Source organism: Nocardia sp. NPDC057663 (genome assembly GCF_042799895.1).
Lineage (GTDB): Bacteria > Actinomycetota > Actinomycetes > Mycobacteriales > Mycobacteriaceae > Nocardia.
The window spans coordinates 71611-114581 of record NZ_JBHVHX010000021.1; the positions used below are offsets into that span (position 1 = coordinate 71611).

The 42971-nt window shown below is 68.4% G+C and carries 42 protein-coding genes (1 of these 42 running past the window's edge); 20 read left to right on the forward strand and 22 right to left on the reverse strand.

The window, feature by feature from the left end; translation table 11 throughout:
• From ACFVAV_RS29985 to ACFVAV_RS29995, 3 genes are all read left to right on the forward strand, one after another.
• Nucleotides 1–889 carry the 3' portion of an alpha/beta hydrolase gene (locus tag ACFVAV_RS29985; RefSeq protein ID WP_379038934.1) on the forward strand. It extends 644 nt beyond the left edge of the window, so the window shows 889 of its 1533 coding nt (coding positions 645–1533); its start codon lies beyond the left edge, outside the window; its stop codon occupies nt 887–889.
• A gap of 122 nt (nt 890–1011) precedes the next feature.
• Nucleotides 1012–2349 carry a type I glutamate--ammonia ligase gene (gene glnA, locus ACFVAV_RS29990; protein WP_379038935.1) on the forward strand — a complete coding sequence of 446 codons (1338 nt, stop codon included), beginning with the start codon at nt 1012–1014 and terminating at the stop codon, nt 2347–2349.
• Between the two features lie 59 nt (nt 2350–2408).
• Nucleotides 2409–5420: a bifunctional [glutamine synthetase] adenylyltransferase/[glutamine synthetase]-adenylyl-L-tyrosine phosphorylase gene (locus ACFVAV_RS29995; RefSeq protein WP_379038936.1), complete on the forward strand. Its 3012-nt coding sequence runs from the start codon at nt 2409–2411 to the stop codon at nt 5418–5420.
• Nucleotides 5421–5493: 73 nt separating this feature from the next.
• Here ACFVAV_RS29995 and ACFVAV_RS30000 read toward each other — a convergent pair whose 3' ends face one another.
• A complete protein-coding gene (locus ACFVAV_RS30000) occupies nt 5494–5697 on the reverse strand; it encodes a cold-shock protein (protein ID WP_056821080.1) in 204 nt (67 codons plus the stop codon).
• 222 nt (nt 5698–5919) lie between these two features.
• Here ACFVAV_RS30000 and ACFVAV_RS30005 point away from each other — a divergent pair, with 222 nt between their 5' ends.
• From ACFVAV_RS30005 to ACFVAV_RS30020, 4 genes are all read left to right on the forward strand, one after another.
• Complete coding sequence (locus ACFVAV_RS30005; RefSeq protein ID WP_379038937.1) at nt 5920–6942, forward strand: hypothetical protein; 1023 nt, start codon at nt 5920–5922, stop codon at nt 6940–6942.
• A 113-nt stretch (nt 6943–7055) separates the two neighbouring features.
• Nucleotides 7056–9569, forward strand: a complete 2514-nt coding sequence (locus ACFVAV_RS30010) for a DUF262 domain-containing protein (protein ID WP_379038938.1) — start codon at nt 7056–7058, stop codon at nt 9567–9569.
• A 486-nt stretch (nt 9570–10055) separates the two neighbouring features.
• Nucleotides 10056–10997, forward strand: a complete 942-nt coding sequence (locus ACFVAV_RS30015) for a hypothetical protein (protein WP_379038939.1) — start codon at nt 10056–10058, stop codon at nt 10995–10997.
• Between the two features lie 9 nt (nt 10998–11006).
• Nucleotides 11007–11864 (forward strand): DMT family transporter, encoded by an 858-nt coding sequence (locus ACFVAV_RS30020; RefSeq protein ID WP_379038940.1) that lies wholly within the window; start codon nt 11007–11009, stop codon nt 11862–11864.
• Here ACFVAV_RS30020 and ACFVAV_RS30025 read toward each other — a convergent pair.
• Together ACFVAV_RS30025 and ACFVAV_RS30030 are read right to left on the reverse strand one after the other, a co-directional pair.
• Entirely contained in the window at nt 11812–12501 is a 690-nt protein-coding gene (locus tag ACFVAV_RS30025; protein ID WP_379038941.1) for a phosphoribosylanthranilate isomerase, read from the reverse strand. The two genes, ACFVAV_RS30020 and ACFVAV_RS30025, sit on opposite strands and share 53 nt — an antisense overlap.
• Nucleotides 12502–12532: 31 nt before the next feature.
• Nucleotides 12533–12823: a hypothetical protein gene (locus tag ACFVAV_RS30030; protein ID WP_379038942.1), complete on the reverse strand. Its 291-nt coding sequence runs from the start codon at nt 12821–12823 to the stop codon at nt 12533–12535.
• 88 nt (nt 12824–12911) lie between these two features.
• On the opposite strand from ACFVAV_RS30030, the gene ACFVAV_RS30035 reads away from it, so the two are divergent.
• Entirely contained in the window at nt 12912–13862 is a 951-nt protein-coding gene (locus tag ACFVAV_RS30035) for an endonuclease/exonuclease/phosphatase family protein (RefSeq protein ID WP_379038943.1), read from the forward strand.
• A gap of 74 nt (nt 13863–13936) precedes the next feature.
• Entirely contained in the window at nt 13937–15385 is a 1449-nt protein-coding gene (locus ACFVAV_RS30040; protein ID WP_379038944.1) for a metallopeptidase, read from the forward strand.
• A 1-nt stretch (nt 15386) separates the two neighbouring features.
• Here the strand turns inward: ACFVAV_RS30040 and ACFVAV_RS30045 are convergent, their stop codons facing one another.
• Genes ACFVAV_RS30045 through ACFVAV_RS30055 form a run of 3 tightly spaced genes read right to left on the reverse strand, consistent with a single transcriptional unit; the run spans nt 15387 to nt 18124 of the window.
• Nucleotides 15387–15845, reverse strand: coding sequence for a 6,7-dimethyl-8-ribityllumazine synthase (locus tag ACFVAV_RS30045; RefSeq protein WP_379038945.1), 459 nt, complete (start codon nt 15843–15845; stop codon nt 15387–15389).
• A 24-nt stretch (nt 15846–15869) separates the two neighbouring features.
• Nucleotides 15870–16706 carry an alpha/beta hydrolase gene (locus ACFVAV_RS30050; protein WP_379038946.1) on the reverse strand — a complete coding sequence of 279 codons (837 nt, stop codon included), beginning with the start codon at nt 16704–16706 and terminating at the stop codon, nt 15870–15872.
• The gene (locus tag ACFVAV_RS30055) at nt 16703–18124 is read right to left on the reverse strand and encodes a M20/M25/M40 family metallo-hydrolase (RefSeq protein ID WP_379038947.1); all 1422 of its coding nucleotides are present in this window, start codon (nt 18122–18124) and stop codon (nt 16703–16705) included. Before ACFVAV_RS30055 ends, ACFVAV_RS30050 begins: the two co-directional genes overlap by 4 nt.
• 119 nt (nt 18125–18243) lie before the next feature.
• On the opposite strand from ACFVAV_RS30055, the gene ACFVAV_RS30060 reads away from it, so the two are divergent.
• A complete protein-coding gene (locus tag ACFVAV_RS30060; protein WP_379038948.1) occupies nt 18244–18987 on the forward strand; it encodes a DUF4191 domain-containing protein in 744 nt (247 codons plus the stop codon).
• A gap of 55 nt (nt 18988–19042) precedes the next feature.
• Here the strand turns inward: ACFVAV_RS30060 and ACFVAV_RS30065 are convergent, their stop codons facing one another.
• On the reverse strand, nt 19043–19426 hold the full coding sequence (locus ACFVAV_RS30065; RefSeq protein ID WP_379038949.1) for a YrdB family protein: 384 nt from the start codon (nt 19424–19426) through the stop codon (nt 19043–19045).
• A gap of 39 nt (nt 19427–19465) precedes the next feature.
• Complete coding sequence (locus ACFVAV_RS30070; protein ID WP_379038950.1) at nt 19466–19921, reverse strand: RDD family protein; 456 nt, start codon at nt 19919–19921, stop codon at nt 19466–19468.
• Between the two features lie 252 nt (nt 19922–20173).
• On the opposite strand from ACFVAV_RS30070, the gene glnA (ACFVAV_RS30075) reads away from it, so the two are divergent.
• Nucleotides 20174–21610, forward strand: coding sequence for a type I glutamate--ammonia ligase (glnA, locus tag ACFVAV_RS30075; protein WP_379038951.1), 1437 nt, complete (start codon nt 20174–20176; stop codon nt 21608–21610).
• Between the two features lie 83 nt (nt 21611–21693).
• Here the strand turns inward: glnA (ACFVAV_RS30075) and ACFVAV_RS30080 are convergent, their stop codons facing one another.
• A complete protein-coding gene (locus tag ACFVAV_RS30080; RefSeq protein WP_379038952.1) occupies nt 21694–22164 on the reverse strand; it encodes a hypothetical protein in 471 nt (156 codons plus the stop codon).
• Nucleotides 22165–22274: 110 nt separating this feature from the next.
• Nucleotides 22275–22901 (reverse strand): TetR/AcrR family transcriptional regulator, encoded by a 627-nt coding sequence (locus ACFVAV_RS30085; protein WP_379038953.1) that lies wholly within the window; start codon nt 22899–22901, stop codon nt 22275–22277.
• 151 nt (nt 22902–23052) lie between these two features.
• Between ACFVAV_RS30085 and ACFVAV_RS30090 the strand changes: the two genes are divergently transcribed.
• Together ACFVAV_RS30090 and ACFVAV_RS30095 are read left to right on the forward strand one after the other, a co-directional pair.
• Nucleotides 23053–23847 carry a thioesterase family protein gene (locus tag ACFVAV_RS30090; protein WP_379038954.1) on the forward strand — a complete coding sequence of 265 codons (795 nt, stop codon included), beginning with the start codon at nt 23053–23055 and terminating at the stop codon, nt 23845–23847.
• Between the two features lie 65 nt (nt 23848–23912).
• Nucleotides 23913–25565: a CocE/NonD family hydrolase gene (locus ACFVAV_RS30095; RefSeq protein WP_379038955.1), complete on the forward strand. Its 1653-nt coding sequence runs from the start codon at nt 23913–23915 to the stop codon at nt 25563–25565.
• A gap of 75 nt (nt 25566–25640) precedes the next feature.
• Here the strand turns inward: ACFVAV_RS30095 and ACFVAV_RS30100 are convergent, their stop codons facing one another.
• A complete protein-coding gene (locus ACFVAV_RS30100; RefSeq protein ID WP_379038978.1) occupies nt 25641–26576 on the reverse strand; it encodes an NAD(P)H-dependent flavin oxidoreductase in 936 nt (311 codons plus the stop codon).
• Nucleotides 26577–26747: 171 nt separating this feature from the next.
• On the opposite strand from ACFVAV_RS30100, the gene ACFVAV_RS30105 reads away from it, so the two are divergent.
• Entirely contained in the window at nt 26748–27044 is a 297-nt protein-coding gene (locus ACFVAV_RS30105; RefSeq protein WP_379038956.1) for a hypothetical protein, read from the forward strand.
• Here ACFVAV_RS30105 and ACFVAV_RS30110 read toward each other — a convergent pair.
• Nucleotides 26977–27558 carry a TetR/AcrR family transcriptional regulator gene (locus ACFVAV_RS30110; RefSeq protein WP_379038957.1) on the reverse strand — a complete coding sequence of 194 codons (582 nt, stop codon included), beginning with the start codon at nt 27556–27558 and terminating at the stop codon, nt 26977–26979. The two genes, ACFVAV_RS30105 and ACFVAV_RS30110, sit on opposite strands and share 68 nt — an antisense overlap.
• Before the next feature lie 100 nt (nt 27559–27658).
• Between ACFVAV_RS30110 and ACFVAV_RS30115 the strand changes: the two genes are divergently transcribed.
• Both ACFVAV_RS30115 and ACFVAV_RS30120 read left to right on the forward strand, forming a co-directional pair.
• Nucleotides 27659–28321, forward strand: coding sequence for a methyltransferase domain-containing protein (locus ACFVAV_RS30115; RefSeq protein ID WP_379038958.1), 663 nt, complete (start codon nt 27659–27661; stop codon nt 28319–28321).
• Between the two features lie 72 nt (nt 28322–28393).
• Nucleotides 28394–29035, forward strand: coding sequence for an HD domain-containing protein (locus ACFVAV_RS30120; protein ID WP_379038959.1), 642 nt, complete (start codon nt 28394–28396; stop codon nt 29033–29035).
• A 21-nt stretch (nt 29036–29056) separates the two neighbouring features.
• On the opposite strand, the gene ACFVAV_RS30125 is transcribed toward ACFVAV_RS30120, so the two are convergent.
• From ACFVAV_RS30125 to ACFVAV_RS30155, 7 genes are read right to left on the reverse strand one after another with little or no spacing between them, the layout of a single operon-like run.
• Nucleotides 29057–29788, reverse strand: a complete 732-nt coding sequence (locus tag ACFVAV_RS30125) for a copper homeostasis protein CutC (RefSeq protein WP_379038960.1) — start codon at nt 29786–29788, stop codon at nt 29057–29059.
• 1 nt (nt 29789) lies between these two features.
• Nucleotides 29790–30569, reverse strand: coding sequence for a glucosamine-6-phosphate deaminase (gene nagB / locus ACFVAV_RS30130; RefSeq protein ID WP_379038961.1), 780 nt, complete (start codon nt 30567–30569; stop codon nt 29790–29792).
• Nucleotides 30569–31741 (reverse strand): N-acetylglucosamine-6-phosphate deacetylase, encoded by a 1173-nt coding sequence (locus ACFVAV_RS30135; protein ID WP_379038962.1) that lies wholly within the window; start codon nt 31739–31741, stop codon nt 30569–30571. The genes nagB and ACFVAV_RS30135 overlap by 1 nt, the downstream gene beginning before the upstream one ends.
• A complete protein-coding gene (locus ACFVAV_RS30140; protein ID WP_379038963.1) occupies nt 31738–32061 on the reverse strand; it encodes a hypothetical protein in 324 nt (107 codons plus the stop codon). The genes ACFVAV_RS30135 and ACFVAV_RS30140 overlap by 4 nt, the downstream gene beginning before the upstream one ends.
• 8 nt (nt 32062–32069) lie before the next feature.
• Nucleotides 32070–33734 carry a phosphoenolpyruvate--protein phosphotransferase gene (ptsP, locus tag ACFVAV_RS30145; protein WP_379038964.1) on the reverse strand — a complete coding sequence of 555 codons (1665 nt, stop codon included), beginning with the start codon at nt 33732–33734 and terminating at the stop codon, nt 32070–32072.
• Complete coding sequence (locus ACFVAV_RS30150; protein WP_379038965.1) at nt 33734–33994, reverse strand: HPr family phosphocarrier protein; 261 nt, start codon at nt 33992–33994, stop codon at nt 33734–33736. The genes ptsP and ACFVAV_RS30150 overlap by 1 nt, the downstream gene beginning before the upstream one ends.
• A 4-nt stretch (nt 33995–33998) precedes the next feature.
• Nucleotides 33999–35345 (reverse strand): PTS transporter subunit EIIC, encoded by a 1347-nt coding sequence (locus ACFVAV_RS30155; protein WP_379038966.1) that lies wholly within the window; start codon nt 35343–35345, stop codon nt 33999–34001.
• A 228-nt stretch (nt 35346–35573) separates the two neighbouring features.
• Between ACFVAV_RS30155 and ACFVAV_RS30160 the strand changes: the two genes are divergently transcribed.
• From ACFVAV_RS30160 to ACFVAV_RS30170, 3 genes are all read left to right on the forward strand, one after another.
• Nucleotides 35574–35804: a glucose PTS transporter subunit EIIB gene (locus tag ACFVAV_RS30160; RefSeq protein WP_379038967.1), complete on the forward strand. Its 231-nt coding sequence runs from the start codon at nt 35574–35576 to the stop codon at nt 35802–35804.
• Entirely contained in the window at nt 35801–36256 is a 456-nt protein-coding gene (locus ACFVAV_RS30165; RefSeq protein WP_379038968.1) for a PTS glucose transporter subunit IIA, read from the forward strand. The genes ACFVAV_RS30160 and ACFVAV_RS30165 overlap by 4 nt, the downstream gene beginning before the upstream one ends.
• Before the next feature lie 200 nt (nt 36257–36456).
• Nucleotides 36457–37515: a class I SAM-dependent methyltransferase gene (locus ACFVAV_RS30170; RefSeq protein WP_379038969.1), complete on the forward strand. Its 1059-nt coding sequence runs from the start codon at nt 36457–36459 to the stop codon at nt 37513–37515.
• Here the strand turns inward: ACFVAV_RS30170 and ACFVAV_RS30175 are convergent.
• Both ACFVAV_RS30175 and ACFVAV_RS30180 read right to left on the reverse strand, forming a co-directional pair.
• Nucleotides 37497–40823, reverse strand: a complete 3327-nt coding sequence (locus ACFVAV_RS30175; protein ID WP_379038970.1) for a DEAD/DEAH box helicase — start codon at nt 40821–40823, stop codon at nt 37497–37499. The genes ACFVAV_RS30170 and ACFVAV_RS30175 overlap by 19 nt on opposite strands.
• A gap of 93 nt (nt 40824–40916) precedes the next feature.
• On the reverse strand, nt 40917–41171 hold the full coding sequence (locus tag ACFVAV_RS30180) for a hypothetical protein (RefSeq protein ID WP_379038971.1): 255 nt from the start codon (nt 41169–41171) through the stop codon (nt 40917–40919).
• Between the two features lie 153 nt (nt 41172–41324).
• Here ACFVAV_RS30180 and ACFVAV_RS30185 point away from each other — a divergent pair, with 153 nt between their 5' ends.
• Nucleotides 41325–41933 (forward strand): hypothetical protein, encoded by a 609-nt coding sequence (locus tag ACFVAV_RS30185; RefSeq protein ID WP_379038972.1) that lies wholly within the window; start codon nt 41325–41327, stop codon nt 41931–41933.
• 59 nt (nt 41934–41992) lie between these two features.
• Here ACFVAV_RS30185 and ACFVAV_RS30190 read toward each other — a convergent pair whose 3' ends face one another.
• Entirely contained in the window at nt 41993–42538 is a 546-nt protein-coding gene (locus ACFVAV_RS30190) for a vancomycin high temperature exclusion protein (RefSeq protein WP_379038973.1), read from the reverse strand.
• Nucleotides 42539–42971 lie beyond the last annotated feature (433 nt).

Sequence of the window (42971 nt, forward strand, 5' to 3'; positions counted from 1 at the left end):
TCCGAAGCTGAGCTACCTCGGCTACTCCTACGGCACCCGGCTCGGCTCGGCCTACGCCGAGAAGTACCCGCAGAACGTGCGCGCCCTCGTGCTCGACGGCGCGGTGGACTCCGCCCAGGACCCGGTGCAGGAATCGCTGCGCCAGGCCGCCGGCTTCCAGGGCGTGTTCAACGCCTACGCCGCCGACTGCGCGCAGCACGTCGACTGCCCCCTCGGTACCGATCCGGCACAGTCGGTGGCCCGGTTCCGCGCACTGGTCGCCCCGCTGGAGACCACGCCCGCCGCGACCACCGACCCGCGCGGGCTCAGCTACGGCGACGGGATCACCGGCGTCCAGCAGGCCCTCTACTCCGACGACCTGTGGAATATCCTCACCCAGGGCCTGACCGAACTGCGCGACGGGCGCGGCGACACCCTGCTCCAGCTGGCCGACATGTACGACGGCCGCCGCGAGGACGGCACCTACGCCAACATCCAGGACGCCTTCAACGCCATCCGCTGCGTCGACGACCCCCGGATCACCGATCCCGCGGTCACCGCCCGCCAGGACACCGAGTACCGCAAGGCCGCGCCCTTCCTCGACGACGGCAAGGGCACCGGCGCCGCCCCGCTCGAACTGTGCGCCGCGTGGCCGGTGCCCAACACCAGCACGCCCCACCTGGTGTCGGCGCCGGGCCTGCCCACCACGATCGTCGTCTCCACCACCGACGACCCGGCGACGCCGTACCAGGCCGGTGTCGACCTGGCCGCGCAGCTGGGCGCCGACCTGATCACCTTCCGCGGTAATCGGCACACGGCTGCCCTGGTGGTGGGCGACCGCTGCCTCGACGACGCGGTGATCGATTACCTGGTCGACCTCGCCGCGCCCGGCCCCGGACTCACCTGCTGAGTCGGTACCGCAGCGCACGTCGCCCCGTCAGGAGGGGTGAGATGTGCGAAGGATGTGACGAGATCGCAAACGCGAGCGTGTATGTAACACGGATTTAACGCCAGGTGCTTACGCTCGCCGGTATGGATCGCCAGAAGGAATTCGTGCTGCGGACGCTCGAAGAGCGGGACATCCGCTTCGTCCGTCTCTGGTTCACCGACGTGCTGGGCTACCTGAAGTCCGTCGCCATCGCACCCGCCGAGCTCGAGGGCGCTTTCGAAGAGGGCATCGGCTTCGACGGTTCGGCCATCGAAGGCTTCGCGCGCGTGTCCGAGGCGGACATGGTCGCGCGGCCCGATCCGTCGACCTTCCAGGTGCTGCCCTGGGCCACGTCCAAGGGCCACCAGCACTCCGCCCGCATGTTCTGCGACATCACCATGCCCGACGGCTCGCCGTCCTGGGCCGACCCGCGCCATGTGCTGCGGCGTCAGCTCAACAAGGCCGCCGACGTGGGCTTCAGCTGCTACGTGCACCCCGAGATCGAGTTCTTCCTGCTGGAGAACGGCCTGAAGAACGGCGTGCCGGTGCCCGCCGACAACGGCGGCTTCTTCGATCAGGCCGTGCACGACTCGGCCCCGAACTTCCGCCGCCACGCCATCGACGCGCTCGAGTCGATGGGCATCTCGGTGGAGTTCAGCCACCACGAGGGCGCCCCCGGCCAGCAGGAGATCGACCTGCGCTACGCCGACGCGCTGTCGATGGCCGACAACGTGATGACCTTCCGCTACCTCATCAAGGAGGTCGCGATCGACGAGGGCGTGCGCGCCACGTTCATGCCCAAGCCGTTCGCCCAGTACCCCGGCTCGGCCATGCACACCCACATGAGCCTGTTCGAGGGCGAGTCCAACGCCTTCGCCGACGCCGACGACCCGGAGAATCTGTCCTCGACGGCGCGCTCGTTCATCGCGGGCATCCTCGAGCACGCCCCCGAGATCAGCGCCATCAGCAACCAGTGGGTGAACTCCTACAAGCGCCTCATCCACGGCGGCGAGGCGCCGACGGCGGCCTCCTGGGGCCGGTCCAACCGTTCCGCGCTGGTGCGTGTGCCGATGTACACGCCGAACAAGTCCTCGTCGCGGCGCGTCGAGATCCGCAGCCCTGATTCGGCCTGCAACCCGTACCTGACCTTCGCGGTGCTGCTCGCGGCCGGTCTGCGCGGTATCGAGAAGGGCTACACGCTGCCGCCCGAGGCCGAGGACGACGTGTGGGCGCTGACCGACGCCGAGCGTCGCGCCATGGGCTTCCGTTCGCTGCCCGGCACGCTCGACGAGGCGCTGCAGGCGATGGAGCGTTCGGAGCTGGTCGCCGAGACGCTCGGTGAGCACGTCTTCGACTTCTTCCTGCGCAACAAGCGCCGGGAATGGGCCGATTACCGCAGCCAGGTGACGCCGTGGGAGCTCGAGGAATACCTCAGCCTGTGACACACGTCCGGCGCGCCGGGCGTGACGCAGTCGATGCCAGGACCCTGTACTTTTAGGACATGGTTCGGCCACCGACTGCCCGCTCCGCTGTTCCCGGCGTCGGCCGGCTCGGCTTGCTCGAGCCCACCGCGGCGGATTCCCTGCACCAGCTCGGCTGGGACAACGTCGACGGCGTGCCCGTGCTCTGGGCGTTGTCGCGTTCCCCCGATGCCGATCTGGCGCTGTCGACCCTCGTGCGGCTGCGGGATTCGCTCGGAAACGACTGGGCCGAACTGGATTCGGCGATCCGCTCCGACACCACACTGCGCGGCAAACTGTTCGGGCTGCTCGGCTCGTCGACGGCGTTCGGCGATCATCTCGTCGCGGCGCCCGCCGCGTGGAAGATCCTGCGCGAGAACCGGATTCCCGAACGCGACGACCTGATCGCCGACCTGCTCGACGTGGTCGAGGCGAAACCCGAGACCGGGCCCAATGCCGGGCCGATGCTGTTCCGGGCCGGGATCGCCGGTCCGGAGGCGATCGCGTTGCTGCGCAGCCGGTATCGCGATCAGCTGATGCTGCTGGCGGCGTTCGATCTGGCCTCTACCGTCGAGAACGAGCCGGTGCCGCCGTATCAGGTGGTCGGCAGGCACCTGTCGGATCTGGCCGACGCCGCGCTCACCGCGGCGCTGTCGGTCGCCGTCGCGCGGGTGTGCAAGAACGGCCCGGTGCCGGTGCGCCTGGCGGTGATCGCGATGGGCAAATGCGGTGCGCGCGAACTGAACTACGTCAGCGATGTCGACGTGGTGTTCGTCGCCGAACCGGCCGACGCCACCGCGACCCGGCTGGCCGCGGAGCTGATGAGCGTCGCCAGCTCGGCCTTCTTCGAGGTCGACGCGGCGCTGCGTCCCGAGGGCAAGGCGGGCGCGCTGGTGCGCACGCTCGACTCCCACCTCGCCTACTACAAGCGCTGGGCCCGCACGTGGGAGTTCCAGGCGCTGCTGAAGAACCGGCCGATGACCGGCGATCTGGAACTCGGGCAGCAGTACCGCGACGCGCTGATGCCGATGGTGTGGACCGCGTCGGAACGTCCCGACTTCGTCGCCGACGTGCAGGCGATGCGCCGCCGGGTGGAAGACCTGGTCCCGGCCGACCTGCGCGAGCGCGAACTCAAACTCGGCGCGGGCAGCCTGCGCGATGTCGAATTCGCCGTGCAGCTCCTGCAATTGGTGCACGGGCGGGTCGACGACTCGCTGCACGCCACCAACACCGTCGAGGCGCTCACCGCGCTGGCGGCGGGCGGTTACGTCGGTCGTGACGACGCGGCAAACCTCAACTCCTCCTACGAATTCCTGCGACTGCTCGAACACCGGCTGCAGTTGCAGCGGCTCAAGCGCACCCACACCCTGCCCGCCGCCGACGACGAGGAGGGCATGCGCTGGCTGGCCCGCGCCGCCCACATCCGCCCGGACGGCCGCCAGGACGCGGTCGGCGTGCTCGAGACCGACATCCGCCGCAATTCCCTGCGGGTGCGGCGCCTGCACGCCAAGCTGTTCTACCGCCCGCTGCTCGAGTCGGTCGCCCGGCTCGACTCCGACGCGCTGCGCCTGAGCCCCGACGCCGCCGTCCGTCAGCTCGCCGCCCTCGGCTACGGCGCCCCCGCGAACGCGCTCGGGCACCTCAAGGCCCTCACCGGCGGTGTCTCGCGCAAGGGCCGTATTCAGGCACTCCTGCTGCCGACCCTGCTCGAATGGCTCGGTGACACACCGAATCCCGACGCGGGCCTGCTCGCCTACCGCCGGGTCTCCGAAGGGCTCGACGACCAGATCTGGTTCCTGCGCGAACTGCGCGACGAAGGGGCCATCGCCCAGCGCCTGATGATCGTGCTCGGCTCTTCGGAGTACCTGCCCGACCTGCTGATCAACGCCCCCGAGACGATTCGCATGTACGCCGACGGACCGGTCGGCCCGCAGCTGATCGTCCCCCAACCGGAGGACGTGGCCCGCGGTATCCAGACCGCCGCCGCCCGCTACGACGACCCGAATCGCGCTGTCGCGGCGGCGCGTTCGCTGCGCAGGCACGAGCTGGCCCGCGTCGCCTCGGCCGATCTGCTCGGCATGCTCGACGTGCCGCAGGTGTGCGCCGCGCTGTCCTCGGTGTGGGTGGCGGTGCTCGAGGCCTCGCTCAGCGCGGTCATCCGGGCGTCGGAAGCCGAACGGGGCGGACCCGCGCCTGCCGACCTCGCGGTGATCGGCATGGGCAGGCTCGGCGGCATGGAGCTCGGCTACGGCTCCGACGCCGACGTGCTGTTCGTCTGCGACCCACGACCCGGCGAGGACGAGACCACCGCCGTGAAATGGGCCGTCGGCATCGCCGAGAAGGTGCAGCGGCTGCTCGGTGCGCCGAGCACCGATCCGCCGCTGCAGGTCGACGCCGGATTGCGGCCCGAGGGCCGCAACGGCGCCCTCGTCCGTACCCTGGCGGCCTATCAGGCCTACTACGACCAATGGGCCCAGCCGTGGGAGGTGCAGGCGCTGCTGCGCGCGCACCAGGTGGCGGGCGACCAGGACCTGGGTGTGCGATTCCTGCACGTCATCGACCCGATCCGGTACCCGGCGGGCGGTGTGTCGGCCGATGCGGTCCGCGAGATCCGCCGCATCAAGGCCCGCGTCGACGCCGAGCGTCTGCCGCGCGGCGCCAACCCCGCCACGCACACCAAACTGGGTCGCGGCGGCCTCGCCGACATCGAATGGACCGTGCAGCTGCTGCAGCTGCGCCACGCCCACGAGGTGCCCGCCCTGCACAACACCTCGACCCTGCAATCGCTCGACGTCATCGAGGCCGAGGGCATCCTCGAGCCCGAAGACGTCGCGCTGCTGCGCGAATCGTGGATCACCGCCACCGCTGCCCGCAATGCCCTCGTCCTGGTCAAGGGCAAGGCCACCGACCAGCTGCCCGGTCCGGGCCGGCTGCTGTCGGCGGTCGCGCGCGTCGCGGGCTGGCCCACCGACGACGGCAGCGAGTTCCTCGACAACTACATGCGCATCACCCGTCGCGCCAAAGCGGTGGTCGAGCGGGCCTTCGGGGGATGAGACTGTGTCCGAGTCAAGGACATGAGAAAGGCCCCGCACCAGTGGTGCGGGGCCTTTCTCGTTCACGCCGGAATCAGATGGCGCGGACGTCCTGAGCCTGCGGGCCCTTCTGGCCCTGGCCGACCTCGAACTCCACCCGCTGACCCTCTTCGAGGGACTTGAAGCCCGAGCCGCCGATGGCGGAGTAATGAACGAAGACGTCGGGGCCGCCTCCGTCTTGGGCGATGAAGCCGAAGCCCTTCTCGCCGTTGAACCACTTAACAGTGCCTTGAGTCATGGTGTTTAAAAGTCTTTTCCGTAGATGAGCCATGGCGATCTCTGTGATCAGCCCAGTCTCAGCAACCTAGTATGCCATACTCATCGACAAACTGCGCGCACGGACTGATCACACCGTGATCTGGGCGGAGTCTGCCGCGACACGCGGCGTGTCGGCGCTGGGGGATCGCGAGCGCGAGCGCCGAGGTCACAGATCGGCGCGCGATATGCCAATCTGGGCGACATGGGTGAGAGCAACGATGAGCGCGGGGGACACGTCGACCTGGCATTGCGGGTGCTCGACGCGCATGTCGCGTTCACCAAGGACCAGCTGCTGCAGCCCGCGGGTTTCCTCGAGCTCGTCGTCGACGAGGTGGACGGCCTGCTCGCCGAGGCGCAGGAACTGACACTGGCCGAGGCCGTCACGCGCGAGCAGATCAAGGAGGTCGCGCACAAGTACGCGGTGCAGATCCCGGTCGAGGGCGCGATCCCCGAACTCGTCGGCGAGATCGCCGCCCGGCTGTACAACCACCGCGCCCAGGACGAGATCCCGGTCGGCGACGTCGTGGACAACCGGCGCTTCGACGAGCTGGTCTCGGCCGTGGCCGACATGGAGGTCTCGCACCGGCTGGTGCGGCTGGTGCTCAACAGCCCGGTCACCGTCGACGCCTGCGTCGAAGCCGTGCAGCGCGCGGTCGTCACCGCGGTCGACGAGGGCAGGCACGCCGACGGCGGCGGGCTGGCGCAGTCGCTGCGCGGCGCGCTCGCCCGGCTGGCCGAGCCCGCGCTCCCGGTGATCGAGAACGGTGTCGGCCGCCTCACCCGCACCGGCGCGCGATTCGTGTTGCGCGGCAACCGCAACGACGCCGACGACGTCCTGCTGGACGCGGCCCGCGAGACCTGGCGCAAACACACCGGCGACGCGGTCGGCTCCTTCCGCGACCTGGTCTCGGCCAACGATGTGGAAGACGCCGTCGTCCTCACCTTCGAGTTCTGGCGTACCTTCCGCGACACCGACTACTTCCACGCGCTGCTGGACGAGGGCATCGATCACGTCTTCGACAAGTACGGTGACACCCCGCTGGCCGAGCTGCTCGCCGAGCTCGGCATCGGGCGCGCGGACATGATCGAGGAGGCGCTGCGTTTCGGCCCCTCGGTACTCGGAAAGCTCGACGAGCGTGGCTATCTCGACACCGTGATCCGGCGCAGGCTGGCACCGTTCTACGCCTCGGACGCGTTCCGTGCCGCGGTGGCCGATACGCGCTAACGCGAGGCATCCACCCGCGAGTCCTGTTCGGCCGCTGGCGCGTCGGTGTTTGTCGGTACGATCCGTGCAACGATGGAGCGCCTGCGCTACCGGATCGCGATCGAAAGGCCGCCGTGACACGTCTGTCCTCCCTGCTCGACCAGATCGATTCCGGTGCGGTGCTGCTGCCCGAATTCCAGCGCGGTTACGTGTGGAACAGGGACCAGGTGCGCGGGCTCATGCGGTCGCTGTATCTCGGGTATCCGGTCGGCGGACTCCTGGTGTGGGAAACCGGCTCCGAGGACATCGCCGTGCGTGGCGGGGCAGGCGGGTCGGGACTGCGGCAGCTGCTGCTCGACGGTCAGCAGCGGATCACCACGCTCTACGGCATCCTGCGTGGCCGTGCGCCGTCGTTCTTCGAGGGCGACGCCGTCGCGTTCACCGGACTCCATTTCGACGTCGACCGTGAGGTTTTCGAGTTCCAGATCCCCGGCCGCGACACCGCGCCGACCTGGATCGATGTCACCGAGCTGTTCGCGCAGGGCCCGGTGCACTACCTGCCCCGGTTCACCGACGTCCCGCAGGAAACCCTCGCGGCCTATCTCGACCGGTTGAACAAGCTGCGCGAGATCACCCACCGCGAGTTCAATGTCGAGACCATCACCGGCTCCGATCGCACCGTCGACGAGGTGGTCGACATCTTCAACCGGGTCAACTCCGGCGGCACCAAACTGTCCAAGGGCGACCTGGCGCTCGCGACGCTGTGCGCGCAGTGGCCGCAGGCCCGCGGCAACCTGCGCGACCACCTGATCCGCTGGGACAAGGACGGCTACACCTTCACCCTGGACTGGTTGCTGCGCAACGTGATCGCCATCGGCAACGGGCGCGCGCACTTCGACGCGCTCGGCGATCTGTCGCCCGCGGAGTTCGAGCAGGCGCTGGCCACGACGGCGATCCAGGTCGACACCTTCCTCGACACCGTGGCAGGCCGCCTCGGCCTCGACCACGATCGAGTCCTCATGGGGCGCTACGCGATTCCCGTGGTGACCAGGCTGCTGTTCCTCAACGGCGGCCGCTTCGACGACGACCTGCACCGCGACCGGGTCCTGTACTGGTACATCCATTCCGCCCTGTGGGGCCGGTTCAGCGGCTCCACGGAGACGTTCCTGCAGCAGGACTACGACACCCTCGAACGCGGCGGCATCAACGGACTCATCGCCTCGCTGGAGCGGCTGCGCGGCGGCTCACTCGACCTGTGCGCCGACGATTTCGCCGGCGCCACCCGGGGTTCGCGGTTCTATCCGCTGCTGTATCTGCTGACCCGCGTAGACGGTTCGCGCGATCTGGGCACCGGATCCGAGCTCGGCATCGAGCAGTTCGGCGAGCGCTCGCCGGTGCAGGTGCACTACCTGTTCCCGAAAACCACGCTGCGCGATGCCGGATACGAGCGCAACGAGATCAACGCGATCGCCAACTTCTGCTTCCTCAGCCCCGACTCGGAAGCCGAACTCGGTGAGCGTGAGCCCGCCGACTACCTCGCCGAGGTGGAGCGGCGGCATCCGGGAGTGCTCGCCTCGCAATGGATTCCGACCGATCCGGCACTGTGGCGGGTCGAGAACTATCGCGAATTCCTCCGCGCCCGCCGCAAGTTGCTCTCCGCGGCCGCCGATGCCTTCCTCGAACAGTTGCGCACCGGCACGCTGCACCGGCCGACGCTGCTGACCGTCGGCGTCGCCGGGGTGACCATCGGCGATCCGGCGGTGGACCAGGTGAACGCGCTCGTCGACGACCTCATCGCCGACGGTTTCGGTTTCCCGCTGCTCGACAGCGAGGTCTCCGACCCGGTGACCGGCCGCGAACTCGCTGTCGCCGAAGCCTTCTGGCCCGAGGGCCTGCAGCCCGGCGTCGGCATGCCGGTGGTGCTGGTGTTCGAGCCCGCCAATGCCGACCTGACCCGCCTCGCCCAGCTCGGCTACGCGGTGTTCACCTCCGTCGACGCCCTGCGCGGCTACGTCGACAACCTGCGCGTCGAGGTCTCCGGCGACACCGGCCTCTACGGCCCCGCCGCCGACGTCGCCGCACTGGCCGACCGCCTGCCCGCCACCTGGGTCGGCAACTCCGAGCAGGTCTGGTTCCGCTTCGCCTGGAACCAGCTCGAGCGCGACCGGGCCGAGGGCACCGACGTGGTACTGGAGCCCGAACAGGTCGCCCTGCGCTACATCGCCCTGTGGGCGCTGACCCGGACCTTCTACATCCACGCCTTCGACCAGGGCAACCCGGGGGAGTGGCGCTACTACCTCGGCGACGCCATCGGCCCCGCCCCGCTGGTCCCCCGCGAGTGGCTGGCCCGGCGCGCCGTCGAATCCGGCGCACTGGCCCCCGGCGCCGCCCCCGGCGACGAGGACATCGCGATCGCCCTCGTCCACGGCGTCATCGATGTGGTCGACGAGGTCGCCACCGCCCTGGCCCACCTCCTCGGCGGCCCCGGCCTGTTCGCCTCCCTCTGGGCCTCGGCAGGCGCCGCCGAACACTACGGCTACCCCCTGTCCACCGACCAGATCAACGACCTCATCAACCAGGTCGTCAACGACCCCGCCTCCCGAAAGATCCAGGCCTACAACTGGATCGAAGCAGGCCTGCCGCTCTAGCGCTGACCAGGTCGATGTGTGGTTCGTTGATCATCCGCGCACCAGCTGGTCTGGATTCGCGTATCGTTCGACCAGGAGCTATTGGGCGACCACTGATTAGCCGACAGTTTCGGGGGGAACGGTGTCTGGTCTGGATGAGCGCGTACGCCTTGCTGTGCACTGGCTGGAGCAGAATCAGAAGTCGGATGGGCACGGGGGTGCCGGTTGGGGGTGGGTCGATGACGTGCCGCCGAATCCTCAGAACACCGCGGAAGTAGTGTGTGCCTTCGCAGCTGTCGATCGCCCGATTCCCAGGGCCGACGAGGTCGCTGTATTGCTTCGTCGCCGCAGTGTGCAACACGGCTCGGGTCCGTGGGAGTTCGACGCTCCCATCGATATCGCGTGGAGGTTGCGGGCGTTGCTGATCATGGGCGTGACGCCGGATGATGTGGATGTCGGCCTGTGCGTGGCCCAATTGTGCGGCGCCCAGGACACGGATTCTGGCGGATGTCGGCGGGCGTCGGCCCGGTCTCGATCACTGCGACCGCGGCGGCCATGCAAGCGTTGGCGGGCGTCGCCACGGTCAGCGAAGAAGTCGCCGATAGTGTGCTCCGCGGTGTGTCGTTCCTTGCCGTATCGCTACTGAACGAAGATGTTCGGGCCGAGCCCATGTACGCGATGGCGTCGATCTCCTCGGTTCTGACGCGGCCAGAGTTTGTGTCGGTAGGCGGCAAACGAACCAAACGAGCTCTGGAACAGGCCGTCGATCGGATGATGATCGGGCTGGAGCGTGATGAGGATCGCGTGGAGGAGGAACCGTTTCGCCGTGGCGCGATGGCGGATACCTGGCGGCATCTCAGCCTGCACCTCGCTGTCGGAGCGGTGGCGAGCGCTCAGCCGACGGCGGTGTTCGACCCAGCCATGCGCCGCTCACTCACCGAACTGCTCGATCTCCAAGAGATGACGCCGATGCATACCCGGCGCGGCGGATTTCGTACGTCGCCAGAAGGATTTGTCACGTCCTACGCGACGACGTTGGCGGTGGAGGCGATGGCCCGGGTTCGACAAGCGCTCGGGGGTGCTGTCAACCCGGGCAGGGTCTTCGAGATCGTCTGTCGCACAGACGGTGCCCACCACAGTGATGCGCGTAGCGTCATCGGTATTCGCCGTCGCAGGGTCGTGCTCAACAGTCATGCCGGTGCGGCCTTCTTCGCAGTGTGCGCCGCGGCTGGACTGAGTATCGCCTTGCTTGCGGTGGGGATGGCCGACAGCCTGCCGAAGGCGGGGAGCTGCGCGCTGGTCGTCTGGGGAACTCTCGTGGTGGCGATCGGTGCACTGGTCGCCCTGATCACGCGGTTCCCTGCGGTGTCGAGAACTCGTGTCGCTGCACCCGTTTTCGCGGGATTCACCGCAGTTGTGCTGCCGGTGATCACCTTCCTGCTGTCGTAAGTTGGCACCGTGAGTTCGGTGATGCTGCTCCTCGCGGCGACCTGCATGTGGGGAATGTCCAGCGCGTCGATGTCGCTCATCGAGGGCGCCCCCACTGCGGTTCCGCTGGCAGCGCTCAGCGGTGGCGCGGCATTGCTGTGCTTCGCTCTGGTGACTGGCGGCAGCGCATGGCGGACGTTCGCCGATGCCCCATATCTATACATCCGGCTGGGTGTCTTGGAAGCAATGAACCTGATCCTGTTCGCCGCTGCGTTGCGGATCGGGCCTCTCCCCATCGTGGTAGCTCTCCACCTGACGACGCCATTGCTGCTTATCGGAATTCAAGTGGTCAGAGGTGTACGTCGATGTGATGTCGTGTTGACGCTCGAACTCGGACTGGTGGCTGTTGCCATCTGCCTGGCGAGTTCGGCGAGTTCGGGGGACTCCGAGGACAGGGTGCGCACGATTGTCGGATGTGTGCTCGCTCTGGCCAGCGCAGTGTGCGTGGCCGTGCTGGTGAGCACGGTGGCGAAGGAAGCGCGCGCCCGAACGACCCCGACTTCAGCGGGGCTTCAGTTGATATTCGCCGGCTTGCTCAGCAGCGCCCTCATTGCGGTCGATCCACCGACGTCGGCCGGGGCGGGCCACATGGTCTTGGTCGGTGTGCTGTTCCTGGGGCCAGGGTTTGCGCTGTACTGGGCTGCGCTGCGGAGTTTGGACGCCACGACCGCCAGCATCATCGGATTGAACGAGGCTGTCGTAGCGTCGATACTCGGTGCCGTGCTGCTGAGCGGCCGAGTTTCGGTCAGTGCGTTCGTCGCAGGCGTTCTGGTTCTCAGTGCTGTTGCGACGGAACAGTGGTCGCAACGGACCAGGCATGCGCACTAGCGACAAAGCTGCCGCACGCCTGTGGCGATTTGTCGCCGTTGGAATCTTCCACACCGCTGTTGACATCGACCCCGAACGGGTTCACGGCACTGATCGCCTCTCCGACATTTGCTGCCGTAAGACCACCGGCCAGAACAACCGGGCATCCGAGCGACGACAACTCCGCCACAATTCGGGCACTGATCGACCAGTCGTGAGTGCGGCCGGTCCCGCCCAGGCGATCTGTGGTTCGTGAATCCAGCAGCACTGCATCACAGTTGGCGGCAGCTGTCTTCGCATCCTGTATCGCGTCCGCGCCGGTGACATGCACGGCTCGCAGTACCGTGCGCCCGTTCGCAGCTGCCGTGACCTTCCGCAGCGTCTCGGTCGATACCAGCCCGTGTACCTGGATGGTGTCCACGCCGATCCGATCCGCCAAAGCGATGATCGCGTCCGCTTCCTCGAGATGGGTCACCAGGACCTTGTTGACGAACGGCGGAACAAGTGAGGCCAATCGCCGTGCCTCGTCGGCGTCGAGCCCATCCTCGCTGAAATGGGTTATGCCGGAAATAAATCCAACCGCATCAGCACCTGCCTCCACGGCGATCCGCAGGTCGGTTTCCGAGCGGATTCCACAGATCTTTGCACGGACGGTCATGGACAGAATGCTACCCGGAGTGCTGCGGGGATCACTTCAACTCGATAGGTGCAGTCGTGCGCTGGAAGGTTGTGACGAAGTCACGCAGCGCGGCGCGGTCCTCGGTGTCGACCGGGCGGTAGCCGCGGGCGGCTTCGACCGTGACCGTCGTGCCGACGTGGAGCGGGAGTTCGGGCCAGCACACGGGGAGCACCGGCAGTTGGATGGTGCGGTCGGCGACGGTAAGGGTGAGCGTGGAAGTGTAGCGGCCGGCGACCGCCATCAGCTCCTCGACCGCTGCCTCGGTGAGTGGGCCGGCCGCCGTGAATTCCTCGATGTACATGCCGCCTCCTTCCTCGCCAGTGTATGGCCTACAGAAATCTCAAGGGCGTCATAAGTGGGCCGCAATGTCGGCTGCATAGGGTGACCGCATGATGCGTGAATGGATGGAACGGGCCTTGCTCGTCCTGGGGTGGGGCGCAGTGATCACGGCGGTGGCCGGGATCGTGTTGCATGTCGGGAACTGGTCGCAGCGGTCGATGGTGTTGCTGGCCTCGGGGGCGATGTGGTTGATGCTCGGCGCGGTCGTGGGGTTGATCTTGCTGCTGATCGCGCGGAGCTGGCCGAGCGCCGTCGCCGGGGTGGCGGTACTGGTCGGCGTGCTGTGGTTGGTGGTGCCGTCCTACATTCCGGAGAGCCGCGCGGCCGCTGGGCCGGAACTGGTTGTGTTGCAGTCGAACCTGCTGTTCGGCCAGGCCGACACCGCCGCGGTGGTCGCGGCCGTGCGGGACAACGACGTCGACGTGCTCACCACCGAGGAGTTGACCGTCGGCGCGATCGAGCGCCTGCGCGCCGCGGGCTTGGCAGACCTGCTGCCCTACGCCTACCTGGAACCGGCGCAGTCCGGCGGCGGTGGCACCGGCATCTACAGCCGATACCCGTTGCGCGACAACGAGAAATACGACGGCTTCATCATGAGCAATATCTCCGCGACGATGGACCATCCACAGCGCGGCCCGATCTCGGTCTTCGCCTTCCACCCGATCCCGCCGAACCTCGACTTCGCCGCGTGGTCGGCGGAGATGCGCCGGGTCGACGAGATCCTCGCCGACACCAGCGCGCCCGCGATCGTCGGCGCGGATTTCAATGCCACCCACGATCATTCGGCCTACCGCGCCCTGCTCGACGGTCCGTTCGCGTCGGCGGCCGACCAGACCGGCGACGGCATCCTGCTCACCTTCCCCGCGGATCGGCGGTGGGGACCGGTGATCGGCATCGATCACGTTCTCGTCGCAGGTGGAGTGGCACAACAGGTTCGCACGCTCACCATCCCCGGCACCGACCACCGCGCGGTGCTGGCTTCGGTGCGGATGGACAGCTGACCGATCTCGTTTACCATGTGAGCGCTCGACAGCGGACCGCTAGGCGTCCGCGTCATTCCCGGGGAGGAACAGCGGTGATCAGACATCGATGGGGAATTGCCGTGGCCGCGGCACTTGTGAGCGTCGGCATGCTCGTATCCGGTTGCACGGCAACAACTGTCGCCAGCGACCAGGCGGTGCCGACCATGGACAACCCGTGGGAGGTGGCGGGCGCGACGTCGAACAGCGGGCCCAGCGGATCACGCCCCGGAGTGCCCGACACCGACAAGAAGGCGGAGAACGGCGACAACGGCAAGATCGACAAGCTCGCGCTCAACGCCATCGCCGATATCGAAGAGTATTGGCAGACCGAGTATTCCAAGACCTTCCGTGGCAACTTCAAGCCCGCCTCGAAGTACATCTCGTGGTCGGCGAAGGCGCCGGAGTCGGAATCGGTGCAGTTCTGCAAGAGCAGCACCTACAAGCTGGTCAACGCCGCGTACTGCCCGCTCGACCACTCCATCGGCTGGGACCGCGCGGTCCTGCTGCCGCTGCTGGTCGACAAGTACAAGGAGATGTCGGTGGTGATGGTGCTGGCCCACGAGTACGGCCACGCCATCCAGTCCCAGGCCGACCTGCTGCGCGGCTTCCTCACCGATGCCCTGGTGAAGGAGCAGCAGGCCGACTGCCTGGCCGGCGTCTTCCTGCGCCATGTCGCCGAGGGCAATTCCAAGCATTTCACCCTCAACACCACCGACGGCCTCAACGGCGTGCTCGGCGCGACCGTCGCCGTGCGCGACCGCGACCCCAATGATCCCGACGCCGTGCACGGTTCGGCGTTCGAGCGGGTCACCGCGGTGCAGATGGGCTACACCGAGGGCGCCAAGTCCTGCAAGGGCATCAACAAGGACGAGATCGACAAGCGCCGCGGCGGCCTGCCGGTCACCTTCGAGGACGGCGAGCGCGATGAGCAGCTGGCGGTGAACCAGGAGACCCTGAGCTCGCTGGCGGCCCAGCTCGGCAAGTCGATGCCGGTGAAGAACGCGCCGAAGTTCGACTACGCCGGCGTCACCCGCAACTGCGCCTCGACCACCACGACCGAACCGGTGTCGTACTGCCCTGGCAGCAACACCATCGGCACCGACCTGCCCGCCATGGCCAAGCGTGCGGGCGAGGGTGCGAGCGGCAAGGAGGAGCCGCTGTCCGCGGTGGTCACCGGCGACTACAACGCCGCGGTGGTGTTCGTGTCCCGCTACGCCCTCGCGGTGCAGCAGGATCGCAAGCTGTCACTGACCGGCGCCGAGTCGGCGGGCTTGCGCACCGCGTGCCTGTCCGGTGCGCTGACCACGAAACTCAGTGAGCCGGGCAGTGATCCGCGCCTGTCCGCCGGCGACCTCGACGAGGCCGTGTCGGGCCTGCTCGCCGACGGCCTCGCGGCCGCCGACGTCAACGGCAAGGTGGTGCCGAGCGGCTATCAGCGCCTGGAGGCGTTCCGCACCGGCGTTCTCGACGGCGAACAGGCCTGCCTGACCCAGTTCAAGTAGGTCAGCGCGCCGAGGGCAGTGACCGCAGAGAGCTGAGGGTGTTCGCCACCGCGCGGGCAGCCTCGGCTCCCTTTGTCACGAAGTGGGTGGTGAAGTAGTCGACGTGCTCGCTGTGCTCGTGGAAGTGGTGCGGCGTGAGCACCACCGAGAACACCGGCACGTCGTTGTCGAGCTGCACGCGCATCAGGCCGTCGATCACCGCGGTGGCGACGAAGTCGTGGCGGTAGATGCCGCCGTCGACGACCAGCGCGGCGGCCACGATCGCGTCGTAGCGGCCGGTGCGGGCCAGGCGCTGGGCGTGTAGCGGGATTTCGAAGGCGCCGGGTACGTCGAAGACATCGATCGCGTCCGGGTCGAGACCCAGGTCGGCGAATTCGGCCCGGAAGCCCTCGTAGGCCTTGGCGACGATGGAGCTGTGCCAGCTGGCACGGATGAAAGCGACGGAAGACGTGGTTCCCATGGCCGGAGTCTACTAGGCCATAAGCTACTCGTCGGTAACATGCTGGGAGAGCCATCCGGTGACATCACCGATGACCTGATCGCGCTCGGGTTCGTTGAATACCTCGTGGAACAGTCCCGGATAGCGCAGCACCGTCACGTCGGTCGAGGCGGCATCGTGTTCGAGCAGGTCGGAGCTCGACGGCGCGGCGATGGTGTCGGCGGTGCCGTGCAGCACCAGCAGCGGCGCGGTGAGCGCGTCGAGACGCTGCTTCACCAGCGCGGTGTGCTGCAGGATCTCCACCGCGGTGCGGGCCGGCAGCTTGCCGCGGAACACCAGCGGGTCGTCGTCGTAGGCGCGCACCACCTCGGGGTCACGGCTGATCGTCGACGAATCCAGGGTCAGCACACCGAGATTCGGAGCGATCCGGGTGAGCAGCGGGGCGGCGAGGCGCTGCAGCGGATTGCCGAGCGGGATGTCCAGCGGCGGCGCCGACACCACGATCCCGGCCACGTCGACCGGCCCGCGGGTCGCCAGATGCAGCACCACCAGGCTGCCCATCGAATGGCCGAGCAGGAAGCGGGGCACGCCGGGGTGGGCGGCGCCCGCGAGATCCAGCAGCGTCGCCACATTGTCGGCGGCGGCGTGCATCGACCCGATATTGGCCGCCGCGCCCTCCGACAGGCCGTGCCCGATGTGGTCGAGCGCGTACACCGCGAATCCCGCCGCGGCCAGCTTGTCACCCACGTACTCGTAGCGTCCCGAGTGCTCGGCGATGCCGTGCACCAGCACGACCACCCCGAGCGGTGCGGTCTCGGGTTCCCATGCGCGCCAGGCGATCCGGCCGCCCTTGCCGGCGAACTCGCCCGTGTCCGTCGTCATCGCTGTGCTCCTTCTTCGGGGCCGGGCGCCGCCGCGAGCCGCTCGAGCAGGCGCCGGTTGAACTCGATCAGCCGAGCGTAGTTGAGCCGGGAGATCCGCTCGTCGGTTCCGTGGATCCGCTCCAGATCGGCCGCGGTCAGCACGATCGGCGCGAAGTTGCAGCGGGTATCGGCCAGGCCGTCGTAGTGCCGGGAGTCGGTGGCGCCCGGCACGATCCCGGTGGTTGTCACGATGCCGGGGACCACGCCGGTGGCGAGCTCGGCGATCAGCTCGAACGCGGGACCGGGGCCGGTGACCCGCGACGGTTCCGACGCGGGCCCGACGAGGTCGATCGCCACGCCGAGATCGCGGATCACCCGGCGGCAGTGCGCGAGCACCGCCGACACCGAATCACCGGGCAGGATACGGAAATTCACCAGCGCCTCGGCGCTCTGCGGCAGCACATTGGCCTTTACGCCGCCCCGGATCACCGTCGGGGCCGTCGTCGTGCGGACCAAGGCTTCCGTGGTCGGGCCCGCCGCCAGGATCCGCGCGATGAGCGGCCCAGCCAGCGTGGACAGACCTCGCGTCTCGGTGAATTCGAGCAGCCTGCGCCGCGGTTCGGGCAGGGCGACCCGCATCCGGGCGAGCATGTCGGTGATCACCGGGGTCAGCCGCAACGGCATCGGGTGGTCCTGCACCCGCGCGACGGCGCGCGCGATCCGCCCGACCGCGGTCTGCTTGCCCGGCATCGACGAGTGGCCGCCGGTCTCGGTGACCGAAAGCCGCACCGTCGCATAGCCTTTCTCGCCGAGCATGATGCTGGCCACCGGCCGGTCGACCCCGTCGGCGACGCCGACGGTGATCACCCCGCCCTCGTCGAGCAGCAGATCGGCGCGCACCTCCTCGGCACGCAGGTGCTCGGCCATCCGGACCGCGCCGCCGTCGCCGAAGACCTCTTCGTCGTGACCGAAGGCCAGATAGACGGTGTGCCGCGGGCGGATTCCCGCGCTGAGCGCCCACTCGACCGCCTCCAGCACGGCGAGCACCCGGCTCTTGTCGTCGATCGCGCCCCGGCCCCAGATGAACTCCTCGTCGACGACACCGGCGAACGGAGGGTGGGTCCAGCGCTGCGGATCGTCGACCGGGACCACGTCCTGGTGGGCCAGCAGGATCGCCGCGGCGTGTCCGGGCTCGGCGCCGTCCCAGCGGTAGAGCCTGCTGCGGCCGAAGGTGGTCAGGGTCAGCTCGGCATGCACCCGCGGGAACGAGGCCTCGAGGTGCTCGGCCAGCCGGACGAACTCCGCGTCGGCGGTGTGCGCGGGATCCTCGGTCGAGACCGTCACGCACCGCAGGGCCGCGGCCAAGCGCTCGGCGACCTCGTCGTCGACGCCGTCGGTGACGGGGGAGCTGGCCGGGTTGTCGGTGATCGGGCGCATCCTAGGCATTCTTGCCCGTGCTCGCCCGGTTCGCCGCCGAAGGCGTCCGAATCGCCGTATTCGTGTCGGAGCGTCATGCGGTCCGACGGGTCGGCGGAGGTGCATCTAAGCTGAGAGACATGGCAGGAGGCAAGGGCGGCAAGCCGTCGAAGGAAGCCAGGGCCGCGGCTAAAGCGGCCCGCAAGCAGGCATCACGCGAACGGCGTCAGCAGTTGTGGCAGGCGTTCAACATGCAGCGCAAGGAAGACAAGGCGCTGCTGCCGCTGATGATCGGCGCACTCGTCGGCACCACGGTGGTCTTCTTCCTCGTCGGTCTGATCTTCGACATGCAGTGGTTCCTGCTGCCGCTGGGTCTGCTGCTCGGTGTGCTGTTCGCGTTCATCATCTTCGGCCGTCGCGTGCAGAAGAACGTCTACCGCAAGGCCGAGGGCCAGGCGGGTGCTGCCGCGTGGGTGCTGGAGAACCTGCAGGGCAAGTGGCGGGTCGCCAACGGCGTCGCGGCCACCACCCAGCTCGACGCCGTGCACCGCGTCATCGGCCTGCCGGGCGTGATCTTCGTCGCCGAGGGCTCGCCGCAGCGGGTGAAGTCGCTCATCGCGCAGGAGAAGAAGCGCACCGCTCGTCTGATCGGTGACACCCCCATCTACGAAGTGGTCGTCGGCAACGAGGAAGGCCAGACCCCGCTCAAGGATCTGCAGAAGTTCCTCACCAAGCTGCCGCGCAATATCGACGTCAAGCGGATCGACCAGATCGAGGGCAGGCTGTCGGCGCTCAGTTCGCGCAGCGGCCCGGCCATGCCGAAGGGCCCGATGCCCCCCGGCGCCAAGATGAAGGGCATGCAGCGCGCCATCCGTCGCCGCTGAGCCTTCGACCTCCACGAGCCCGGCACCTGATCGCAGGTGCCGGGCTCGTGCCGTTTCAGGAGTTCGGCGACCGTCCGGTCAGCAGCCACAGAACCCGGTCGTAGGCCAGCAGGTGATACGCGACGAGCACCGCCGCCGAGATCAGCGCGGCCCGGGACAGTCCCGCGGCCCACAGCGCCGCGGCCCCGCCGAACAGCACGACGAATTCGACGACCAGCCGCACCGGACCCGAGACCGGCACCGGCGAACCGCCGCCACGGCCCGGATCGTCGGGCAGGGTGAATGTGCCCCAGAGCACCGCGGCCGCGATCGGCAGCACGACGACGAGCAGATATCGCCAAGGGGAATCGAAGGCGCGCCATCCGTAGACCCCGAAGGAGGCGATGGCGATCAGTTCGAGCAGGAAACGCACGGCCAGCAAGGCCGGATTCAGTGACACGGCCACAGCGTACGGCCGCGTCGGGCCGTCCGCGCGGGCTCAGCGCGCGTTGACCAGTGCGGTTCCGGTGGCCCGGTCGTGCATGCCGCGACCGTCGGCGTCGGTGAACAGCGCCGGGACGACGAACACCAGCAGCACCTGCCTGGCCAGCGCGCGCACGAACCCGACCGCCACCGGCGCGTCGATCCGGATCACCCGCAGTTTCATGAAGTACTGGCCGGGGGTGAACCCGAACAGCGTCACCGCGGCGACGCCGACCACGAACCACACCAGCAGCGGCACCGACGACGAGACGAAACTGCGGGTGATCACCGCGGCGATGCCGACCGCGATGAACCAGTCGATGAACAGGGCGACGACCCGGCGCCAGGTCGCGGCCAGCGAGCCCGCCCCTTCGCGCGGCAGCCCGTACAGCTCGCCGGGGTAGCCCGATGTTTCCGGGTCGCCCGGTTCCGCGGGGTTTCCGGAGAGCCATGTGCCGGTGATACGCGCCATGGCTCCCAGGATAGTGGCGCGCTATCGCCCGCCCACGACCGCATTAGTAGAGGTCACGTCTTCGCACGATCAGGCGGATGGCAGGATTACGATGCAGGTCGCGCCCGGATGGCTGAGATCACCCTGGCTTCCGGCATGCGTAACACTGGCGAAACACAGCCTTGACTGTAGGGAAACACCGCGTCCATAGCGTCAGGTCGCGACGAACCCATGCATCGTGACTGGCTGGGAACCGATCCGTAAGGAGAACAAGTGACGTTCAGCACGGCCGAAGAGGTCATCCAGCACATCAAGGAAGAGGACATCGAATACGTCGATATCCGCTTCTCGGACCTTCCCGGCGTCCAGCAGCACTTCTCGATCCCGGCCAAGGCGTTCACCGCCGACCTGGCGGAAGAGGGTCTGGCGTTCGACGGCTCCTCGGTGCGTGGCTTCCAGTCGATCGACGAGTCGGACATGCTCCTGCTCCCCGACTTCAGCACCGCTCGGATCGACCCGTTCCGTGCCGCGAAGACGCTCAACCTGAACTTCTTCGTGCACGACCCGTTCACCCGTGAGGCGTACTCCCGCGACCCGCGCAACATCGCGCGCAAGGCGGAGGAGTACCTGCGTTCGACCGGTATCGCCGACACCGCCTACTTCGGTGCCGAGGCCGAGTTCTACATCTTCGACGGCATCCGCTACGGCTCGGGCATGAACGGCTCGTTCTACGAGATCGAGTCGATCTCCGGCTCGTGGAACACCGGCAACGAGTTCAACCCGGACGGCAGCCGCAACCTGGGCTACAAGGTCCGCAACAAGGGCGGTTACTTCCCCGTCGCCCCGTACGACCACTACGTCGACCTGCGCGACAAGATCTCGACCAACCTGCAGAACGCGGGCTTCGAGCTCGAGCGCGGCCACCACGAGGTCGGCACCGCCGGTCAGGCCGAGATCAACTACAAGTTCGGCACGCTGCTCGGTGCGGCCGACGACCTGCAGCTGTTCAAGTACATCGTGAAGAACACCGCGTGGCAGGAAGGCAAGTCTGTCACCTTCATGCCGAAGCCCCTCTTCGGTGACAACGGCTCGGGCATGCACGTGCACCAGTCGCTGTGGAAGGACGGCAAGCCGCTGTTCCACGACGAGGCCGGCTACGGCGGCCTGTCGGACCTGGCGCGTCACTACATCGGCGGCATCCTGCACCACGCCCCGTCGCTGCTGGCGTTCACCAACCCGACCGTCAACTCGTACCACCGTCTGGTGCCGGGCTACGAGGCCCCCATCAACCTGGTGTACTCGCAGCGCAACCGCTCCGCCGCGGTCCGCATCCCGGTCACCGGCAACAACCCGAAGGCCAAGCGCATCGAGTTCCGCGCGCCTGACTCCTCGGGTAACCCGTACCTGGCCTTCGCCGCCATGATGATGGCCGGCCTGGACGGCATCAAGAACAAGATCGAGCCGCTGGCTCCGGTCGACAAGGACCTCTACGAGCTGCCGCCCGAGGAGGCCAAGAACATCCCGCAGGCTCCCACCAGCCTGGCCACGGTCATCGACCGCCTCGAGCAGGATCACGACTACCTCACCGAAGGCAACGTCTTCACCGAGGACCTGATCGAGACCTGGATCCAGATCAAGCGCGACAGCGAAATCGCGCCGGTCAACCTGCGTCCGCACCCGTACGAGTTCGAGCTGTACTACGACGTCTAAATCGACGTAGTAACGCACGGGTTTTCCGCGCCCTCCCCGCTTCGGCGGGGAGGGCGCGTCCCGTTTCCGGGGACCGCGCCGAGTTACCGGGCGGCGAGCTTCGAGTGGATGGCCGTGATGAAGGCGGCGGGGTCGGGTCCGGGGCCGGGGCCGAGGTTGAAGTGGCTGCGGTTCGCCCAGGATCCGAGCATGGTGGCGTCGCTGCGGTCCGCCGGCTGGAGGGTGGCACGTTCGAGAGTGAAAACCCTGACGTCGTCGGAGTTCTCGGGCAGTACGACCGCGACGAAATGCGCTTCCGCGGCGGCGGCCGGTGCCGGTAGTTCCACGAGCAGCAGCTGGAATCCGTCGGCGTCGATGCGGCGGCCCGTGATGCCATCGCTCGGCAGGCGGTCGTCGGCGGCCAGTCGCTCGCCGACGTTGTCCCACAGGTACTTGAGCTGTTCGGTGTAGCCGTGCGGCGGCTCGTCGGTGACCATTCGCGAGCCGAGCCGCTGGGCCAGGTTCGGCAGGACCTGGTGTGCGAACTGGTAGTGATGGGTTCTCGGCTCGGCCATGATGGGTTCCCTCCCGTATCGAGCGGGAATTCCCCGCCCGTGCCGGACAAGCTACCCGCCGGGTCCGACACCGAGGCACAGCGCCCGAGCGGCGCGCTGTCCGGTGCCGATCAGGCCCGGATGAACAGGCGCAGCGATTCGTCGACGACGGCGTCGCGGGTGCGGCCGTCGGGGTCGGCATCCGGGCGGAGCCAGATCGAGGCGTGGTTCAGGATGCCGTGCAGGCAGTGCAGCGCGACCGACGGATCGGGGCAGTCGAATTCGCCCGACGCGATGCCCTGGTCGACGACCTCGCGGAAGATCCGATCGTGCCGTCGGCGCATGGCCTTGATGGCTTCGGTGTGCTCGGCCGGCCACGGCGCGGGGAACGAGAAGAGTTTGCCCACTTCGGGATACAGCACCGTCAGCACCCGCAGCTGCTCGGCGACGAGCGAGCGGAGCCGGTCGGTCGCCGATCGATCCGCCGCGGCATCGAGCGCTTCGCTCAGGTGAGTCAGCACATCTGAGGTCAGCTTCTCCAGTGCTGCGGAGACCAGCGCGTCCTTGCTCGGGAAATAGTGGTAGAGAGTGGCTTTCGCGATGTCGGAACGTTCGGCGACGTCTTCGAACCGCATTCCCTGATAGCCGCTGCCGGACAGGATCTGCAGCGCGGCGTCGATCATCTCCGCCTTGCGGCGATCGCGTCGTCTCGCTGCGCGCCCGGCGGGCACGACGCTCTCGTCCGCAATCGAAGTCATCGGCCGATCATATCCGGGCCGGTTGTCGAACCATCCCCGCCAAGTCGCCCGGATCAAACCCGTCGGTCGATACCTCCACCCGCTGTGAAGTCGACCACAAGGATGGTGAGTCGACTGGTGAGATGAAAATTCGACCCGTAGGTTGAGTTTTGTGACAGAGACATCGGCGACCAGCTACTTCCAGCGCGTCGGCACGCACCGCTTCGTGCCGACCGTCCACGCGGGCGGCGCCTGGGACACCGACGAGCAGCACTTCAGCCCACTCGCCGGGCTGATCGTCCACGAGATCCAGCGCACGCGGGTGCGCGAACAACGCCCCGCGCTGGTCATGAGCCGGATCAGCTTCGACATCCTGGGCCGAATCGGGTTCGAGGAGTTCGATATCGACGTCAGGACCGTTCGCCCCGGCCGCACGATCGAACTGGTCGAGGCCACGGTCACCATCGCCGGCCGCAGCGTCGTGAGCGCCCGCGCCTGGATGCTGAGCACCCAGGACACCGACAGCGTCGCGGGCGGCGAGCCCGACCGGCTGCCCGCGCCCGAATCGCTGTCACCCTGGCCGCTCACCTCGGTATGGCCCGGCGGGTACATCGCCTCGCTCGACGCCCGCCCCGTCGGTCATCCGCAACCAGGGCGAACCACCGCCTGGATCCAGTCGGCGGTGAATCTGGTTGCCGGGGAATCCGCCGATCCGCTGGCGTCGTTCCTCGCGCTGGTGGATACCGCGAACGGCATCGCCGTCCGGCAGGAGCCGACCAAGTGGATGTTCCCCAACGTCGATCTGACCATCCACCTGTACCGGCAACCCGAAGGCTCCTGGACCGGCCTCGACACCAGCGTCACGTTCGGCCACGCCGGACAGGGACTGACCACGACCGTGCTGCACGACACCCGAGGACCGGTGGGAGTGGCCGAGCAGATCCTGACCGTCCGCCCGCAGCCGTAGCGACACACCTCGGCCCCAGGATCTCGGGGCTGGACGCCGCTACCGCGAGCGGCAATAGTCCATCCGTGCAATGGGGTGCGATGGTGGCGCGGGTCGTCGCCGGTATGGCGTTGGTGCTGGGTATGGCGGCGCCGGTCTCGGCCGAGCCGGTGAATGCGGCGTTCACGTGGACGCAGGAGTATCTGACCGCGCCGGACGGCACGCGATTGCACGCCGATGTCCTGCGGCCCGCGGGTCTGGCCGACGACGTGCGCACCCCGGTACTGCTGACCGCCAGTCCGTACCGTGCGCACCTGGCCTACCTCACCCAGCCGCGCCCCGAAGGCGGACCGTCCACCGACAACCTGCCGGTGGAGTGGGCATTGAAGTCCGGCTACACCTACGTGATCGTGGATCTGCGCGGCTTCGGCGGCTCCAACGGGTGCCCGGATTTCGGTGGACCGGGGGAGCAGTCGGACGTGGTCGCGGCGGTGGAGTGGGCGGCGAGCCGACCGTGGTCGACGGGCAGGGTCGGCGTGGTCGGCACCTCCTACGAAGGCTGGACCGGCATGCTCGCGCTGGCCGCGAAACCGAAGGGACTGGCCGCGGTCGCTGCCTTCGAGCCGGTCGTCGACCCGTACTCCTACCTGTACATGCAGGGCGTCTCGTGGAAGTTCGGCGGTAAACCGCTGACCGAGGACGGCCTTCGCCCCGCTGACTTCGCAGGCCCGGAACACCTGGCCATCGCCCACACCCCGGGCCGCTGGGACGACTCACCCGAATACCAGGCCAATGCCCTCCAGATGACCAAGGAGTGCACCGACAGCTATCTCGCGCTCACCACCGACCACAACGGCGCCAACCCGGGCTGGCGTGACCGCGACATCGTCGAGGACCTGCGTGGCAACACGACTCCGCTGTTCCTCGGCCAGAGCTTCCTCGACTCCAACACCAGAGCCGACCGTGTCCTCGACGCCTGGCAGGGGATGGGCCCCGGCGAGCACCGGGCATGGTTCGGTCAGTGGGGTCACTCGGATTGCCGCAACCGCTGTGGCACACCGCATTTCAATGCGGAACTATCCGCGTTCCTGGACCGGCACGTGGCGGGCGCGCCGGTGGAGGTCCCCGGACCGCCGGTCACCGTCGGCCAGTTCGACGGCGGCTGGCGCAGTGAAAATGTGTGGCCCCCAGTCGATTCCCGCCGGGTGACCGTCGACCTGCGCACCGGGACATTCCAGGATCGCGGTCTGCTTCCCGGCCCCGACCGCGAGATCTGGTCGATCTCCGCGCCGGTGACCGGCGCGCTGCATCTGGCGGGCCGGGCGACCGCGACGCTGAACCTCGCCGGACCGCCGAATGCCACTGTCGCCCTGGAGCTTTACGACATCGCACCCGACGGCCGCGCCACCGTCATCACCCGCGGCATCGCCCCCGTCAGCCCGGAAGCGCAGATCCGGCTGCTCTGGCAGGACGCCCGCCTGACCACCGGCCATCGCCTCGGCATCCGGATCACCGATGTCGTCGACGACGTCTGGTCCCACACCCCGGCCAACGCCACCGTCACCGTGACAGCGGCCCGCCTCGAGCTGCCGTTGCTCACCACGCCGAGGGAGACGGATCTCTCGGGCGGCGTACCGATTTGGCACGCCAGGTGGCGGACCGAGGAAACGATCCAGCTCGACCAGGCACTGCTGAGCGATCCAGCACGAGCCGTCGACCTGCACAACCCGGTTGGTTAGGCGCGTCGCAACCACGTGCGCCACGAACCGGCGCGGGGACACCGACCACGGAGGTCGAGACGGGCGCGCCGGCCGTCAGCGGCGCAACAACACCGCCGCGTCATGGCATAACCGGTCGATGATCGCGGCGGCGGGTTCGATGTGGGTGATGAGGCCGACGCCCTGCCCGGCGTCCACCGGAGCGATGGTGACGTCATCGGATTCGATGGCAGCACGGAGCACCTCGGCGCTCGGCCGCGACTCGTCGAACTCGGGGCGCAACCAGGGATCGGTGACGTCGTTGCGCAGCACCCGAGCCGGATAGATCGGCGGCCACGGCAGGTCGAGCACTTTATCGAACGCGGTGGTCACGACGGTATGGGTGGAATCGGCCGCGAGCATCGCCCGCCGGGCGTTCTCCGGCACCAGCGACTCCTCCGCCGCGGCCAGGCACGTCCCGAGCCATGCCCCCGCCGCGCCGGCCGCGAGCACCGCGGCGAGCGTGCGCCCGGAACCGATCCCGCCCGCCGCCAGCACCGGAACCGTCGCGATATCGAGCACGGCATCGAGCAGCGGCAGCAGCGCGAGCCGGTCGGCGCCGTGCCCACCGCCCTCGCTGCCCCGCGCGACGAGCACATCGATGCCGGCATCCTGGGCGCGATGCGCACCGGGCACGTCGTAGACCTGCGTTACCGCGAGAATCCCCGCCGCCTGCACCACCGGGACCCACGAGAAATCGGTACCGAAACTGATCGACAGAATGCGTGGTTCGGCGGCGATCGCGGCCTCGAGCAGGCCGGTTTCGCGCTGCCGCACCCAGTCGACGAGCCCGATCCCGGACGCCGTGCCCCCGGCGGCGGCGAGCTCGCGCTCCAGTGCGGCCACCGACCCGGCGCTGCCCATCCCGATCATGCCCAGCCCACCGGCCGCGGTCACCGCCGCCGCGAGCCGTCCCCCCGCCGCACCGCCCATCGGCGCGTTCACCACCGGCACTCGCAAGCCGATCGAACGCGACCACGGTGTCGCCAGGATGTCCTGTTCCGCTGTGCTGGTCATGGCTCGGCACCTCTCGTCGTGGCTCGGCCCACCCATCATGCCAAGTGCCGGTGACGGTGATCACGTCCGCCGCGTGCGAAAGGCCGAGGACCGCGGCGCTCGGGCGTATGTTCGTCAGCAGTATCGCAACGAGGAACGGGGGTTCGGATGACGATCAGAGATCGGCTCGAGGAGGCGGTCGCCGCGCCGCCGACGGTGTTCGGCGAACCGATGGAGACGGCCGACGGCGCGACCGTGATCACCGTCGCGCGCGGCGGTGTCTTCGGCCGGCCGGCTCAGCCGGTCGGAGTGTTCGTCGTGCACGAGGGCCGCGCGCACTGGACACCCGCCGTCGACTCCAATCGCCTCGCCCAACTGGGGGAATGGATCGGCCTGCTCACCGGTGTGATCGCGGCGCTGGCGATCCTGCGCCGTCCGCCGTGGCCTGATCTGCGCTGCCGCTGAGCCCGTGTAGAGCCAGCGACTCGAAACGTCGCCAGGCCCGCGCGGGCGGGACCGAGTTGTGCGGATCGATCACCGTGCCGAGGACGCCGACCAGCGCCCACGACAGGAACGCGACCGTGTCGGCGGCCAGTCCGTCGACCAGTTCGCCGATCAGGTCGGCCACGCACTGCCGGTAGGCGTGCAGCACCGTCGTGGTCGCCTTCGGCCCGATGAGCGGCTGATACACCTCGGGATACTGCGCCGCGAGATGGAACATCACCCGCAGCGGTGCGATCGGCGAGCCGGGGGCGGTGGTTCTGGCGATCTCGCGGCGCAGGAACTCGGTGCAGCTGACCAGTAGCAGGTCGTCCTTGTCGCGGTAGTGCGCGTAGAAAGTGGAACGCCCGACGTCGGCACGGTCGATGATGTCGCTGACCGTCACTCGGTCGTAGCCGCGTTCGATCATCAGCTCGATCAGGGCGCGGTGCAGGGTGTCCCTGGTCCGGCGGACCCGGCGATCGGTGTGCTCGGCCATCGTTCCTCCACGGGACGGATACGCCGGATGTGTCCGGAAACGGACAGATCCGGCCGTTCTGGTTCTGGTCGCCGCCGTGGCTGCGTTCGACCATGGACGCATGACCCGAAACCAGCTTCTCACTCCCATGTTCGTCGACGACAGCGACACCGGCCTGGTCATCGCGGGCCTGCGTCGCTACAACCTGTTCACCGCGGTGTTCTTCCTCGGCAGGCAGCGTCGTCTGCTCGCCGAATTCGTCAGGACCGCAGGTGCGGAACCGGGTCACCGTGCACTCGATATCGGCTGTGGTCCAGGGAAACTCGTACGCGCGCTCGGCGTTGCGGTCGGGCCGACCGGTGCGGCGGTCGGGGTCGACCCGTCGGCGGTCGCTGTCGGCGACAACCAGCAGCGTGATCGCGCGGCCAACCACCGCTACGAACGCGGGCCCGCACAGGAACTGCCCTTCGCCGACGCCGAATTCGACGTCGTCACCTGCACTTTCGTCATGCACCACATTCCCGCCGAGCATCGGCAGACAGCGATCGCCGAGATGTGGCGCGTCCTGCGTCCCGGCGGCACGGTGCTGCTGGCCGACGCCTCGCCCTCGCCGCGGATGCGCCGGGTCCTCACGACGCTCCTCGGTGGCGGTGACCCGTTCGCCGATGCCGACATCCGCCGCTACTCCGATCAGGTGCGCGCCGCGGGCTTCACCGACCTCGCCTACACGCAGAGCAGGTATCAGACCGGCATCCTCACCGCTGTGAAACCCGCTCCCCGCTGATCCGGGCCGCCTGTCGGTGGCCTCGGCTAGGGTCGATCTGGACAGGATCAGATTCGAGCACGGGGGTGCGGCATGGAGTTCGATCAACGGGAAACCGACGCACGGGAGTTCGCCGTCGAAGCGCACGGCGACCAGCGCTATGGCGATCGTCCCTACGTCACCCACCTGGCCGCGGTCCGGGCCGTGCTCGATGATTTCGGCTACAACGGCTCGCTCGCCGTCGCGGCCTGGCTCCACGACGTCGTCGAGGACACCCCCGTCACCGCCGCGGATGTCGAATCCCGGTTCGGCCGTGAGGTTCTCGACCTGGTGTGGGCGGTCACCGGCATCGGCCCCGATCGCAAATCCCGAAACCTCGACGCCTACAGCAAGATCACCGCGCACCCGCCCGCGGTGATCCTGAAGCTGGCCGACCGCACCGCCAATGCCGAGGCCAGCCCGGCCGGCAGCAGCTGGATGGGCATGTACCGCACCGAACACCCCACCTTCAAGGCCCATCTGGGCGGACTGCTCGCCGACGATCCGACGGTTGCCCGCATGTGGGCGCGGCTCGAGCGCAGCCTCGACCTGTCGGTGGCGCCGCCGGCAGATCAATGGGCCGAGATCGACCGGCTGGCCGCGGCGGGCGACCACGCGGGGGCGATCGCGGCGGTGCAGGCCGCGTTCGACTGCAATCCCGGCGAGGCGGAACTCATTCTCGCCGAACGTTCCTGAGCTAGCCGGCGCGGGCGGCGATCAGCCGACCGCTTCCACCGCCCGTAGCTGTGCTGCGACCGCAGCGGCGAGTTCGTCATCCAGTTGCTCGTGACCGGAGGTGCCGCCACCACCGGGCCCGCCGTCGTCGGCGATGACGCGGCGGGCCGAGAGGTGCACGGCGTCGACGCCGGCGCGGTGCAAGGCCGGTATGTCGCCGACGGTGACCCCGCCACCGGCCATGATCTGGATCCGTCCGGCGGCGTGGGCGACCATCGCGGCGAGTTCGCCGAGACCGTCGGAGCATCGGGCGGCGCCACCGGAGGTGAGCACCCGGGTCATTCCTCGGGCCACCAACGTGTCCACGGCGGCCGACCGATCGCCGACCTGATCAATGGCCCGATGAAAGGTCAGTTCGATGTCATCGACCGGAACACCGTCGAGCACACGCTCCAGCACCTCGACGTCGACCCGATGCTCAGAAGTGAGCGCCCCGACGACGAGTCCGGCCACGCCCGCCGATACCGCGGCCCGCGCATCGGCGTTCATCACCGCGATCTCGTCGGCCTCGGCATACACGAAACCGCCCGCACGGCAGCGAATGAGCGCATGCACCGGAATCCCGGTCGCCACTACCTTCTCGATCGTCCCGATGCTCGCGGTCAACCCGCCCGTACTGCCCAGCGCCGCACACAGTTCCACCCGATCCGCGCCGACCCGGCGGGCGCCGACCGCACCCGCCACATCCTGCACCGCGAACTCGAGCGCGGTCATGTCAGAACGACTGCCAGGCGGGCTTGTTCGCCAGCGCGTACTTGTAGTAGCCGGCCAGCTTCAGCTTGCTCGCGGCCGCCTCGTCGATCACCACGGTGACGTGCCGGTGCCACTGCATGACCGAGGCCGGGCAGAACGCCGACAGCGGTCCCTCCGCCGCGGCGGCGATGGCATCGGCCTTGCCCGCGCCGAGTGCGATCATCACCAGATGCCCGGCTTCGCCGATGGTGCCGAGCCCCTGGGTGAGCACGTGATGCGGCACGTTCTCGGGCCCGTCGAAGAAGCGGGCGTTGTCCTTGCGGGTCTGTTCGGTGAGCGTCTTCACCCTGGTCCGCGAGGTGAGCGCCGATCCAGGCTCGTTGAAACCGATGTGCCCGTCGGTCCCGATGCCGAGCAACTGCACATCGACCCCGCCCGCGGCGGCGATCGCGGCGTCGTAGCGCCTGCCCTCACCCGCGATATCGCCCGCCTCACCGTTCGGGCTGAGCACCCGCGCCGGATCGAGGTTCACATGGTCGACGAACTCCGAGCGGATCACCGAGAAGTACGACTGCGGATGCTCTTTCGGCAGCCCGACGTACTCGTCGAGCAGGAACGCGCTGGCTGTCGAGAAGTCGATCTCGCCCTCGCGATACCGCCGCGCCAGCTCCTGATAGCTGCCCAGCGGCGACGACCCGGTGGCCAGACCGAGGATCGCATTCCCGCGCTCCACATAGCCGCCGACGATATCGGCGACCGTCGTGGCCACCTCGTGCTCGTCCGCCCGGATCACGATCTCCATCAGGTTCCTTCCGTTCCGGCGACGAACACCCGCCGCGGCTGCAATGACTGGTCGGTGACGAGGAGGTCGGCGCGCGCACCGACCGAGAGGACGCCGCGGTCGTCGAGTCCGAGCACGCGCGCGGGAGTGAGGGTGGCGGCGGTGACTGCCTCGGCGAGCGGGATTCCCGCGTGCTGAACCGTCCACCGCAGCACATCGAGCAATCGGGCGGTCCCGCCCGCGATGGCACCCGGAGTTCCGTCGGCAGTGGCGAGCCGGGCGACACCGTCGCGCACCCGCACATCCAGCGCACCCAGCTGATAGTCGCCGTCACCCAACCCGGCAGCCGCCATCGCATCGGAGACCAGCGCGATCTGCCCCGGCCCGACCGTGTCGAACACCATCGCCACGGTCTCCGGCGCCAAATGCACACCATCGGCGATCAATTCGACCACCATGTCCCCCTGCCCGGCAGCAGCCAGACAGGCGGCAACCGGGCCGGGGGAGCGGTGATGCAGTCCGGGCATCCCGTTGAACAGGTGCGTCGCGGTGATCGGCCCGCCGACCGCATCGGCGATCCGCGCCGCGGTCGTGGCGGCATCCGCATCGGTGTGCCCGAGACTCGGCAGGACATCATTGCGCCGCATCGCAGCGAGCAGTTCCTCGAAATGCGCGGTCTCGGGCGCGAGCGTCATGGACCGGACAGTGCCACGGGACGCATCGCAGATCCGCTCGAACAACGCGGGATCACCAGGAACGATGGCTGCGGGATCCTGCGCACCACACCGGATCGCGTTGATGAACGGCCCCTCGAGATGGATCCCGAGCAGCTCGCCATCGGCCACGAGATCGGCAAGAACCGCAGCCTGCTCGACCAGTACCTCAGGCTGCGCCGAGACCAGGCTGCCCAAGAGCCCCGTCGTCCCCTGACCACGATGATTCGCCGCGGCGACCCGAGCACCGGCGGCATCGGCATTGGGAAACCCGAACCCACCGCCACCATGGCAGTGCACATCGATCAGCCCAGGCAGTACCAGATCTGTGCTTGCTGCCGGAAGCTGCTCCACAGCAGGATAATTCGCGGCGCGCCCGACCCAGCTGATCCGCTCGGCATCGAATTCGACCACACCATCGGCAATCTCGCCGCTGCCGGTCCCCAGGATCCGCCCACGCACCACGCCTCGCGCGGTCACCACGCCACCTTCCGCCGTGTACCCGACCTGCGTACCAACTCGCGCCGGGCGTCCGTCTGGCAGGCGAACTCGTGCCGGCCTGCTGATTGCCACCCCAGGGTGATGCCGCGCCGGCTCGCTGTGATGGCATCGGCGAGCGGGATTCCCCCGTGCCGCACCGTCCAGCGCAGCGCGTCGAGCAATCGGCCGGTCCCTACCGCGATCACGCCCGGCGTTCCGTCCGCCGTGGCGAGCCGGGCGACAACGTCTCGAACCCCGACCGCACGGAACAGACGACGGGAGTGCAGCGGCCCGGCCACCGGCCGAACCGCACGCACCATCCTCCGATTCATGCCCGCCCGATGATCGCCGCGACCGCCTCACGTGCCAGCTGCGGATTCCTGGCCGCACACGCGACCTCCGCCGCATCCCGGCACTTCTCGATGTCGACGGCCGACAACGCCGCCCGCACCGCGGGCAGCGCCGGCACCGACATCGACAGACTCGTCACCCCGAGCCCGACCAGCACCGGCGCCAGTATCGGATCCGACGCCGCCTCACCACACACCCCGACCGGCTTCCCGGCCGCCGCCCCCGCCGCCCCGACCATCGCGATCAGGTCGAGCACCGCCGGCTGCCACGGATCGAGCAGATGCGCGAGCCCACCGGCCATCCGGTCGACCGCGCACGTGTACTGGCTGAGGTCGTTGGTGCCGATGCTGACGAAGTCGAGATGCGTGAGCAGATCGGACGCCCGCAGCGCCGCCGCCGGGATCTCGATCATCGCGCCCACCTTGCGCAATCCCGATTCCCGTGCGAGCTCGGCGAATCCGGCGGCCTCGTCGGCGGTGGCGACCATCGGCGCCATCACCCACAGTTCGGCCCCGGTCGCCTCGGCCGCCCTGGCCAGCGCGGTGAGCTGGGTGGCCAGAGTATCGGGGAATACCGTCCCGACCCGCAGACCACGCACTCCCAGCGCGGGGTTCTCCTCGGTCCCCAGATCGAGGAACGGCAACGGCTTGTCCGAGCCCGCGTCGAGCGTGCGGACCACGACCTTGCGCCCGGCGAACTGCTCGAGAACTGTTGTGTAGGAAGCGATCTGCTCGTCGAGACTCGGCGCCATCGCCTTGCCGAGATACATGAACTCGGTGCGGAAAAGCCCGACGCCTTCGCTGTCGACCGGCCCCGCCTTCTCGGCATCGTCGACGGTCCCGATATTCACCAGCAGCTGCACCGGCGTCCCGTCGGCCGTATGCCCCGGCCCACTGGCAGCGGCCAGCCGTGCCGCGTCCGCCGCCGCCTGCTCGACAGCCGCCTTCTGCCGCCACGGACTCGGATCGATCACGACATCACCGGTACTGCCGTCGAGCAACACCGGCGCGTCCTCGACGAGCCGATTGGTGCCGGGACAGTTCACCACCGCGGGCAGCCCCAGTGACTTCGCGAGAATCGCGGTGTGGCTGGTCGGCCCGCCCTCGGTGGTGAGCAGCCCGACCACATCGCTGTCACCGAGCATCGCCGTGTCCGCCGGCGCGAGGTCACGCGCGACCAGAATGAACGGATATCCCGGCTCCGGGATGCCCGGTATCGGTTCTCCGAGCAGCACCGCGACGGTGCGCCCGCCGATATCGCGCAGGTCGGTCGCCCGCTCGGCCATGTACCCGCCGAGCGCCTCGAGCTTGGCGCAGAACCCCTCGAACGCCAGGTGCACCGCGTGCGCCGTCGGCATCCCGTAGGCCAGTTGCTTCTCGGTGGCGGCGACGATGCCCGGATCACGGGCCATCGTCGCCGACATCGACAAGATCTCGGCCGCAACACCACTCACCCGCCCGGCCCTGGCCTGCATCTCGTCGGCCACGCCGCCGAGCGCCGCCTTGACCCGGGCCAGCTCCTCCTCGACCGAACCGCCGACCGGATCCTGCGGCGAGGTCGCCAGCTGCGAACCGAACCGCAACCACGGCGCGCACGCGACGCCGGGGCTCACCCCGAGTCCACGGATCACCTTTTCGCCCATCAGGCGGCATCCAGATCCGAGGCCACGAGCGCGGCCAGACTGTCCAGGACCGCGTCGTCGTCGGCGTACAGGGTGACCTCGCTGCCGTGGCCCGCGCCCAGCGTCATCACCGCGAGCACACTGGCCGCGTCGACCGGTTCACCACCTCCCACCGAAATCCGCACCGGCACCCCGGTGGCCTGGACGGCCTGGGTGAATTTCGCGGCGGGCCGGGCATGCAGCCCCACCTCGGATCCGACAACGACTGTGCGGGTGGTCATGGCCTCACTCACCTTTCAATTTCTTGTCCAGCTTCGCTTCGGTTTCGGCGACCAGGGGCGCATCGGTCCGAGTATCGCCGGTCGCGGTCAGTGCCGCCTCGGCCTCGACCGCGGCGACGTCGGGCGCCCCGGCCTCGATATCGGTTTCGGCTTCGCGACCCGGCGTCCGCAGGTTCCACTTCTTGATCACGAAGCTGAAGAGCACGTAGTAGATCACCGCGTAACCGAGGCCGATCGGGATCAGCAGCCACGCGTCGGTCGCCTTGCCGAAGTTCAGCAGATAGTCGATCGCGCCGGCCGAGAACGTGAACCCGTCGTGGATGCCCAGCGCGTTGACCAGCGCCATCGACGTGCCCGTCAGAATCGCGTGCACCACGTACAGCGGCCACGCCACGAACATGAACGAGAACTCCAGCGGCTCGGTGATGCCGGTGACGAACGCGGTCAGACCGGTGGACAGCATGATGCCGCCGACCAGCTTCTTCTGCGACGGCCGCGCATTGCGCCAGATCGCCAGCGCGGCGGCGGGCAGCGCGAACATCATGATCGGGAAGAAGCCGGTCATGAAGGTGCCCGCGGTCGGGTCGCCGGCGAAGAAGCGGTTGAGGTCACCGCGCACGAGCTGGCCGGAGGCGTCGGTGTAGTCGCCGACGAGGAACCACACGGTGGAGTTCAGGATGTGGTGCAGGCCGGTCGGAATGAGCATGCGGTTGGCCGCGCCGTAGATGCCGCCACCGAGGACGGTGTTGTCGGCGACTGTCTCACCCACCCAGGTGAGCGCGGAGTTGAAGGCCGGGTAGATGAAGGACATGCCGACACCGACAACCAGACCGGTGACCGCGGTCAGGATCGGCACCAGCCGCCTGCCGTTGAAGAAGCCGAGGAAGTCGGGCAGTTTCGTCCGGTAGAACCGCTGCCACAGGATCGCAGACAGCAGACCCATCACGATGCCGCCGAGGACGCCGTAGTTGATCAGCGCCTGCGCGCCCTTCGGATCGGTCTTGCCTTCCAGCACGATCGGCGACATCGCCTTGAACACACCGTCGATCACCATGTAGCCGACCACCGCGGCCAGTGCCGTCGACCCGTCGGCCTTCTTGGCCCAGCCGATCGCGATACCGACGGCGAAGATCAGCGGCAGCCAGGTGAACACGGCCTGCCCGGCCGCCGAGATGACCGCGGCGGTGCCCTCCAGCGCGGAGAACCGGCCGAGGAGATCGTCCTGGCCGATGCGCAGCAAGATGCCCGCCGCGGGGAGCACCGCGATCGGCAGCATGAGGCTGCGACCCAGGCGCTGCAATCCCGCGAACACCTTCGATTCTTGTTTGGGGCTGTCGGTAGCGGCAGTCATGTCGACCTTCTTCGTGCCGGGTTTGCCGGCGGTCTCGGCGAGCCGGACGGACTTACGAGCCTGTCCGGGTTAACTGTTGTGAACCGGTCACCCTGACGGGTACTGTCCGGTCATAACCAGTTGTAAGTTTGACCAGGTGGCTGCTGGATGTCAACCGCGAAATATGACGTGGCGCACATTCGAGGCTCCCATACTGGAACCGGCAACCATCGCGGAAAGGGAGAACACATGTCCAAAGCGGAAGCGATCGTCAAGGGTCTGGGCGGCGCCGACAACATCATCGAGATCGAAGGCTGCATCACCCGGTTACGCACCGAGGTGAAGGACGCCAGCTTGGTCGACGAGGCCGCGCTCAAGGCCGCGGGCGCGCACGGCGTCCTCAAGGTGGGCAACGCCGTGCAGGTCGTCGTCGGCCCCTCGGCGGACTCCCTCGCCGAGGACATCGAGGACATGCTGTGAGTGTGCCGGTCCTCGCCCCGCTGGCCGGCAAGGTCGTGGCCCTCGCCGACGTCCCCGACCCGGTCTTCGCCGGTCAGATCGTCGGCGCCGGCGTGGCGATCGACCCCGACCGCACCCGCGGCACCCTCACGGTCACCGCGCCCATCGCAGGCAAGATCCTGAAACTGCACCCGCACGCCTTCGTCATCCTGGGCAGTGGCGTCGGCGTCCTCGTCCACCTGGGGATCGACACGGTCAAGCTGAAGGGGGAAGGCTTCGGACTCCTGGCCGCCGAAGGCGACGAAGTCGTCGCGGGCGCCCCGATCGTCACCTTCGATCCCACCGAGATCGCCGCCACCGGCAACTCCCCGATCTGCCCGATCGTCGTGATGGACTCCCCGAAGGACTCGATCGTCAGCGACGCCATCGGCACCGACGTGGATTCCGGCGCCCTGCTGTTCGATTCGCCGTAGCCGACGAGCTGACGCACTCGCGGCGTCGGCTGGTTTCGCCACCGCCGGTCCGATCACCGGGGAAACGCATCGACCAGTGTTCCGCAAACCTTCGGCAATGGATAGGCCGGTGATCGAATCGTCGACCGGTCCCGGATGAACCCTCCGACTCGCCGTTGCGTAGTTCGTGGCAACGGATCGGCACCACGAAAGGACCGGCAGTGAGCGCAGCGGAGCAGACCAGTGAGCAGTTCGCCGACCGGTTGTTCGGGGCGGCGCTCGGCACCATCGACCTCCTGGCGGTACACCTCGGCGATCGGCTCGGCTGGTATCGGGCTCTGGCCGACGGCGGCCCCGCCGACGCGGTCGAGCTGACCGAGCGCGCAGGCGGCGACCTCCGATACGCCCAGGAGTGGCTGGAGCAGCAGGCCGCGACCGGTATGCTGACCGTCGGCGACGACGGCAGGTTCGCACTCCCCGTCGGCGCCGCGGAGGTACTGACCGACTCGAACAGTCTCAATTACCTTGCGCCCCTGGCCCGAATGCTCGCCGGTGCCGCCGTGCAGCTGCCCGCGCTGGTGCGCGCCTACCGCGACGGTGGTGGCGTCGGCTGGTCCGAATACGGCGCCGACATGCGCGAATCGCAGTCCGACCTGAACCGCCCCTGGTTCGAACACCGCCTGGCCACCGACCTCGCCGGTGTCGAGGACGTGCACGCGATCCTGTCCCGCCCCGGCGCCCGCGTCGCCGATGTCGGTTCCGGCGGCGGCTGGTCGTCGATCGCACTGGCCCGCGCCTACCCCGAGCTGACGGTCGACGGCTACGACATCGACCAGCCCTCGGTCGAGATGGCCCGCGACAACGCCCGCGACCTCGGCGATCGTGTCCGCTTCCAGCACGCCGACGCGGCGACGGACCTCCCCGAATCCACCTACGACGCGGTCTTCGCCTTCGAATGCCTGCACGACATGCCGCACCCGGTGGAGGTGCTAGCCGCAGTGCGCAGATCCCTGCGCCCGGGCGGCGCGGCGATCGTGATGGACGAAGCCGTCGCCCCGGAGTTCACCGCACCGGCCAGCGATATCGACCGCCTCATGTACGGCTTCAGCCTGCTGATCTGCCTGCCCGACGGCATGGCGCACCCCGGTTCGGCGGGCACCGGCACCGTCATGCGCACCGCGAAGCTGGCGGACTACGCCGCCCAGGCGGGCTTCGCCGCCGTCGACGTCCTCCCGATCGAGGAGTTCGGCTTCTGGCGCTTCTACCGGCTGACGGCCTGATGCACCGGCTCGTCCTGCACGGTCCACACCGCGGCGAGATCCTCGAAATACCGCTGGCTGCTCCACAATCGGTAGTTGCCGATCACGTAGACCCGCCGCCGCGCCCGCGACACCGCCGCGTTGAGCACATTCGGATTCGTCGCGGCCCAGCGCCGTGACCCACCCGCCGCGGGGGAGGTGCCGAGGATCAGCACGACCACCTCGGCCGAATTGCCGTGCATCGCATGGACAGTCCCCACCTGGTGCGTGGCGAACTCCGCTCCGAGAACCTCGCGCGCGATCTCCCGCGCACCCCGCGCGACATCGCGGAACGGACTCACCACCCGGATATCGCCGGGGAAAACGCCGTCTTTGGCCAGCTGGGCGAGCAGCCCGGCGAGCGCCTCACCTTCCCCGGGAATCCAATTACCTTCGGCCCGTACGGATCTGACGTCGATCCACCGATTCCGCCCGGGAAACTCCGGCCGGTCCGGCGTGCCGAAGATCAGCAGGTCGTCGTCATAGGCGATGCGGTGGGTCAACTCGAAGATCGGCAGGTCGCTACGCCGATGCACCCGCAGCGGCGCCCCGACCCACACGGGTTGGGCCTCATCGGCCGGTGTCAACCAGGTTCCGTACCGCACGCCGCGATCGGCGGCCCGGCGCGCCGAGGTCAGATCCGGCATCCATTCCGGATCGAGTCCGTACTGCCGCACCAGCGCCTCCTGCGCCGACGTCGGCAGCGTCCCCACCGGCCCCAGCTGACGATGATCGCCCACGATCACCGCCCGCCGCGTCCGCCAGAGTCCACCCGCCACCGACTGCGGCGCGGCCTGCCCCGCATCGTCGACGAACAGCCAGCCCAGCGCTTCCCGCCCGAGCCCGGCGAACAACCGTGGCGCGGCGGTGAACGTCGTCGCGACCAGCGGCACCGCGAGAAACAGCGTCTGCCACGCGGCCGCAACGGTTTCCGGCTTCGGCTCGTCGGCCAACTCGCCCCGGATCAGCGCGATGGCGACGATCAGGTTGTCGCGCACCCGCGACCCGGCATTGAGCAGGAACGCCCGATGCAACCGCAGCGCGGACAGGAACAGCTCGCGCCGGGCAGTGGCGTACTGCTCGTCGGCCCACGGATTGCACAGCTGGAACTGCTCGTCGTCACCGGCGGCATCGCCGAACGGAATGGTATCCGACCAGTTCTCCCGCGCCCGCTCGATGATCTCCAGCGCGCCCTCGCGCCGGGTCGTCAACTCCAGATGATCGCGGATGAGCCGTCGCCCGTGTTCGGCCGCGGCCGCCCATTCCCCGCGCGTGTACTCGACCTCGGTCTGCCGCCGCCGCATCTCCGATTCGGCGATATGCCGTTCGCGCAGTAGCTCATTGCTTCTGGCGCTCCACCGCCGTCCGGCCCGGAACCCGGTCGACAGCGAAGCCAGGAACCCCGGCTTCTGTCCACCGTGCTCGCCGAGCAACATGCCGACCCGATGCTGGGTCGCCTGCGCGGCCCGCAGATGCTCGGTAGCCAGCTGATGGCGTTCCCGCCAATGCGCGTGTGCCGTATCGGCATTCGCGATCTCCGCCGCCATCGAGTGCAGGCGTTCGTGCACGGTCGGCAGGTCGGCGACCGCGTCGGCGACATCCTGACGCTCCTGCGCCAGCCTGCGCACCTCGGCGCGCCGACCGGCGAAGTCCCGCACCGCCGTCGACCAGTCCGGCACCGAATCCGGTTCTGCCTCAGCCCGTTTGAGAACATTCAGCATGCCGCCCGCGGTCGAGCCGGACGTGCGCTCTTCGGTGAACCGCTCGCCGAACCAGAACCGCTCACCGAAAGTCCGCCGCGCGTCGCCCAGTGCCGCGGCGACCAATCCCCACGCGGGTTCGTCGCCGACGAGATCGGCCAGTTCGGTGAAGTGGTTCACCTCGCAATCAACGGCCTCGCGACGCTGGACCTCGGTGACGACGTCGGCCGCGGCTTCCTCGCTGCCCGTCGTCAGCACCACTTCGAACCCGGTGACATTGTGCGCCAGCCGATGCGCGCCCACCGTGTAGTTCTTCGCGACCTGCACCTGCTCGGTGATGCCGGTGAACACGTCCAGGGGATCGTCGAATGTCGCCAGCTGCGCGGCCCGTTCGACGATGATCCCCGCCAGCAGGTCACGCAGCATCGTCGTCGTGCCGGTACCCGGCGCGCCGTGCACCGCGAAGATCCCTGCGCCGTCCCGTAATCCGGCCATCGCCCGATCAACCGCGAACTGCTGGCCCGACACCAGCGGATCGCCCGGCCACCGTCCATCCGGAACCAGATGGGGGAGCAGGCCTTCGACGACCACATCCTGGCGCTGGCGGACATCGATCCGCTCGTCGACCGGCAGTGTCTCGGTGGCCGCGAGGTAATCCTGTAGCGCCGCACCGATATCGCCGCGTTCGACCGCCGCCGCCAGCGCGGCGAGATCCTCGCCGAGACCGCTGTTCAGCCGATCCTCGGTGGCGATGCTGTCGGCGTCGCGTGCCGCGACCTGGACACACGCGACGCGAATCCCACCCGCGCGCAGCTCCGACCGAATCCCCAGTGCCCCACACAGTTCGCCGGTGAAAGTATGCAGATCACGACCGGTGAGACACGGTGCTTCGGGCTGTTCCTCCGGGTCCTGAGGCAGGAGCCGCTCGGCGAACGCCAGCGCGGACATCCCGGCGAGCCCGGGGGAGATGACCCCGTCCGCACCCGCCGCGATGAGCGAAGCCCCCACGCCACGGCCCGCCACGTCGAACGCCCGCCACCGTGGCGACTCGTGCACGTGCTCGGTGCCGGCCGCCGCGGCCTCCCGCGTCAAAGTATCGAAGGCGGCGGTGAAAGCCGCCGAATCATGGTCGAACCCCTCGGCCCAGCCACTGTCCGCCGGACCGGGCGACCGCAGTCGATTCACCGCCCAGGCCAGCCCCGACAATGTCGCCGAACCCCCGGCGACCACACCGTCGTCGGTCACCGTCACCGCGAAAGCGGCTGTCATACCGGCCCGCCGGGCATCGGCCTCGAGCCGATCCTCCCCGAACGCCCGAACCAGCGCCTCGCGCGCCCGCCCCACCCCGAACAAGCCGCCGTACACTACGAACTGCCACACTCGCCCCGGCTTCAACGCGGGCAGTGCGGCCAGGTCTTCCCACGGCGCGAGATCATCCGGCGCCGGCTCGACGACCATCCCGTCGTCGGGCAGCGCGCCGACGTCGGGAACACGATGCGGACCGAACAACTCCACGGTCTGCCAGAAACGTACGAGCCGCGCGGCATGCTCGGATCCGCCCACGATGCACCCCAATCCGTCGGCCATCATGCTGACAACCCCGATCACGGTACGCGATCGCGATCCCGCCAGTGCGGCAGCCCGATGGTCCCGCCCGACAAGGCGAGACCATCGGCGCTGGTCCTACAGCCGCGGCAGGCAGCCGGCCGCCCGCATCCGCGCCGCCAGCGACGACGACACCAGCGCGCTCGACCCACTGCCACCGCCCAGCGCGACGAGCACGTCACCACCGAGCCCGGCGCCGACCGAACACCCGAGCACGGTCACATCGATGTAGATGTTCTCCTTCTGCTCCGGCTCCGCGGCGGCGGAACCCGCCCCCGCAACTGTGGCAGCCGCAACAGCCAGACTGACCGCTACTGCCTTGACGATTCGCACAATGTCCTCCTGGAAAGCGCTGATCAGCGCTGTGATTGGAATCGGTCCTCGCTGCTCCCGGACCGACGGATAGTGTTGACCGTTCTCTTACCGTGGAAACGTTTTCGGTGAAACTCCGTTGACGCCGACCCGCGCCGACCGCACGCTGACCAGGTGAACGAACTCGACAGTGCCGCCGACCGCTTCGCGGTGGGTGACCTCGCCGGCGAAGACCTGCCGATGGTGGCCGCCGAGGCGCTGGCCCGTGGCCACGACACCCCGGCCCTGGTCGAGCTCGCCTGCCTGCATCGAACCGACACCCGCGACGCACCCGCCCTGTTCCGCGCCGCGCTGGCCGAACTCGGGCTCGTCGCGGACACCGAGGCGACATGGTCGGCGCGCGAGGTCGACGTGCGGTTACGTCGGGTCAAGAAGGACGCGGCAGGCTTGCTCGCGGGCGAAGGGGTCTACGTCGAGCAGGTGAGCCGAATAGCGTCTGAGCTGTACCACCTCGCTGTCACGCCGGAAGCCGGTAGCGCTGATCTGGCTACCGATTTCGATGGCTTCTACTGGGGTCTCGAGGACAACTATTGGGACCCCGATGTGCTTCGCGACTCGATCCACGAGGGGTGCCGGACTCTGTTGGCCGGCCCGCCCTGGATCCAGTCAAAGGACGTCCCTGTCGCGCCCCCACCGCCAACCCCGCCGAAGGACGTCCCTGTCGCGCTCCCGCCACCAACCCCGTCGAGGTGGTGGCAGAAGCTGTTCCGCTCATCTACGTAGCGGCACTGCCAGGTGACGTAGCAACACGGCCTGACTCGACGCGTCCAACTCTGGAAACCTCAGCGCAGCACCATCTCCGCGACGGCTTTGGGCGCCGCGAGCCACTCCCTGATGTTGTTGCGCACCTCGGTGCTACGCCGGCAATCGCAGTACGCGACCACCCCGTCGGCCTCGATCCCCGCCGCACGGCACAACGCGACAGCCCGCGGCAGATGCTGATACTGACTGACGATGATCGCCCGCTCGATCCCGTACATCGACCGCGCCCGCTCACAGGTCTCCCGCGTCGACAGCCCTTCTCCATCAGACCGCACGATCGCCGGATCAATTCCTTTGGCCAGCAGATACCGGGTCATGGAAGCGATCTCGTCACCTGAGGTCCCACCTGCGTCCCCCGACAGCAGTATCTCGCCGGCCTTCCCCGCGGCCACCAGTTCGATGGCGACATCGAGCCTGCCCTGGAGATACGCCATAGGAGTGCCATCCGTTGCGACCCTCGCTCCGGGAACAATCACGACCGGAGCCCCCGGCGCTCCCGCCACATCACTCCGATGGCCGGACGACATGGCCCACATGGCCGCATTCGCGCCCGCGGTGACGAGCACCAACCCACCCGCCACGACCAACCCGGCTCTGAGTACCCGGCGCAGTCGTCGCCGCTTCCCACTTTGTATCGCCATCGCCGACCCTCCCTTTGTCGCGTCCCCGAGCCACCGTACCGGCCGGTGGTTCGTGACAGCACGGGCGAAACATCCCCTGACTAGGGAATTTGACATTGCATTTGTCGACACGTAAATTAATTCCAGTCAGAGCGACACGGACACCGACCCGGTACCGAGTACCAGGGAAACGAGGTTGGACGATGAGCGCCGACAGCATCAAGTAAGAAGGCTCACCTGAACCGGATTTGCATCCGGATGCAGGCATGGGCTAAGTTTGAACCCTGCCTCGCTGAAGCCCCTTCGAAATGTTGCGGGTAGAAGCTTGTGCGTGTGTTCTTTGAGAACTCAATAGTGTGTCGATGAATGTCAGTGCCAA

Coding starts and splice junctions, on each gene's coding strand:
- ACFVAV_RS30055 (WP_379038947.1), bottom strand. CDS start 18,124: ATGCGCCCGATCACCGACAACCCGGCCAGCTCCCCCGTCACCGACGGC.
- ACFVAV_RS30000 (WP_056821080.1), bottom strand. CDS start 5,697: ATGACTCAAGGCACTGTTAAGTGGTTCAACGGCGAGAAGGGCTTCGGC.
- ACFVAV_RS30125 (WP_379038960.1), bottom strand. CDS start 29,788: ATGACCGCGCTCGAGTTCGCGGTGCAGGATGTGGCGGGTGCGGTCGGC.
- ACFVAV_RS29995 (WP_379038936.1), top strand. CDS start 2,409: ATGGTTCGGCCACCGACTGCCCGCTCCGCTGTTCCCGGCGTCGGCCGG.
- ACFVAV_RS30150 (WP_379038965.1), bottom strand. CDS start 33,994: ATGACCACCCGCACAGTCGTTGTCGGATCCGAGGTGGGGCTGCATGCC.
- ACFVAV_RS30155 (WP_379038966.1), bottom strand. CDS start 35,345: ATGACTGCCGCTACCGACAGCCCCAAACAAGAATCGAAGGTGTTCGCG.
- ACFVAV_RS30045 (WP_379038945.1), bottom strand. CDS start 15,845: ATGGGAACCACGTCTTCCGTCGCTTTCATCCGTGCCAGCTGGCACAGC.
- ACFVAV_RS30085 (WP_379038953.1), bottom strand. CDS start 22,901: ATGACTTCGATTGCGGACGAGAGCGTCGTGCCCGCCGGGCGCGCAGCG.
- ACFVAV_RS30115 (WP_379038958.1), top strand. CDS start 27,659: ATGACCCGAAACCAGCTTCTCACTCCCATGTTCGTCGACGACAGCGAC.
- nagB (WP_379038961.1), bottom strand. CDS start 30,569: ATGGAGATCGTGATCCGGGCGGACGAGCACGAGGTGGCCACGACGGTC.
- ACFVAV_RS30015 (WP_379038939.1), top strand. CDS start 10,056: ATGTCGGCGGGCGTCGGCCCGGTCTCGATCACTGCGACCGCGGCGGCC.
- ACFVAV_RS30030 (WP_379038942.1), bottom strand. CDS start 12,823: ATGTACATCGAGGAATTCACGGCGGCCGGCCCACTCACCGAGGCAGCG.
- ACFVAV_RS30120 (WP_379038959.1), top strand. CDS start 28,394: ATGGAGTTCGATCAACGGGAAACCGACGCACGGGAGTTCGCCGTCGAA.
- ACFVAV_RS30050 (WP_379038946.1), bottom strand. CDS start 16,706: ATGACGACGGACACGGGCGAGTTCGCCGGCAAGGGCGGCCGGATCGCC.
- glnA (WP_379038935.1), top strand. CDS start 1,012: ATGGATCGCCAGAAGGAATTCGTGCTGCGGACGCTCGAAGAGCGGGAC.
- ACFVAV_RS30070 (WP_379038950.1), bottom strand. CDS start 19,921: ATGGCGCGTATCACCGGCACATGGCTCTCCGGAAACCCCGCGGAACCG.
- ACFVAV_RS30175 (WP_379038970.1), bottom strand. CDS start 40,823: ATGATGGCCGACGGATTGGGGTGCATCGTGGGCGGATCCGAGCATGCC.
- ACFVAV_RS30005 (WP_379038937.1), top strand. CDS start 5,920: ATGGGTGAGAGCAACGATGAGCGCGGGGGACACGTCGACCTGGCATTG.
- ACFVAV_RS30110 (WP_379038957.1), bottom strand. CDS start 27,558: ATGGCCGAGCACACCGATCGCCGGGTCCGCCGGACCAGGGACACCCTG.
- ACFVAV_RS30060 (WP_379038948.1), top strand. CDS start 18,244: ATGGCAGGAGGCAAGGGCGGCAAGCCGTCGAAGGAAGCCAGGGCCGCG.
- ACFVAV_RS30080 (WP_379038952.1), bottom strand. CDS start 22,164: ATGGCCGAGCCGAGAACCCATCACTACCAGTTCGCACACCAGGTCCTG.
- ACFVAV_RS30105 (WP_379038956.1), top strand. CDS start 26,748: ATGACGATCAGAGATCGGCTCGAGGAGGCGGTCGCCGCGCCGCCGACG.
- ACFVAV_RS30025 (WP_379038941.1), bottom strand. CDS start 12,501: ATGACCGTCCGTGCAAAGATCTGTGGAATCCGCTCGGAAACCGACCTG.
- ACFVAV_RS30140 (WP_379038963.1), bottom strand. CDS start 32,061: ATGGTGCGTGCGGTTCGGCCGGTGGCCGGGCCGCTGCACTCCCGTCGT.
- ptsP (WP_379038964.1), bottom strand. CDS start 33,734: ATGGGCGAAAAGGTGATCCGTGGACTCGGGGTGAGCCCCGGCGTCGCG.
- ACFVAV_RS30160 (WP_379038967.1), top strand. CDS start 35,574: ATGTCCAAAGCGGAAGCGATCGTCAAGGGTCTGGGCGGCGCCGACAAC.
- ACFVAV_RS30035 (WP_379038943.1), top strand. CDS start 12,912: ATGATGCGTGAATGGATGGAACGGGCCTTGCTCGTCCTGGGGTGGGGC.